General features: G+C 72.8%; 55 protein-coding genes. 23 read left to right on the plus strand and 32 right to left on the minus strand.

The genetic code is table 11. The features are described from left to right. The coding region (locus AB0953_RS18920) for a hypothetical protein (protein WP_366860634.1) at positions 1 to 258 on the plus strand (258 nt) is incomplete at its 5' end. A 168-nt stretch (positions 259 to 426) separates the two neighbouring features. On the opposite strand, the gene AB0953_RS18925 is transcribed toward AB0953_RS18920, so the two are convergent. Continuing rightward, positions 427 to 1,068: a DNA-3-methyladenine glycosylase gene (locus AB0953_RS18925; RefSeq protein ID WP_366860635.1), complete on the minus strand. Its 642-nt coding sequence runs from the start codon at positions 1,066 to 1,068 to the stop codon at positions 427 to 429. Positions 1,069 to 1,164: 96 nt separating this feature from the next. Here AB0953_RS18925 and AB0953_RS18930 point away from each other — a divergent pair, with 96 nt between their 5' ends. The 3 genes from AB0953_RS18930 (at position 1,165) to AB0953_RS18940 (ending at position 3,189) form a co-directional block, all read left to right on the plus strand. Further along, complete coding sequence (locus tag AB0953_RS18930; protein ID WP_366860636.1) at positions 1,165 to 1,947, plus strand: sporulation protein; 783 nt, start codon at positions 1,165 to 1,167, stop codon at positions 1,945 to 1,947. A 55-nt stretch (positions 1,948 to 2,002) separates the two neighbouring features. Next, positions 2,003 to 2,536: a YbhB/YbcL family Raf kinase inhibitor-like protein gene (locus AB0953_RS18935; protein ID WP_366860637.1), complete on the plus strand. Its 534-nt coding sequence runs from the start codon at positions 2,003 to 2,005 to the stop codon at positions 2,534 to 2,536. A gap of 149 nt (positions 2,537 to 2,685) precedes the next feature. Next, a complete protein-coding gene (locus AB0953_RS18940; protein ID WP_366860638.1) occupies positions 2,686 to 3,189 on the plus strand; it encodes an HNH endonuclease in 504 nt (167 codons plus the stop codon). Positions 3,190 to 3,268: 79 nt separating this feature from the next. On the opposite strand, the gene AB0953_RS18945 is transcribed toward AB0953_RS18940, so the two are convergent. The 4 genes from AB0953_RS18945 to AB0953_RS18960 form a co-directional block, all read right to left on the minus strand. Then, positions 3,269 to 4,039, minus strand: coding sequence for a sulfite exporter TauE/SafE family protein (locus tag AB0953_RS18945; protein WP_366860793.1), 771 nt, complete (start codon positions 4,037 to 4,039; stop codon positions 3,269 to 3,271). A 170-nt stretch (positions 4,040 to 4,209) separates the two neighbouring features. Further along, positions 4,210 to 5,223, minus strand: a complete 1,014-nt coding sequence (locus AB0953_RS18950) for an SPFH domain-containing protein (protein ID WP_366860639.1) — start codon at positions 5,221 to 5,223, stop codon at positions 4,210 to 4,212. 87 nt (positions 5,224 to 5,310) lie between these two features. Continuing rightward, positions 5,311 to 5,739 (minus strand): NfeD family protein, encoded by a 429-nt coding sequence (locus AB0953_RS18955; RefSeq protein WP_366860640.1) that lies wholly within the window; start codon positions 5,737 to 5,739, stop codon positions 5,311 to 5,313. Between the two features lie 63 nt (positions 5,740 to 5,802). Beyond that, positions 5,803 to 6,594, minus strand: coding sequence for an ABC transporter ATP-binding protein (locus AB0953_RS18960; protein WP_366860641.1), 792 nt, complete (start codon positions 6,592 to 6,594; stop codon positions 5,803 to 5,805). 147 nt (positions 6,595 to 6,741) lie between these two features. Here AB0953_RS18960 and AB0953_RS18965 point away from each other — a divergent pair, with 147 nt between their 5' ends. Then, the gene (locus AB0953_RS18965; RefSeq protein ID WP_366860642.1) at positions 6,742 to 7,524 is read left to right on the plus strand and encodes a hypothetical protein; all 783 of its coding nucleotides are present in this window, start codon (positions 6,742 to 6,744) and stop codon (positions 7,522 to 7,524) included. A gap of 82 nt (positions 7,525 to 7,606) precedes the next feature. Here the strand turns inward: AB0953_RS18965 and AB0953_RS18970 are convergent, their stop codons facing one another. The 3 genes from AB0953_RS18970 to AB0953_RS18980 all read right to left on the minus strand — a co-directional run bounded on the left by AB0953_RS18970 (position 7,607) and on the right by AB0953_RS18980 (position 9,811). Continuing rightward, complete coding sequence (locus AB0953_RS18970) at positions 7,607 to 7,855, minus strand: chaplin (protein WP_366860643.1); 249 nt, start codon at positions 7,853 to 7,855, stop codon at positions 7,607 to 7,609. Positions 7,856 to 7,983: 128 nt separating this feature from the next. Continuing rightward, positions 7,984 to 8,610: a response regulator transcription factor gene (locus AB0953_RS18975; RefSeq protein ID WP_366860794.1), complete on the minus strand. Its 627-nt coding sequence runs from the start codon at positions 8,608 to 8,610 to the stop codon at positions 7,984 to 7,986. A 70-nt stretch (positions 8,611 to 8,680) separates the two neighbouring features. After that, positions 8,681 to 9,811 (minus strand): GAF domain-containing sensor histidine kinase, encoded by a 1,131-nt coding sequence (locus tag AB0953_RS18980; RefSeq protein ID WP_366860644.1) that lies wholly within the window; start codon positions 9,809 to 9,811, stop codon positions 8,681 to 8,683. A gap of 392 nt (positions 9,812 to 10,203) precedes the next feature. Between AB0953_RS18980 and AB0953_RS18985 the strand changes: the two genes are divergently transcribed. Next, entirely contained in the window at positions 10,204 to 10,911 is a 708-nt protein-coding gene (locus tag AB0953_RS18985; RefSeq protein WP_366860645.1) for a transglycosylase SLT domain-containing protein, read from the plus strand. Positions 10,912 to 11,028: 117 nt separating this feature from the next. On the opposite strand, the gene AB0953_RS18990 is transcribed toward AB0953_RS18985, so the two are convergent. Continuing rightward, positions 11,029 to 13,560 carry an FHA domain-containing protein gene (locus AB0953_RS18990; protein WP_366860646.1) on the minus strand — a complete coding sequence of 844 codons (2,532 nt, stop codon included), beginning with the start codon at positions 13,558 to 13,560 and terminating at the stop codon, positions 11,029 to 11,031. Positions 13,561 to 15,028: 1,468 nt separating this feature from the next. On the opposite strand from AB0953_RS18990, the gene serB reads away from it, so the two are divergent. Then, positions 15,029 to 16,228 (plus strand): phosphoserine phosphatase SerB, encoded by a 1,200-nt coding sequence (gene serB, locus AB0953_RS18995; RefSeq protein ID WP_366860647.1) that lies wholly within the window; start codon positions 15,029 to 15,031, stop codon positions 16,226 to 16,228. Between the two features lie 95 nt (positions 16,229 to 16,323). Here serB and AB0953_RS19000 read toward each other — a convergent pair whose 3' ends face one another. From AB0953_RS19000 to AB0953_RS19015, 4 genes are all read right to left on the minus strand, one after another. Further along, the gene (locus AB0953_RS19000) at positions 16,324 to 16,845 is read right to left on the minus strand and encodes a histidine phosphatase family protein (protein ID WP_366860648.1); all 522 of its coding nucleotides are present in this window, start codon (positions 16,843 to 16,845) and stop codon (positions 16,324 to 16,326) included. Positions 16,846 to 16,953: 108 nt separating this feature from the next. After that, a complete protein-coding gene (locus AB0953_RS19005) occupies positions 16,954 to 17,154 on the minus strand; it encodes a hypothetical protein (protein WP_366860649.1) in 201 nt (66 codons plus the stop codon). Between the two features lie 163 nt (positions 17,155 to 17,317). Then, positions 17,318 to 17,437, minus strand: a complete 120-nt coding sequence (locus AB0953_RS19010) for an SGM_5486 family transporter-associated protein (RefSeq protein ID WP_366860650.1) — start codon at positions 17,435 to 17,437, stop codon at positions 17,318 to 17,320. Between the two features lie 5 nt (positions 17,438 to 17,442). Then, positions 17,443 to 18,792, minus strand: a complete 1,350-nt coding sequence (locus AB0953_RS19015) for an MFS transporter (protein WP_366860651.1) — start codon at positions 18,790 to 18,792, stop codon at positions 17,443 to 17,445. A gap of 60 nt (positions 18,793 to 18,852) precedes the next feature. Here AB0953_RS19015 and AB0953_RS19020 point away from each other — a divergent pair, with 60 nt between their 5' ends. Continuing rightward, a complete protein-coding gene (locus tag AB0953_RS19020; protein ID WP_366860652.1) occupies positions 18,853 to 19,524 on the plus strand; it encodes a FadR/GntR family transcriptional regulator in 672 nt (223 codons plus the stop codon). 73 nt (positions 19,525 to 19,597) lie between these two features. Here the strand turns inward: AB0953_RS19020 and AB0953_RS19025 are convergent, their stop codons facing one another. The 3 genes from AB0953_RS19025 to fabG form a co-directional block, all read right to left on the minus strand. Then, positions 19,598 to 20,029 (minus strand): hypothetical protein, encoded by a 432-nt coding sequence (locus AB0953_RS19025; protein ID WP_366860653.1) that lies wholly within the window; start codon positions 20,027 to 20,029, stop codon positions 19,598 to 19,600. 234 nt (positions 20,030 to 20,263) lie between these two features. Beyond that, a complete protein-coding gene (gene fabI / locus AB0953_RS19030; protein ID WP_189812590.1) occupies positions 20,264 to 21,034 on the minus strand; it encodes an enoyl-ACP reductase FabI in 771 nt (256 codons plus the stop codon). Between the two features lie 5 nt (positions 21,035 to 21,039). Further along, complete coding sequence (fabG, locus tag AB0953_RS19035; protein WP_366860654.1) at positions 21,040 to 21,759, minus strand: 3-oxoacyl-[acyl-carrier-protein] reductase; 720 nt, start codon at positions 21,757 to 21,759, stop codon at positions 21,040 to 21,042. Between the two features lie 185 nt (positions 21,760 to 21,944). Between fabG and AB0953_RS19040 the strand changes: the two genes are divergently transcribed. From AB0953_RS19040 to tyrS, 3 genes are all read left to right on the plus strand, one after another. Next, on the plus strand, positions 21,945 to 23,468 hold the full coding sequence (locus AB0953_RS19040) for a TldD/PmbA family protein (RefSeq protein ID WP_366860655.1): 1,524 nt from the start codon (positions 21,945 to 21,947) through the stop codon (positions 23,466 to 23,468). Then, positions 23,465 to 24,868, plus strand: coding sequence for a metallopeptidase TldD-related protein (locus AB0953_RS19045; RefSeq protein WP_366860656.1), 1,404 nt, complete (start codon positions 23,465 to 23,467; stop codon positions 24,866 to 24,868). Before AB0953_RS19040 ends, AB0953_RS19045 begins: the two co-directional genes overlap by 4 nt. A 71-nt stretch (positions 24,869 to 24,939) precedes the next feature. Then, on the plus strand, positions 24,940 to 26,208 hold the full coding sequence (tyrS, locus tag AB0953_RS19050) for a tyrosine--tRNA ligase (protein WP_366860657.1): 1,269 nt from the start codon (positions 24,940 to 24,942) through the stop codon (positions 26,206 to 26,208). A 111-nt stretch (positions 26,209 to 26,319) separates the two neighbouring features. Here the strand turns inward: tyrS and AB0953_RS19055 are convergent, their stop codons facing one another. After that, the gene (locus tag AB0953_RS19055) at positions 26,320 to 26,601 is read right to left on the minus strand and encodes a GlsB/YeaQ/YmgE family stress response membrane protein (RefSeq protein WP_366860658.1); all 282 of its coding nucleotides are present in this window, start codon (positions 26,599 to 26,601) and stop codon (positions 26,320 to 26,322) included. A gap of 180 nt (positions 26,602 to 26,781) precedes the next feature. On the opposite strand from AB0953_RS19055, the gene AB0953_RS19060 reads away from it, so the two are divergent. Together AB0953_RS19060 and AB0953_RS19065 are read left to right on the plus strand one after the other, a co-directional pair. Further along, positions 26,782 to 27,114 carry a DUF3099 domain-containing protein gene (locus AB0953_RS19060; RefSeq protein ID WP_366860659.1) on the plus strand — a complete coding sequence of 111 codons (333 nt, stop codon included), beginning with the start codon at positions 26,782 to 26,784 and terminating at the stop codon, positions 27,112 to 27,114. Positions 27,115 to 27,260: 146 nt separating this feature from the next. Next, positions 27,261 to 27,500 (plus strand): hypothetical protein, encoded by a 240-nt coding sequence (locus AB0953_RS19065; RefSeq protein ID WP_366860660.1) that lies wholly within the window; start codon positions 27,261 to 27,263, stop codon positions 27,498 to 27,500. A gap of 71 nt (positions 27,501 to 27,571) precedes the next feature. Here the strand turns inward: AB0953_RS19065 and moaA are convergent, their stop codons facing one another. The 3 genes from moaA to AB0953_RS19080 all read right to left on the minus strand — a co-directional run bounded on the left by moaA (position 27,572) and on the right by AB0953_RS19080 (position 30,746). Next, entirely contained in the window at positions 27,572 to 28,561 is a 990-nt protein-coding gene (gene moaA / locus AB0953_RS19070) for a GTP 3',8-cyclase MoaA (protein ID WP_366860661.1), read from the minus strand. Positions 28,562 to 28,755: 194 nt separating this feature from the next. Further along, positions 28,756 to 30,384 carry a cation acetate symporter gene (locus AB0953_RS19075; RefSeq protein ID WP_366860662.1) on the minus strand — a complete coding sequence of 543 codons (1,629 nt, stop codon included), beginning with the start codon at positions 30,382 to 30,384 and terminating at the stop codon, positions 28,756 to 28,758. Continuing rightward, on the minus strand, positions 30,381 to 30,746 hold the full coding sequence (locus tag AB0953_RS19080; protein ID WP_366860663.1) for a DUF485 domain-containing protein: 366 nt from the start codon (positions 30,744 to 30,746) through the stop codon (positions 30,381 to 30,383). The genes AB0953_RS19075 and AB0953_RS19080 overlap by 4 nt, the downstream gene beginning before the upstream one ends. A gap of 255 nt (positions 30,747 to 31,001) precedes the next feature. Between AB0953_RS19080 and AB0953_RS19085 the strand changes: the two genes are divergently transcribed. Then, on the plus strand, positions 31,002 to 32,540 hold the full coding sequence (locus AB0953_RS19085; protein WP_366860664.1) for a S8 family serine peptidase: 1,539 nt from the start codon (positions 31,002 to 31,004) through the stop codon (positions 32,538 to 32,540). Positions 32,541 to 32,617: 77 nt separating this feature from the next. On the opposite strand, the gene AB0953_RS19090 is transcribed toward AB0953_RS19085, so the two are convergent. The 3 genes from AB0953_RS19090 to AB0953_RS19100 are packed head-to-tail and all read right to left on the minus strand — an operon-like array spanning position 32,618 to position 35,399. Then, positions 32,618 to 33,661, minus strand: a complete 1,044-nt coding sequence (locus tag AB0953_RS19090) for a zinc-dependent alcohol dehydrogenase family protein (RefSeq protein ID WP_366860665.1) — start codon at positions 33,659 to 33,661, stop codon at positions 32,618 to 32,620. Between the two features lie 20 nt (positions 33,662 to 33,681). After that, positions 33,682 to 34,500 carry a lysoplasmalogenase gene (locus AB0953_RS19095; protein ID WP_366860666.1) on the minus strand — a complete coding sequence of 273 codons (819 nt, stop codon included), beginning with the start codon at positions 34,498 to 34,500 and terminating at the stop codon, positions 33,682 to 33,684. Further along, the gene (locus AB0953_RS19100; protein ID WP_366860667.1) at positions 34,497 to 35,399 is read right to left on the minus strand and encodes a sterol desaturase family protein; all 903 of its coding nucleotides are present in this window, start codon (positions 35,397 to 35,399) and stop codon (positions 34,497 to 34,499) included. Before AB0953_RS19100 ends, AB0953_RS19095 begins: the two co-directional genes overlap by 4 nt. 125 nt (positions 35,400 to 35,524) lie before the next feature. Here AB0953_RS19100 and AB0953_RS19105 point away from each other — a divergent pair, with 125 nt between their 5' ends. Beyond that, the gene (locus AB0953_RS19105) at positions 35,525 to 38,608 is read left to right on the plus strand and encodes an NACHT domain-containing protein (protein WP_366860668.1); all 3,084 of its coding nucleotides are present in this window, start codon (positions 35,525 to 35,527) and stop codon (positions 38,606 to 38,608) included. A 21-nt stretch (positions 38,609 to 38,629) separates the two neighbouring features. On the opposite strand, the gene AB0953_RS19110 is transcribed toward AB0953_RS19105, so the two are convergent. From AB0953_RS19110 to AB0953_RS19125, 4 genes are read right to left on the minus strand one after another with little or no spacing between them, the layout of a single operon-like run. Further along, positions 38,630 to 39,868, minus strand: a complete 1,239-nt coding sequence (locus tag AB0953_RS19110; RefSeq protein ID WP_366860669.1) for an amidohydrolase family protein — start codon at positions 39,866 to 39,868, stop codon at positions 38,630 to 38,632. Next, positions 39,865 to 41,151, minus strand: a complete 1,287-nt coding sequence (locus tag AB0953_RS19115; RefSeq protein WP_366860670.1) for an amidohydrolase family protein — start codon at positions 41,149 to 41,151, stop codon at positions 39,865 to 39,867. Before AB0953_RS19115 ends, AB0953_RS19110 begins: the two co-directional genes overlap by 4 nt. Before the next feature lie 11 nt (positions 41,152 to 41,162). Beyond that, on the minus strand, positions 41,163 to 42,047 hold the full coding sequence (locus AB0953_RS19120; protein ID WP_366860671.1) for an SDR family NAD(P)-dependent oxidoreductase: 885 nt from the start codon (positions 42,045 to 42,047) through the stop codon (positions 41,163 to 41,165). A 1-nt stretch (position 42,048) separates the two neighbouring features. Continuing rightward, a complete protein-coding gene (locus tag AB0953_RS19125) occupies positions 42,049 to 42,846 on the minus strand; it encodes an acetoacetate decarboxylase family protein (protein WP_366860672.1) in 798 nt (265 codons plus the stop codon). Between the two features lie 124 nt (positions 42,847 to 42,970). On the opposite strand from AB0953_RS19125, the gene AB0953_RS19130 reads away from it, so the two are divergent. The 5 genes from AB0953_RS19130 (at position 42,971) to AB0953_RS19150 (ending at position 46,595) form a co-directional block, all read left to right on the plus strand. Beyond that, a complete protein-coding gene (locus tag AB0953_RS19130) occupies positions 42,971 to 43,603 on the plus strand; it encodes a helix-turn-helix domain-containing protein (RefSeq protein WP_366860673.1) in 633 nt (210 codons plus the stop codon). A 65-nt stretch (positions 43,604 to 43,668) separates the two neighbouring features. Next, on the plus strand, positions 43,669 to 44,646 hold the full coding sequence (locus tag AB0953_RS19135) for a DEDDh family exonuclease (protein WP_366860674.1): 978 nt from the start codon (positions 43,669 to 43,671) through the stop codon (positions 44,644 to 44,646). 63 nt (positions 44,647 to 44,709) lie between these two features. Then, on the plus strand, positions 44,710 to 44,943 hold the full coding sequence (locus AB0953_RS19140) for a hypothetical protein (RefSeq protein WP_366860675.1): 234 nt from the start codon (positions 44,710 to 44,712) through the stop codon (positions 44,941 to 44,943). A gap of 97 nt (positions 44,944 to 45,040) precedes the next feature. Further along, positions 45,041 to 45,829: an SURF1 family protein gene (locus AB0953_RS19145; protein WP_366860676.1), complete on the plus strand. Its 789-nt coding sequence runs from the start codon at positions 45,041 to 45,043 to the stop codon at positions 45,827 to 45,829. Between the two features lie 10 nt (positions 45,830 to 45,839). Then, the gene (locus AB0953_RS19150; RefSeq protein WP_366860677.1) at positions 45,840 to 46,595 is read left to right on the plus strand and encodes an SDR family oxidoreductase; all 756 of its coding nucleotides are present in this window, start codon (positions 45,840 to 45,842) and stop codon (positions 46,593 to 46,595) included. 404 nt (positions 46,596 to 46,999) lie between these two features. Here AB0953_RS19150 and AB0953_RS19155 read toward each other — a convergent pair whose 3' ends face one another. Further along, positions 47,000 to 47,353 (minus strand): hypothetical protein, encoded by a 354-nt coding sequence (locus AB0953_RS19155; protein WP_366860678.1) that lies wholly within the window; start codon positions 47,351 to 47,353, stop codon positions 47,000 to 47,002. 78 nt (positions 47,354 to 47,431) lie between these two features. Here AB0953_RS19155 and AB0953_RS19160 point away from each other — a divergent pair, with 78 nt between their 5' ends. Next, on the plus strand, positions 47,432 to 48,385 hold the full coding sequence (locus AB0953_RS19160; RefSeq protein WP_366860679.1) for a zinc-binding dehydrogenase: 954 nt from the start codon (positions 47,432 to 47,434) through the stop codon (positions 48,383 to 48,385). Positions 48,386 to 48,477: 92 nt separating this feature from the next. Here the strand turns inward: AB0953_RS19160 and AB0953_RS19165 are convergent, their stop codons facing one another. The 3 genes from AB0953_RS19165 to AB0953_RS19175 form a co-directional block, all read right to left on the minus strand. Further along, a complete protein-coding gene (locus AB0953_RS19165) occupies positions 48,478 to 49,257 on the minus strand; it encodes an enoyl-CoA hydratase/isomerase family protein (RefSeq protein ID WP_366860680.1) in 780 nt (259 codons plus the stop codon). 167 nt (positions 49,258 to 49,424) lie between these two features. Beyond that, the gene (locus AB0953_RS19170) at positions 49,425 to 49,646 is read right to left on the minus strand and encodes a helix-turn-helix domain-containing protein (protein ID WP_285526799.1); all 222 of its coding nucleotides are present in this window, start codon (positions 49,644 to 49,646) and stop codon (positions 49,425 to 49,427) included. 343 nt (positions 49,647 to 49,989) lie between these two features. Beyond that, positions 49,990 to 51,588: an ABC-F family ATP-binding cassette domain-containing protein gene (locus tag AB0953_RS19175; RefSeq protein ID WP_366860681.1), complete on the minus strand. Its 1,599-nt coding sequence runs from the start codon at positions 51,586 to 51,588 to the stop codon at positions 49,990 to 49,992. Between the two features lie 181 nt (positions 51,589 to 51,769). Here AB0953_RS19175 and AB0953_RS19180 point away from each other — a divergent pair, with 181 nt between their 5' ends. Then, the gene (locus tag AB0953_RS19180; protein ID WP_366860682.1) at positions 51,770 to 52,660 is read left to right on the plus strand and encodes a neutral zinc metallopeptidase; all 891 of its coding nucleotides are present in this window, start codon (positions 51,770 to 51,772) and stop codon (positions 52,658 to 52,660) included. 94 nt (positions 52,661 to 52,754) lie between these two features. Continuing rightward, the gene (locus AB0953_RS19185; protein WP_366860683.1) at positions 52,755 to 53,150 is read left to right on the plus strand and encodes a VOC family protein; all 396 of its coding nucleotides are present in this window, start codon (positions 52,755 to 52,757) and stop codon (positions 53,148 to 53,150) included. Between the two features lie 16 nt (positions 53,151 to 53,166). On the opposite strand, the gene AB0953_RS19190 is transcribed toward AB0953_RS19185, so the two are convergent. Further along, a complete protein-coding gene (locus AB0953_RS19190; RefSeq protein ID WP_366860795.1) occupies positions 53,167 to 54,612 on the minus strand; it encodes a hypothetical protein in 1,446 nt (481 codons plus the stop codon). Positions 54,613 to 54,738: the final 126 nt, after the last annotated feature.

The raw sequence follows: 54,738 nt of genomic DNA on the forward strand, positions 1-54,738 counted from the left end.
TCAAAGGAACCTCATCCACCGAAGTGGACGGGGTATCAACTTCTGGCGTTGATTTTTGGCACGCTGTTGAGTTCTCAAGGAACGGACGCTTCCTTTGTACTCACCCGCAGTAACACTTACTGGGGCTTTCCTCCGGGCTTTCGTTCTTTCTTCGTTTCCGACTCTATCAGACTCTTTCGTGTCCGATTCCCGGTCGAAGCGGGTTTCGCTTTCCGGTTCCCGCTTTCGCGTTTCCCTTTCGGCGTTCCACCACTTTAGCGCCTGCCCTCCGCAACTCATAATCGAGCCGCCGGATTCGAATTCGGGCATGCCGAATTCGACCCCGTCAGGGGTGCGTCGTGGTGGTGGGTTGGCCGCTGCGGGGCTGTCGATGACAGTGACCCGTTCCAACGGCTCGGGCTACGTTAGGCGTCCGCCAAGGCCGAGTCAAGTTGAGCGGCGACGCGGCGCGTGGGCCCTGTACGGGCTCACCGTGGGGTCGTGCGCGATCCAGTAGCGGTAGGGGTGGCCGGCTCCGGCGCCGCCCACTCCCGTACGCGGACCGTTGCTGACCAGGTCGCGGGGGGTGGGGGTGCCGGCCAGCAGCGACAGCGGGGAATCGGGGCCGGCGCAGAGGTCGGCGCCGTCGAGGGCGCGGTCCACGGCCAGGGCGGTCGCGAGGCGGGCCGGCCCTTTGGCGAGTTCCTTGTCGCTTCTGGCCGAAAGTCGACGTTTGCGGGCGAGCTCGGCGCCCACCGTGATCTCGCCCGCCCGCAGCAGGACACCGCTCGCGTGGCCCGGCGGGCCGCACACCAGGTTGAGGCTGAACCACATGCCGTAGATGAAGTAGACGTACGCGTGTCCGGGCGGACCGAACATCGATGCGTTGCGCTGGGTGCGGCCGCGGTAGGCGTGGGAGCCGGGGTCGGCCTCGCCCTCGTACGCCTCGACCTCCGTGATGCGCAGTTCGATGGGGCCCTCGGGAGTGCGGCGGACCAGGGTGCGGCCGAGGAGGTCCGGGGCGACGGTGAGAACCGGGCGGTCGAAGAAAGACCGGGGCAGGGGCGTACGGTCGGTGCGCGCGCTCATCCGGTCGAGCGTACTGGAACGCGCCCTCCTGCAACCGGGGCCTAAGGTTCCGCGTATGTAAGGGGTAGTCGCACGAGCCTTCAAGGGGAGTCACGAATGGGGTTCAAGAAGCTGTTCGCCGCGCTGGGTGCCGGTGGTGCTTCGGTGGACACGATCATCACCGAGCCGAACGTGGTGCCCGGTGGCATCGTCCAGGGCGAGGTCCGCATCCAGGGCGGGTCCGTGGAGCAGCAGATCGAGGGGCTGAACGTCGGCCTCCAGGCCCGGGTCGAGGTGGAGGGCGGCGACCAGGAGTACAAGCAGGACATCGTCTTCACCAAGCAGCGGCTCGGCGGCGCCTTCAAGGTGCAGCCCGGCGCCCTGCACGTGGTGCCGTTCGGGCTGGAGATCCCCTGGGAGACCCCGATCACGCACTTCGAGGGCCACCACCTGCACGGGATGAACATCGGGGTCAGCACGGAGCTGGAGATCGCGCGGGCGGTGGACGCCGGCGACCTCGACCCGATCAACGTCCACCCGCTGCCGGCGCAGCAGGCGATCCTGGACGCGTTCCGCCGCCTCGGCTTCTCGTTCCGCAGCGCGGACATGGAGCGGGGGCACATCCGCGGCACGCGGCAGTCGCTGCCGTTCTACCAGGAGATCGAGTTCCTGCCGCCGTCGCAGTACCGGGGTCTGAACCAGGTGGAGCTGACGTTCATCGCCGACGGGCACGAGATGGACGTGGTGCTGGAGATGGACAAGAAGTCGGGTCTGTTCACCGAGGGCAGCGACACCTACCGCTGCTTCCAGGTGGGGCTCCACTCGTACGAGGGCACCGACTGGGCCGCGTACCTCAACCAGTGGATCGCTTCGGTGGGTTCGCAGCGCAACTGGTTCTAGGCTCGGGTCCGGTGCCGGGGCCGTCCGGCACCGGTTCGCGATCAGGAGGTTCAGCGTGGCCGAGCAGAAGAGGGCGCCCCTTCCGCACGACTTCCATCCGGAGGTACCCGCCTTCTCGGTGGAGAGTGCCGACCTGCAGCCGGGCGGGGAGCTGGGAGAGGCCCAGGTGCTGGAGGGCGGGAACGTCTCGCCGCACCTGCGGTGGGAGGGGTTCCCGGAGGGCACGAAGAGCTTCGCGGTGACCTGCTTCGACCCGGATGCGCCCACGGGCAGCGGGTTCTGGCACTGGGTGCTGTTCGATCTGCCCGCTTCGGTCACGGAGCTGCCGGCCGGGGCGGGCAGCGGGAAGTTCGAGGGGCTGCCCGCGGGGGCGGTGCACGTGCGCAACGACTACGGCACGAGCGACTTCGGCGGGGCGGCCCCGCCGGCCGGGGAGCGGCACCGGTACGTGTTCACGGTGTACGCGGTGGACCAGGAGAAGCTGGGTCCCGGTGCGGACGCGACGCCGGCGGCCGTCGGGTTCAACCTGCGCTTCCACACGCTGGGGCGGGCGCAGCTGGTCGGTGAGTACGAGGCGCCCGCGGGCTGATCGTTCGCTTTCCGTTTGCCCGGTCCTGGTCTAAAGACGACCAGGACCGGGCATTTTTATTGCGTTGTCCCGCGTGGCGCGCGCGGCCAGAGTGGTTGCGGGCCCTACAGCCAGGGTGGTCGCGGGCCTGCGCACGGGAGGTGGGCGAGATGCGGGACACGCTGGTGCTGAATGCGAGCTTCGAGCCGTTGTCGACGGTGACGTTGAACCGGGCCGTGGTGCTTGTGCTGCAGGACAAGGCGGTCGTCGAACAGTCGCATCCCGAACTGCGTGTCCGTGCCCAGGCGGTGGAGTTGCCGGTGCCGCGGGTGATCCGGTTGTGCAGGTACGTACGGGTGCCGTTCCGAAGACATGCCCCGTGGTCGCGGAGGGGGGTGCTGGTGCGCGACCAGCACCGGTGCGCGTACTGCGGGAAACGCGCGACGACGGTGGACCACGTGGTGCCGCGGGCGCAGGGCGGCGGTGACACGTGGCTGAACACGGTGGCCTCCTGCGCGGAGGACAACCACCGCAAGGCGGACCGGACGCCGGAGCAGGCGGGGATGCCCCTGCTGCGCAGGCCGTTCGTGCCGACGCCCACGGATGCGATGCTGTTCGGCCTCGCATCCGCGGAGCGCGAGGCGCTGCCGGAGTGGCTGGCGCCGTCGGCGTAGTGCTGTGTGGTGTGGCGGCGTCCCGTCCCCCCCGTTTTTCGAGGGGGGCGGGACGCTGTCGTGTGCGGGCTGGGGCGGGTCAGCGCGTCAGGAGCTGGACGATGGCGATGGTGCCGACGGCGACGATGACGGCGCGCAGGGCGGTGGGCGGGAGGCGGCGGCCGACTTTGGCGCCGATCTGGCCGCCGAGGGTGGAGCCGACGGCGATGAGGACGACGGCGGTCCAGTCGAAGTCGGCGACGAAGAGGAAGAAGACGGCGGCGATGCCGTTGACGAGGGCGGCGAGGACGTTCTTGACGGCGTTGATGCGCTGCAGGTCGTCGTGGAGGAGCAGGCCCATGAGGCCGAGGTACAGGACGCCTTGGGCGGCGCCGAAGTAGCCTCCGTACGCGCTGGCGAGCAGCATGCCGGCGAGCAGGGGCGTGCCGCCGTCGGGGTGGGCGGCCGGGCCGCCGGCGGCTTCCTGGCGGCGGCGCAGGGCGGCCGCGAGGCGGGGCTGGAGGACGACGAGCACGAGGGCGAGTCCGATGAGGACGGGGACGATCGTGTTGAAGGAGTCCGAGGGCAGGGTGAGGAGCAGGACGGCGCCGGCGAGTCCGCCGATGAGCGAGACGGCGCCGAGGCGGAGGATGCGGGCGCGCTGGCCCTGGAGCTCCTTGCGGTAGCCGATGGCTCCGCTGAGGGAGCCGGGTACGAGGCCGAGCGTGTTGGACACGTTGGCCGTTACCGGGCTGAGGCCGGTGGCGAGCAGGACCGGGAAGGTGATGAGGGTGCCGGAGCCGACGATGGTGTTGATGGTGCCGGCACCGATACCGGCGGCGAAGACCGCGGCTGCTTCCCAGGGCGACATCGACAGGAACGACGTGAACGACGTGAACGACGTGAACGACGTGAACATGGACATGGACTGGGCCATCCCCTTTGCATGGGTGAGACGCCTCCCCGCCATGAAGGTCGAGGGGCCTCACTGATCATGCAGGAGGGGACGGGCCGTCCGCTGCCCGGGGTCGGTCGCTGGGGTCAGTCGATGGGGGGCTGCTCGCGGCGGTCGCCGCCGTTGTTCCCGTTGTTGCCGTTGTTCCCGTTGGTGCCGTTGCTGTTTCCGTTGTTGCCGGTGGCCTTGGCGGAGTTGAGCGGGTTGAAGCCGGAGCCGCCGCCCATGGGGCCGAAGTTGCCCATGGCGCCGGAGAGGCCCTTGAGTGCGTCGCCGATCTCGCTGGGGACGATCCAGAGCTTGTTGGCGTCGCCCTCGGCGATCTTCGGGAGCATCTGGAGGTACTGGTAGGCGAGGAGCTTCTGGTCGGCGTCGCCGGCGTGGATGGACTCGAAGACGGTACGGATGGCCTGGGCTTCGCCCTCGGCCTTGAGGGCGGCGGCCTTGGCCTCGCCCTCGGCGCGGAGGATCGCGGACTGCTTCTCGCCCTCGGCCTTGAGGATCTCGGACTGGCGGACGCCCTCGGCCTGGAGGATGGAGGCGCGCTTGTCGCGGTCGGCGCGCATCTGCTTCTCCATCGAGTCCTGGATGGAGGTGGGCGGGTCGATGGCCTTGAGCTCGACGCGGTTGACGCGGATGCCCCACTTGCCGGTGGCCTCGTCGAGGACGCCGCGCAGGGCCGCGTTGATCTCCTCGCGGGAGGTGAGGGTCCGCTCCAGGTCCATGCCGCCGATGATGTTGCGCAGGGTGGTGACGGTGAGCTGCTCGATGGCCTGGATGTAGCTGGCGACCTCGTACGTCGCGGCGCGGGCGTCGGTCACCTGGTAGTAGATGACGGTGTCGATGTTGACGACCAGGTTGTCCTGGGTGATGACCGGCTGCGGCGGGAACGGCACGACCTGTTCGCGCAGGTCGATGCGGTTGCGGATGGAGTCGATGAACGGGACGACGATGTTGAGGCCCGCGTTGAGGGTGCGGGTGTAGCGGCCGAATCGTTCGACGATGGCGGCGCTGGCCTGCGGGATCACCTGGATCGTCTTGACCAGGGCGATGAAGACCAGAACCACCAGGATGATCAGGACGATGATGATCGGTTGCATGCGGTTCCCCGTGCCTTTCCGGCTGTCTGTGCTGCCCCGTTGAAGCGGAGTCTCGCAGACCCCGGGGCCGCGGGTCGGCTCCTTGGCTCACATGACGACGGCGGTGGCTCCGTCGATCTCGACGACGTCCACCTGCTGGCCCGGTTCGAAGGTGCTGTCGGCGTCGAGGGTGCGGGCGGACCAGATCTCGCCCGCGAGTTTGATGCGGCCTCCGCTGCCGTCGACGCGTTCGAGGACGAGGGCGGTTCTGCCTCTCAACGCGTCGATTCCGCTGCGGTGTTGGGGCTGCTGGTCGCGGTGGTGGTTGGCGATCGAGCGGACGACGGCGGTGAGCGCGACCGACACGATGACGAACACCAGGACCTGGGCCACGGCTCCCCCGCCGAAGGCCGCGGTGACGGCGGCGGCGACCGCGCCGATGGCGAACATACCGAACTCCGGCATGGCGGTCAGGACGAGGGGGATGCCCAGCCCGACCGCGCCGATGAGCCACCACACCCACGCGTCGATGTTCACATGGTCATGGTAGGTCGGGCGGGCGCGGTCGGGACAGGGTGCGGTCCGGTGCGGGGACCGGCACTAGCGCAGGGGCAGGCCCTGGGCGGTCCAGCGGTCGCCGTTCTGCTCGACGACGAGCGGGAGGCCGAAGCAGATCGAGAGGTTGCGGGAGGTGAGTTCGAGCTCGATGGGGCCGGCGGTCACGACCTTGCCCTGGCGGATCATCAGGACGTGGGTGAAGCCCGGGGCGATTTCCTCGACATGGTGGGTGACCATGGCCATGGAGGGCGCGAGCGGGTCGCGGGCGAGCCGGCCGAGGCGGCGTACGAGGTCCTCGCGGCCGCCGAGGTCGAGGCCGGCGGCGGGCTCGTCGAGGAGGAGGAGCTCCGGGTCCGTCATCAGGGCGCGGGCGATCAGGGTGCGCTTGCGCTCGCCCTCGGAGAGGGTGCCGAACTTCCGGTCGAGGTAGTCGGTCATGCCGAGGCGGTCGAGGAAGGCGCGGGCGCGCTGCTCGTCGACCTCCTCGTACTCCTCCTGCCAGGTGGCCGTCATGCCGTAGGCGGCGGTGAGGACGGTCTCCAGGACGGTCTGGCGCTTGGGGAGCTTGTCGGCCATGGCGATGCCGGCCATGCCGATGCGGGGGCGCAGCTCGAAGACGTCCACCTTGCCGAGGGTGCTGCCGAGGATGGTGGCGGTGCCCTTGGTGGGGAAGAGGTAGCTGGAGGCGACGTTGAGCAGGGTGGTCTTCCCGGCGCCGTTGGGGCCGAGGATGACCCAGCGCTCCCCTTCCTTGACCGACCAGGAGACCTGGTCCACCAGAGCCCGGCCCTCGCGGACCACGGATACGTCCTCCAGCTCCAGTACATCGCTCATGAGCGCGTTGTCTCCCCTTGCAGTGTCGGTTCGTCTGTGCACCGGTAGGCGGCGCAGCCCCAGAGGAAAACCTACGCCACTCGGCGAGGGGTCCGGGCGCCAGGATGGCAGCGGGGCCGGATCCGGGCCGGTCCGTAGAGTGGACGGATGCTTTTCGAACCACGTTCAGGGCGGCTGGCCGCCTGGGGGAACGCACTGCTGGCCGGTCTGGTCTCGCCCGACGAGGCCGTGCTGTCGATCGTGGGCGCGGATGCCGTGCACCGGGTGGAGGGGCTGCCGGGCGAGTCCGCTCCGGTGGGGCTGACGCTGGCGCTGGGGCGGCTGCGGGCGCTGGGGGTGACGGGCCTGCGGGTGGCGCTGCCGGCGCCGGGGCACCCGCTGGGGCTGAGCGGTCCGCCGGAGTTCAATGCGCGGGCGCTGGAGGCCGAGGAGGCGGTGATCGCCGTGGGGGCGGCACTGGGGCTGGTGCCGGAGGTCCGCGAGGCCGGGCCGGCGGGCGACGTGCACGTGGAGGTCCTGTGGCACTGCCTGCCGGTGCGGGAGGCGCCGCCGGCGGACGTGCCCTCGCTCGGTGAGGCGGAGCGGGAGCTGGCCGAGGCGGTGCGGGAGGCGACGGTGGTGCTGACGCGGCTGGACGTGGCGGCGTCGGGGCCGGCGGCGCAGGCCGCGCTGTCGGCGTACCGGGCGCGGGCGGAGGCCGGGCGGGAGGTGCTGGCTCCGGGGTATCCGGCGCGGGCGGTGCGGGTGCTGGCGCTGGCGCAGCGGGTGGAGCTGCTGGTGTCGATGGCGTACGAGCGCGGGCACGGCGGTGCGGTGGCGGCCTCGGAGATGGCGGCGCGGGCGGAGGCGCTGCGGCCGGTGGAGCGGGTGGCGCGGCGTGCGCTGGTCGCCGCGTACAACGCAGCGGTGGAGGAGCGGGAGCGGGGCTGAGCGCGCCGCCGCCGGGCGGGACGCGCCGGGCCCCGCCTCCCGGGGAGAGCGGGGGGAGGCGGGGCCGGTGGCGGGGGCGGCGTCAGTGGTTGACGCCCGTGTTGCCCCAGACGCCGTTCAGCAGGCCGACGACGGTGACGGTGTTGCCGACCACGTTCACGGGGACGTCCACGGGGGCCTGGACCAGGTTGCCGGAGGCCACGCCGGGCGAGCCGGCGGCCTCGCCGCAGGCCGAGGCCCCGCTGCCGTGGGCCGAGGAGACGCCGGCTCCCGCGGCAAGGAGGCCGCCCGCGATCAGGGTGATGAGCGTGGCCTTCTTGGTGTTCTTCACGTTCTCGTCCTCCAGAGCGTCTGCCGCGGCGTCCGCCGCGGCACGCCATGGAGAACGTCCGCTCCGCACCGGGGATACGCCATGTGGGCGACATCCACCCGACAGTATGAATTCCTTAACGGACGCCCTCAGCCGGCGGCGCCGTGCCGTACGGCCCACAGCGCCGCCTGGGTGCGGTCGGCGAGGTCCAGTTTCATCAGGATGTTCGAGACGTGGGTCTTGACCGTCTTCTCGGACAGGACGAGCGCGCGGGCGATCTCCCGGTTGGAGCGGCCGTCGGCGATGAGGGAGAGAACCTCCTGCTCGCGGTCGGTCAGGGAGCCGCCGCGCCCGGCGGCGGGCTGCTCCTCCTGCGAGAGCAGCGCCTCGGCCACCTCGGGCTGGAGCAGCACGTGCCCGGCGTGGACGGAGCGGATGGCCGCGGCCAGGGCATCGGGGTCGATGTCCTTGTAGACGTATCCGGCCGCACCGGCGCGCAGGGCGGGGACCACGGTGCGCTGCTCGGTGAAGCTGGTGACGATCAGCACGCGGGCGGGGTTCGCCCCGGCGCGCAGCCGGCGCAGGGCCTCGATGCCGTCGGTGCCGGGCATGGTGATGTCCATGAGGATGACGTCGGGCCTCAGCTCCTCGGCGCGGGCGGCGCCCTCGGCCCCGTCGGCGGCCTCGCCCACCACCTCGATGTCGTCCTGGACCTCCAGGAAGGTGCGCAGCCCGCGCCGGACGACCTGGTGGTCGTCGACGAGCAGCACGTGAATGCGGCTGCGGTCGCGGCCGGGGCGGGGGCCGGGGCGGGTGGTGGCGCTGCTCGGGTTCCGGTCGGGCGTGTCAGCCACCGGGGACCTCCATCTCGATCGTGGTGCCCGTGCCGGGCTCCGAGTGCACGGTGAGGCGGCCTCCGGCCCCGCTCGCCCGGTCGCGCATGGAGACCAGGCCCAGGTGGCGCCCGGCCGCGCGGACCGTGCCGGGGTCGAAGCCGCGGCCGTTGTCGGCGACGGTCAGGGCGGCTCCGGCGCCGCGGCGGGCGAGGACCACCTCGACGCGGTCGGCGCCGGAGTGGCGCAGGGCGTTGTGGAGGGCCTCCTGGGCCACGCGGAGCAGGGCCTCCTCCTGGCCGGCGGGCAGGGCCCGTATCCCCGCGCAGGTGAAGGTGACGCGCGCGCTGTGGGCGCGGTCCAGGACCCGGACCTGGTCGCGGAGGGTGGCGACGAGGCCGTCCTCGTCGAGGCCGGCGGGGCGCAGCTCGGTCACGGCGGCGCGCAGTTCGTCGGCGGCCTCGGCGGCGAGGGCGGCGACCTGCTGGAGCTCGTCCTTGGCGCGGGCCGGGTCGCGGTCGACGAGGGCGGCGGCGGCCTGGGCGGTCAGGCGCAGGGAGAACAGCTTCTGGCTGACGGCGTCGTGGAGCTCGTGGGCGAGGCGGGAGCGCTCCTCGGCGATGGTGAGTTCGCGGCTGCGCTCGTAGAGGCGGGCGTTGGTGAGGGCGATGGCGGCGTGCTGGGCGAGGAGGGCGAGGAGGTCCTCGTCCTCCTCGGTGAAGCCGCCCGGCGTGTTCTTGTTGGCGAGGAAGAGCGCGCCGAGGGTCTCCTCGCCGTCGCGGATGGGCCGGCCGAGGAAGTCGGACATCTCGGGGTGGGCGGCCGGCCAGCCCCCGAAGCGGGGGTCCTTGCGTACGTCGGCCAGCCGCTCGGCGCCCTCCTGGTGGAGCATCGCGGCGAGGATGCCGTGCTGGCGGGGCAGCGGGCCGATGCGGCGCCACTGCTCGTCGCTGATGCCGTCGACGACGAAGCGGGCGAAGCCCCCGTGGTCGTCCGGGACGCCGAGGGCGGCGTAGCGGGCGTCGAGCAGTTCGCGGGCGGAGGCGACGATCGTGCGCAGGACGTCGCGCACCTCGAGCCGGCGGCTCATGGCGAGCAGCGCGGTGCTGACGGCGGCGAGGCCGCGGCTGGGTCCGTGGTCCATGGGATCACCGTACTCGTGCGCTGACCTGCGGATTCGGGCGGTGGCGCGGCGCGCGGGGGCGGAGCGGTGGGATTTCGGTGACGTATTGCATTGCACCGGCAACCTTTGGTGAATCCGTTCCACGGCCGATGTGAGCCCGCGCATAGGACCCAGGTCACTTACGAAGGGGCCTAGTACACGTGTAAAGGTCGCGTCAGTACCGCTCTGCCGGGTGCGGAGGCCGGAATTCCGGGCTTGCGGGGGGCCCGTGATCCACTAAGCGGCTTCGTACGTCACACCTTTGCCAGCCTTTTTTGCCGCCGCTAAGAATTGCTCCCGTCGCACGGCGCCGCGGATCCCGGATCATCGCGGCGCTTTCCTGCGGCTCCCGCGATTCGAAGAGGTGGCTACGCATGTCCGAGACCAGCATCCCCGGCAAGATCCGTCGTCTGACCAAGACGCACAAGATCTTCGTCGCTGCCGCCACCATGGGCGCCGCCGCCCTCGCCGCCACCGTCGTCCCCGCCGCCACCGGCAACTCCGGAACGGCCGAGGCCGCCGTCGCCGCCCCCGCGGCGTGGACCAGCGTCGTGGACGGCACGCAGGCCCAGACCGCGCAGGTCCACCTCGTCGCGCAGCAGACCATCGCCGCCGGACGCGCCCAGGACGCTGCGGCCGCCGCCGCCGCGAAGGCGAAGGCCGAGGCCGCGGCCGCTGCGAAGGCCAAGGCCGAGGCCGCGGCCAAGGAGCGCGCCGCCAAGGCTGCCGCCAGCCGCTCGGCCGCCCGCAAGCCCGTGTACGCGAACAACCTTGACGGCTGGATCAAGGAGTCGCTCGCGATCATGAAGGAACACAAGATCCCGGGCACCTACAACGGCCTGTACAAGAACATCATGCGCGAGTCGAGCGGCAACCCGCGGGCGATCAACCTGTGGGACATCAACGCCAAGAACGGCGTCCCCTCGATCGGCCTGCTGCAGATCATCAAGCCGACCTTCCTCGCGTACCACGTCCCCGGCACCCCGCTGGACCAGTACCACCCGGTCGCCAACATCGTCGCCGCGGCCAACTACGCCGCCGACCGCTACGGCTCGATCGACAACGTCAACAGCGCCTACTAGGCCTGGCGGCGGAGCAGCACCTCGTACATGCGCCTCAGGGCGGCACCCGGATCCGGGGGTGCCGCCCTGAGGCGTTTCGTGGTGCGGGACGCGCGGACCCGTGCGGGGCCGGTCCTGCTAGTTGCGCATGACCTCGGGCTCGTGGCGGCGCAGCAGGCGCTGGACCGCGAAGCCGCAGGCGATGCCGAGGGCGAGCAGGACGATGATGTTCAGCGTCCACTGGCCGGCCGTGGCGTCCCAGAGCGGGTCGGTGTTCTCCGGGTGCTGCTGGTCGAACGGTGCCATCAGCTTGGCGAGGTTCAGGGTCGTGCCGGCGGCGGCGATGGCCCAGCGGGAGGGCATCAGCCAGGCGAACTGCTCCAGGCCGGGCTTGTCGTAGATCTGGAACAGCAGGCCCGTGAACACGACCTGGACGATCGCGAACATGACCAGCAGCGGCATGGTCTTCTCGGCGGTCTTCACCAGCGAGGAGATCACCAGGCCGAACATCATCGAGGTGAGGCCGAGCGCGATCACCGAGATGCACAGCTCGGTGGCCGGGTCCATGAACACGCCGTCGACCGGGAGCTTGCGCGGGGTGAAGGCGATCGCGCACATGATCACGCTCTGGAAGGCGGTGATGACGCCGAGGACGATCACCTTCGACATCAGGTACGCCGACCGGGACAGGCCCGTCGCGCGTTCCCGCTCGTAGATGACGCGTTCCTTGATCAGCTCACGGACCGAGTTGGCGGAACCGGAGAAGCACATGCCGACCGCGAGGATCAGCATGATCGTGCCGGCGTCGCCGTTGAAGCGGCTCGGCGGCGTCGGCGGCGCCAGGCCGAACTTCGCCGGGATCACCGTGGAGACGATGCCGATGACCGCGGGCATGATCACCATGAGGGCCAGGAAGCCCCGGTCCGACGCGATGACGGACAGGTAGCGGCGCATCAGCGTCCACAGCTGGTCGCCCCAGCCCTGCGCCTTCGGCGGGATCATCTGCTGCGGCTGCATCGCGACCTGCTGCGGGGCCACGGCGTCGAGGTCGGCGGCGTACAGCTGGTAGTGCTGCGAGCCCTTCCAGCGGCCGGCCCAGTCGTAGTCGCGGTAGTTCTCGAAGGCCGAGAAGACGTCCGCCCAGGTGCTGTAGCCGAAGAAGTTCAGCGCCTCGTCCGGCGGGCCGAAGTACGCGACCGAGCCGCCCGGCGCCATGACCAGCAGCTTGTCGCACAGGGACAGCTCGGCCACGGAGTGGGTGACGACGAGGACGGTGCGGCCGTCGTCGGCGAGGCCGCGCAGCAGCTGCATGACGTCGCGGTCCATGCCCGGGTCGAGGCCGGAGGTCGGCTCGTCCAGGAAGATCAGCGACGGCTTGGTCAGCAGCTCCAGGGCCACGGAGACGCGCTTGCGCTGGCCGCCCGAGAGCGCGGTGATCTTCTTGTCCTTGTGGATGTCGAGCTTGAGCTCGCGCAGCACCTCGTCGATGCGGGCGGCGCGCTCGGACTCGGCGGTGTCGCCGGGGAAGCGGAGCTTGGCGGCGTACTTCAGGGCCGTCGCGACCTTGAGCTCCTTGTGCAGGATGTCGTCCTGCGGGACCAGGCCGATGCGCTGGCGGAGCTCCGCGAACTGCTTGTACAGGTTGCGGTTGTCGTAGAGGACCTCGCCCTCGTTGGCCGGGCGGTAGCCGGTCAGCGCCTTGAGCAGGGTCGACTTGCCGGAGCCGGAGGGGCCGATGACGCCGATCAGCGACTTCTCCGGGACGCCGAAGGTGACGTCCTTGAGGATCTGCTTGCCGCCGTCGACCGTGACCGTGAGGTGGCGGGCCGAGAAGGAGACGTCGCCGGAGTCGACGAACTCCTCCAGCCGGTCGCCGACGATCCGGAACGTGGAGTGGCCGACACCGACGATGTCGTTCGGGCCGAGCAGCGCGGTGCCGGACTTGGCCAGCGGCTGGCCGTTGACGTAGGTGCCGTTGTGGCTGCCGAGGTCGTGGATCTCGAAGCGGCCGCCCGTGGAGCGGAACTCCGCGTGGTGGCGCGAGACCTGGAGGTCGGAGACGACGAGCTCGTTGTCCAGGGCACGGCCGATGCGCATGACGCGGCCGACGGCGATCTGGTGGAAGGTCGTCGGGCTGCGGTCGCCGCCGTAGCCGGGCTGGGCCGCGGGGGCGGCGCCCTGCTGGTGCGGGAACTGCGGCTGGTGCTGCTGGTGATGCTGCTGCGGCTGGTGCTGCTGCGGCCAGCCCTGCTGCGGCTGCTGGGCCGGCGGCTGGTAGGCGGGGGCCTGGCCCTGCACCGGCGCCTGATAGGCCGGGGCCTGCGCCTGGGCCGGAGCCTGGTAGGCCGGGGCCTGCTGCTGCGGCGCGGCCTGGTGCGGCACCGCGTGCTGCGGTGCGCCGGCGACGCTCAGATTCAGCCGCGGACCGTCGGTCGCGTTGCCCAGGTGGACGGGCGTGCCCGGCACGAGCTCCGTCTGCTGGACCCTCGCACCGTGCACGTACGTGCCGTTGGTGCTGCCGTGGTCCTCGATGCCCCAACCGCGGCCGTTCCAGGCGATGGTGGCATGGCGCCAGGAGACCCGGGCGTCGTCGATCACCACGTCTCCCTGGGGGTCGCGCCCCAGCGAGTACGACCTGGACGGATCGAGCGTCCAGGTCCTTCCGTTCAATTCCAGTACGAGTTCCGGCACTCCAGCCCCACTTAGGTCCCCCGAGAATCCCCCTGGCCGTCAGGAGGTCCGACGTCAGGGAGTCTAGGGATGGCTAACATCCGGGGGAACTATTTCAGGCCTGCGCCCACATGTGGAATCGGGGCCTTGCCGCAGGGGCTGCGCCTGCCCGTTGGCGGGGTCGAAAGCCACCCGGAGAGTGAGATACGGGACTTCTCGCCGGTCGGTGCCGCTCCCGTACGGCCCGAATCGGGGGCGGCGGGGGCGCCGCATTCGTTGGGGAAACGTGATCCTTCCCGGCGCGGCCCGCCCGCCCGGCCCCCCGCCGAGGGGGCCGCGCCGGGTTAGGCGTGCCCGTCGCCGACCCCTCCGGCGGCCCACTCGGGCGACGCCCCCGGCCGCGAACGACGCGGGCCTCGCCGGCGCGAAGCCGTCCTCCTCCCCGCGGTCCCGCACATGCGGCTCGAGACCCGGCCCGGCCCCGGTCCCGTGCACTCCGCGCCCGGCGCGCTCAACCGCCGCGCGGGCTGAATCAGCCCCACCGGCACCCGGGGCGCGGGGCCCTGGGGGTCCCCCGGACGCAATCGGGGGAAGGGCGCGGCCGAGCCCCTGGGCGGGACCTGGGCGCAGCCCCAGGCGGGTGCAGGACACAGCCCAAGCGGGACCCGGACCGCAGCCCCGCGGCCGGGGCCCCGGCTGGGACCGGAGCGAAGCCCAGGCCGGCGCGGGACGGGCTGCGTCCCGCACTCGCGCGGGGCTACGCCCCGGATCGGCCTGGGGCTTCGCTCCGGTCCCAGCCACAGACCCCAGCCGGTGGGCCGCGTCCCGCGCGGGCTGGCTTCGCCGCGGTTCCAGCCGCGGACTCCGGCCGCTGGGCTGTGCCCCGGACTGGCCTGGGCCTGCGTACCCCCGGGGGTCCAGGGCGCAACCCCAACCGGGGGCCGGGGCGTAGTCCCGCAGTGGGGGCCGGGGCGTAGTCCCGGTTTCGGGAAGGGGCGGGGAGGGAGAACGCTCCGCGCAGCGGGCCCCCCCGGCGCCGGTGGCCCGCTGCGCGGCGGGGCGGGGGCACGCCATGCCGCTGCCTCGGTGGGGCGCGGCTGCCGGGCCGGATCTCGGGACTCGTCCGCGCCCGGGTCCGGGGCGGAGGCTCGCCGGCCGTACCGGCGGTCCGCCCTGGCTACGGCCCCTGGGCGGCCGGCTGCGCTCACCGGCGGGTCCGGGGACGAGGGCGGGACGGGACTGCCCCCCCTCCGGCGCCGCCGGGTTCCGGGCGGGGCCGGCGGCTCCGAACCGGGGCCAGCTCCCCGGCGCCGACCCCCCTTCCGGCAGTCCGGCCCCGTGCGCGGGAGTGGGCGGGGCGGGGCGCCGTCTCACCCGGCCGGGCCGGGTCGGGCCGACGCGCGGGGCGGTCCCGGTGGGTGGGACGGGGGTCGGCCCCCGCGGGGCGGGAAGATACGGTGAGAGCACCATGAGCGCTTCGCAGACCTCCGACGTCCCCACCCTCCTCGTCAAGATCTTCGGCAAGGACCGTCCCGGGATCACCGCCGGGCTGTTCGACACCCTCGCCGCCTACTCCGTCGACGTCGTCGACATCGAGCAGGTCGTCACCCGCGGCCGCATCGTCCTGTGCGCCCTCGTCACCCGGCCGGCCGGCGGAGCCGAGGGCGAGCTGCGGGCCACCGTCCACAGCTGGGCCGAGTCGCTCAAGATGCAGGCCGAGATCCTCTCCGGCACCGGCGACAACCGGCCGCGCGGCAGCGGCCGCTCCCACGTCACCGTCCTCGGGCACCCGCTGACCGCCGAGTCCACGGCGGCGATCGCTGCCCGGATCACCGCCACCGGCGGCAACATCGACCGCATCTTCCGGCTGGCCAAGTACCCGGTGACGGCGGTGGAGTTCGCCGTGTCCGGCTGTGAGACCGAGCCGCTGCGCACCGCCCTGGCCACCGCCGCCGCGCACATCGGGGTCGACGTGGCCGTGGTCTCGGCCGGCCTGCACCGCCGGGCGCAGCGCCTGGTCGTGATGGACGTGGACTCCACCCTGATCCAGGACGAGGTCATCGAGCTGTTCGCGGCGCACGCGGGCTGCGAGGCCGAGGTCGCCGAGGTGACCGAGCGGGCGATGCGCGGCGAGCTGGACTTCGAGCAGTCGCTGCACGCGCGCGTCGCGCTGCTGGAAGGGCTCGACGCGTCGGTGGTGGACAAGGTCCGCGCGGAGGTGCGGCTGACGCCGGGCGCGCGGACCCTGATCCGGACCCTGAAGCAGCTGGGCTACCAGGTGGGTGTGGTCTCCGGCGGGTTCACGCAGGTCACGGACGATCTGCAGGACCGGCTGGGGCTGGACTTCGCCTCGGCCAACACCCTGGAGATCGTCGACGGCAAGCTGACGGGCCGGGTCACCGGCGACATCGTGGACCGGGCAGGCAAGGCCCGGCTGCTGCGCCGCTTCGCCGCGGAGGCGGGAGTGCCGCTGGAGCAGACGGTGGCCATCGGCGACGGCGCCAACGACCTGGACATGCTGAACGCGGCCGGGCTGGGCGTGGCCTTCAACGCCAAGCCGGTGGTCCGCGAGGCGGCGCACACCGCGGTGAACGTGCCGTTCCTGGACACGGTGCTGTACCTGCTCGGGATCACGCGCGAGGAGGTCGAGGCGGCCGGGCTGACCTGAGCGGCGGCGGTTCCCCACGTACGCGAGGGGCGGGCCCCGGCGGATCGACCGCCGGGGCCCGCCCCCGTCGTACGCGCGCCGGCCGGCGGGGCCGGTCAGTGCTCCTTGGGGGTCCAGTAGTCGATCAGGGTGCCGACCCCGTGCTCCAGGGTCTTCCAGGAACCGGTGAAGGAGACGATCGCGAGGGCCGCGGTCGGGAAGCCGGTCCTGGTCATGCGGGCCAGGGTGTCGCCCTCCGCGCGCCCGGAGAGGGCGTCGGCGAGGGCGTGCATGCCGGGATTGTGGCCGATGACGAGGAGGTCCTGGACCTCGTCGGAGGTTTCGTTGAGGAGGGCGATGAGCTCGCCGAGCGAGGCGTCGTAGAGCCGCTCCTCGTACGTGGTCTTCGGGCGGTGCGGCAGCGCCTGGACGGCGAGCTTCCAGGTCTCGCGCGTGCGGGCTGCGGTGGAGCAGAGGGCCAGGTCGAAGGCGATGCCGGTGGCGGCCAGCTTCAGACCGACGGCCGGTGCGTCCTTGCGGCCGCGTTCCGCCAGGGGGCGGTCGTGGTCGGCGACCTGCGGCCAGTCGGCCTTGGCGTGCCGGAGGAGGACGATCCTGCGGGGTGTGTCGGCGCTCATGGCTCCCAGCTTCGCACGGATCGAGGGGCGGGGCGCAGGGTGTTGGAGGAGGCTCGCGGCGCGGGTGCGGGGCGCGCCCGGGCGCGTACGGGCGCGGCGCGCCGCAGGTCAGCCCGCGGCGCTCAGGAGCTGTTCGGTGACCTGGACGAGCGGGGAGGGGGCTCCGGAGTGGGCGTGGGCCTCGCCCGATCCGGCGAGGAGCAGCAGGAGCAGTCCGAAGGCGAGGGCGGGCAGGGCCAGCGCCCACCAGTGCAGCCGGGCGTTGGCGCCGAGGGCTCGGGGTGCGGGGGTGTGCGTGGGGGCCGACATGGCCGCCTCCGTGGGTGCTCGGGTGGGTCGGACTCGCTCCTTCGAATCTAGGGATCCGAAGGGGCGGTTCCCATCCGGGGCACACCCCAGAAGACCCTGAAGCAGGCCCCCTAGGGGTGGGTGGGGACAACCCCACCCTCCGGGCCGGCCGCGGCGCCGGGGGTCAGGGGGAGGCGACCGTCGCGATCACGGCGATGATCACGGTGATGGCGAGGATGGCCCCCAGCACCATGCCGAGCTTCTTGCGGCCGTCCTGGGGATGTGGTTCGAGTACGGGCGACATGTCCCTCAGTCTCGCATGCCCCGTTCGTCCTCGATCGTGCGGTCCCGGCCGGCGAGGACGCCGAGGGCGATCTGCGGGACGAGCAGGCAGGTCATGAGGGTCAGCGGGAGGTCCCAGCCGCCGCTGTGCTGGTAGAGGGCGCCGATGAGGAGCGGGCCGGGGATGGAGACGAGGTAGCCGGTGCTCTGGGCGAAGGCGGAGAGCCTGACGACGCCGCCGGGGGTGCGCGCCCTCAGGCCGATCATGGTGATGGCGAGGGGGAAGGCGCAGTTGGAGAGGCCGAGCAGCAGGGCCCAGGCCCAGGCGCCGGCCGCGGGGGCGAAGTGGAGGCCGCTGTAGCCGACGAGGCCGAAGGCGCCGAGGCCGGCGGCGATGGCGCCCTGGTGGCGCATCCGGCCCGCGAGGTTGGGGATGACGAAGGCGAGCGGGACGCCCATGAACATGGTGACGGCGAGCAGGACGCCCGCGGCGGAGGCGGAGACCCCGGCGTCGCGGAAGATCTGGGGCAGCCAGCCCATGGTGACGTACGCCCCGGTGGCCTGGAGGCCGAAGTAGCCGGCGAGGGCCCAGGCGGTGCGGCTGCGGACGACGGAGGGGCCCGCGGCCGGTGCCGGCGCGGCAGGAGCGGTGGCGGATCCGCCCGCGGCCCCGCCCGCGCTGCCGCCCGCGGCCCGCTGCTCGCGGCGTACGGACGCGGCGACGGGCAGCCACGGCACGACGGCGGCCACGGCCGGCGCGGCCCAGACCAGCAGGCCCGTGCGCCAGCTGCCGCCGAGGGCGGAGGTCAGCGGGACGGTCGCGGCGGCGGCGAGCGAGGTACCGACGGCCAGGGCCATGGAGTACAGGCCGGTCATGGTGCCGACGCGGTCCGGGAACCAGCGCTTGACGATCACCGGGAGCAGCACGTTGGTCAGGGCGATGCCCGCCAGGGACAGGGCGCTGGCGGCGAGGAAGCCGGCGGCGCCGTGCGTGAAGGGCCGGATCAGCAGGCCCGCGGCGACGGCGGCCATGCCGGCGCAGACGACGGCGGCGGGGCCGAAGCAGCGGGAGAGCCGTGGCGCGGTGACGCCGAAGACGGCGAAGCACAGGGCCGGGACGGAGGTGATCAGTCCGGCGACCGTTCCGCTCATGCCGAGGCCGTCGCGGACCTCCTCGAAGAGGGCGCCGAGGCTGGTGATGGCGGGCCGCAGGTTGAGGGCGGCGAGGACGATTCCGGCGAGGAGTACGGGGCCGAGCCAGCCTGGTTGCGCGGGGGCGGGAGCCGGTGCGGGAACGGCGGGGCGGGGGCCCGGGACGGCGGGGTGCGCGGCGCGGGGCCGGTTCAGGGTCGGGGTGGGGGGCTCTTCGTCGGACATTCACCCATCATAGAATCATGGGATGATTGACTGTCCACTGCCCGAGGGGATCCTTTCCGTATGCCGCTGACCTCGCCCCGCCGGTCCGCCCTCGTCGACCAGGTGATCGCCCAGCTCAGGAACCAGATCACCTCCGGCGAGTGGCCGGTGGGCGCCCGCATCCCGACCGAGCCGGAGCTGGTGGAGCTGCTGGGCGTCGCCCGCAACACCGTCCGGGAGGCCGTGCGGGCCCTCGCGCACAACGGGCTCCTCGACATCCGGCAGGGCTCGGGCACGTACGTCCTGGCCACCAGCGAGCTGGCCGGGGTGATGCACCGCCGCTTCGCGGGCGCCGACCCCCGGCACATCGCCGAGCTCCGCTCGACGCTGGAGTCCTCCGCGGCCCGGCTGGCGGCGGAGCGGCGCACCGAGCGGGACATCGCGCAGCTGGACGCGCTGCTGGCGCGCCGCGAGGAGGCCTGGGCCGGCGGGGATCCGGAGGTGTTCGTCGCCGCGGACGTGGCCCTGCACATGGCGGTGGTGGCGGCCTCGCACAACGAGGTGCTGATCGAGCTGTACGCGGACCTCGGCGACCTGGTGGCCGACTGGCTGCGCACGGACGTGGGCACGGACCTGGATCCCGCGGTGCACCTGGACCACGCCCGGCTGATCGAGGCGATCCGACGCGGGGACGGGGACGCGGCCGCCTCGGAGGCGGCGGGCTACCCCTTCGCCTGCCTCGGCAGGCAGTAGCCGCGCGCTCCGTCACGACCCCCGGTCGGCGGGCGGCCCCCGGTCGGCGGGCGGCCCTCACCGCGGGCGGCGCTCACGGCCTCTGGTGGGTGACCCAGGCGGAGCGGACCTCCTTCCAGCAGCGGCCGACGAGCTCGACCCGCCCGGCCGGTCCCACCGGCACCGGTGCGGGGTCGGAGTCCAGGTCCCACCAGCGGTCGCACTCCACGTGCAGCCGGACCAGGTCGGTCTCCGGATAGCCGTTGTGGCAGTTGGCCAGCACCTGCGAGCCCTCGATCACCGTCTCGCAGTCGGCGCCGAACAGCTCCGCGGCCCCGGAGGGCGGGGGCGGCACGGGCGGCTCGACGGGCAGGTCGGCGACGTCCACGACGACCGGGGCGCCCGCCTCGGAGCCGTACACCGGCCCGCCCGCATCGGGCTGGGCGATGGCCCCGGGGATCAGCAGGCCCGTCAGGACCACGGAGGTGACGAGCAGCGACACCGCCCGGCTCGGCCTCGTGCCCACTGCCTTACCTCCTCCCCGCACCGGCCGGGAAGATCCCGACCCGGTCAGTTTGCAGGGTTCTGTCCCGCTTTTCGACTCGGGACGGGCCCGTCGGAGGGCGCACATCTGATCGAGTTTCGATCGGGTGCGAGGCGCGGCCCGCCGCCGGCCCGTCCGCCCGGGGCGGGAACGGCGACGGCCGCGCCTCCCGGGTGGGAGGACGCGGCCGTCGCCGTACGGTCGTACCGGGGCCGGTCAGGCACCCATCGCGTGCAGACCGCCGTCCACGTGGACGATCTCGCCCGTGGTCTTGGGGAACCAGTCCGACAGCAGGGCGACGACGCCGCGGCCGGCCGGCTCCGGGTCGCTCATGTCCCACTCCAGCATGGAGCGGTGGTTCCAGGTGTCCGCCAGCTCGCCGAAGCCCGGGATGGACTTCGCGGCCATGGAGCCGAGGGGGCCGGCCGAGACCAGGTTGCAGCGGATGTTCTCCTTGCCCAGGTCGCGGGCGAGGTAGCGGCTGGTGGCCTCCAGGGCGGCCTTGGCCGGGCCCATCCAGTCGTACTGCGGCCACGCGAACTGCGCGTCGAAGGTGAGGCCGACGACGGCCGCGCCCTCCGCCGGGAACAGCGGCTTGCAGGCCATGGTCAGCGACTTCAGCGAGAACGCCGAGACGTGCATGGCGGTGGCGACCGACTCGAACGGGGTGTTCAGGAAGTTGCCGCCCAGGGCGTCCTGCGGGGCGAAGCCGATCGAGTGGACGACGCCGTCGAGGCCGCCGAGCTCGTCGCGGACCAGCTGCTCCAGACGGGCCAGGTGCTCGTCGTTGGTGACGTCGAGCTCGATGACCTTGACCGGCTTGGGCAGCTTCTTGGCGATGCGCTCGGTCAGGGTGGGCCGCGGCCATGCGGTGAGGATGACCTCGGCGCCCTGCTCCTGGGCCAGCTTGGCGACGTGGAAGGCGATGGAGGACTCCATCAGCACGCCGGTGACGAGGATCCGCTTGCCCTCGAGGATTCCGCTCATGGTGATCAGTGACCCATGCCCAATCCGCCGTCAACGGGAATGACGGCTCCAGTGATGTACGCGGCGTCGTCGGACGCCAGGAAGCTGACGGCTGCCGCGATCTCCTCGGGCTGCGCGTAGCGGGCGAGCGGCACGTTCGCCACGATGGCCGCACGCTGCTCGTCGGTGAGCACCTTCGTCATGTCGGTGTCCACGAAACCGGGGGCGACCACGTTGAAGGTGATGTTGCGCGACCCCAGCTCGCGGGCGAGCGAGCGGGCGAAGCCGACCAGGGCGGCCTTGGAGGCGGCGTAGTTGGCCTGGCCGGCCGAGCCGAGGAGGCCGACGACCGAGGAGATCAGGACGACGCGGCCCTTCTTGGCGCGGAGCATGCCGCGGTTCGCGCGCTTGACGACGCGGAAGGTGCCGGTGAGGTTGGTGTCCAGGACCGAGGTGAAGTCCTCCTCGGACATGCGCATCAGCAGCGTGTCCTTGGTGATGCCGGCGTTGGCCACCAGCACCTCGACCGCGCCGTGGGCGTCCTCGATCTCCTTGTAGGCCTGCTCCACCTGCTCCGAGTCGGTGATGTCGCAGCGGACCGCCAGGACGCCGAGTGCGGTGAGCTCCTCGGGCGGCTCGCCCGAACGGTACGTGATCGCGACCTTGTCGCCCGCCTGGGCGAAGGCTCGGGCGATGGCGAGGCCGATGCCCCGGTTTCCTCCGGTGACGAGAACCGAGCGGCTCAACGGATCACCCTTTCGACTAGCGGTCTGAGTACCAGAAACCTATAGGCCCCGCCTGCCGCGCGCAGAATCGGTCTCCCACAGGGCCGCAGGACGGGCTCTGTCGAGTCCCTACAGAAAGTGGTAGGCACGAGCGCCCCGGCCGCGCCATGATCGGGGGGACCGGCCCTGACCTCGGGAGGAATTCCGTGCCCCATTCCATCGACGCGGCCTTCACCGCGCTGCCCCTGAGGGCGCTCGCCGACGCGGCGCTCGCCCGGGCGCGCGCGCTGGGCTCCGAGCATGCCGACTTCCGGCTGGAGCGCATCCGCAGCGCCTCCTGGCGCCTGCGGGACGCCAAGCCGGCCGGCGGGTCCGACACCACCGACCTCGGGTACGCGGTCCGGGTGGTGCACGGGGGCGCCTGGGGCTTCGCCTCCGGCGTGGACCTGACCATGGACGGCGCCGCCCGGGTGGCCTCGCAGGCCGTGGCCATGGCGAAGCTGTCGGCCCAGGTGATCAAGGCGGCCGGGTCCGACGAGAGGGTCGAGCTCGCCGACGAGCCGGTGCACTCCGACCGGACGTGGGTCTCCGCCTACGACGTCGACCCCTTCGAGGTGCCGGACGCGGACAAGGCGGCGCTGCTCGCCGACTGGAGCTCGCGCCTGCTGGCCGCCGACGGGGTCGCGCACGTGGACGCGTCCCTGCTCGCCGTGCACGAGAACAAGTTCTACGCCGACACCGCGGGCACCATGACCACCCAGCAGCGGGTGCGGATCCACCCGCAGCTCACCGCGGTCGCCGTGGACGCCGCCACCGGTGAGTTCGACTCGATGCGCACCATCGCCCCGCCGACCGGCCGCGGCTGGGAGTACCTGACCGGCACCGGCTGGGACTGGGACTCCGAGCTGGAGCAGATCCCCTCCCTGCTCGCCGAGAAGATGCGCGCGCCGAGCGTCGAGGCCGGCCGGTACGACCTGGTGGTCGACCCGTCCAACCTGTGGCTCACCATCCACGAGTCCATCGGCCACGCCACGGAGCTGGACCGGGCGCTGGGCTACGAGGCCGCGTACGCGGGCACCTCCTTCGCCACCTTCGACCAGCTGGGCACGCTCAAGTACGGCTCCCCGATCATGAACGTGACCGGTGACCGCACCGCCGAGCACGGCCTGGCCACCGTCGGCTTCGACGACGAGGGCGTCGAGGCGCAGAGCTGGGACCTGGTCAAGGACGGCACCCTGGTCGGCTACCAGCTGGACCGGCGGATCGCGCGCCTGACGGGCCTGGGCCGCTCCAACGGCTGCGCCTTCGCCGACTCCCCCGGGCACGTGCCCGTCCAGCGCATGGCGAACGTCTCGCTGCAGCCGGATCCGGGCGGGCTGTCCACCGAGGACCTGATCGGCGGCGTCGAGCGCGGCATCTACGTGGTCGGCGACCGCTCCTGGTCGATCGACATGCAGCGCTACAACTTCCAGTTCACCGGGCAGCGGTTCTTCCGCATCGAGAACGGCCGGCTGGCCGGCCAGCTGCGCGACGTCGCCTACCAGGCCACCACCACGGACTTCTGGGGCTCCATGGAGAAGGTCGGCGGCCCGCAGACGTACGTGCTGGGCGGCGCCTTCAACTGCGGCAAGGCCCAGCCGGGCCAGGTCGCGGCGGTCTCGCACGGCTGCCCCTCGGCGCTGTTCCGCGACGTGAACATCCTGAACACCACCCAGGAGGCCGGCCGATGAGCACGCTTTCGAACGGACGCAGCAAGCCCCACGAGATCGTCGAGCGGGCCCTGGAGCTGTCCACCGCCGACGGCTGCGTCGTCATCGCCGACGAGGAGTCCTCGGCCAACCTGCGCTGGGCGGGCAACGCGCTCACCACCAACGGCGTCACCCGCGGCCGGACCCTGACGGTCATCGCCACGGTCGACGGCAGGGAGGGCACGGCCTCGGGGGTCGTCACGCGCTCCGCCGTGACCGCCGGGGACCTGGAGCCGCTGGTCCGGGCCGCCGAGGCGGCCGCCCGCGCGGCGGGCCCGGCGGAGGACGCGCAGCCGCTGGTCACCGGCACCCCGGCCTCGCCGGACTTCGCCGACGCCCCCGCCGAGACCTCCTCGGCGGTGTTCACGGACTTCGCCCCGGCCCTCGGCGAGGCCTTCGCCCGGGCCCGGGCGGGCGGCCGGGAGCTGTACGGCTTCGCCCACCACACGATGGTCTCCACGTACGTCGGGACCTCGACCGGGCTGCGGCTGCGCCACGACCAGCCGAACGGCACCCTGGAGCTCAACGCCAAGTCCCCCGACCGGCAGCGCTCGGCCTGGGCCGGACGCGCCACGCGGGACTTCAAGGACGTGGACCCCACCGCGCTGGACGCGGAGCTCGCCGTACGGCTGGGCTGGGCGGAGCGGCGGATCGACCTGCCGGCCGGGCGGTACGAGACGCTGCTGCCCCCGACGGCCGTGGCCGACCTGCTGATCTACCAGATGTGGTCGGCGGCGGCCCGGGACGCGGTGGAGGGCCGGACGGTGTTCTCCAAGCCGGGCGGCGGCACCCGGATCGGCGAGAAGCTGTCGCAGCTGCCGCTGACCCTGCGCAGCGACCCGCACGCGCCGGGCCTGGAGTCGGCGCCGTTCGTGATCGCGCACAGCTCGGGCGACGACGCGTCGGTGTTCGACAACGGCCTGCCGGTCCCCCCGACCGACTGGATCAAGGACGGCGAGCTGGCCCGGCTGGCCACGACCCGCCACACCGCGGCCCTGACCGGGCAGCCGCTCTCCCCCGGCTTCGGGAACCTGCTCCTGGACGGCGGCGGGGAGCGGTCGCTGGAGGAGATGGTGGCCGCCACCGGGCGGGGCCTGCTGCTGACGTGCCTGTGGTACATCCGCGAGGTGGACCCGGCGACCCTGCTGCTGACGGGCCTGACCCGGGACGGCGTCTACCTCGTGGAGGACGGGGAGGTCGTCGGCGAGGTCAACAACTTCCGCTTCAACGAGTCCCCCGTGGACCTGCTGTCGCGGGCCACGGAGGCCGGCCGGGCGGAGAAGACCCTGCCCCGCGAGTGGAGCGACTGGTTCACCCGGACCTCCATGCCGGCCCTGCGCATTCCCGATTTCAACATGAGTTCGGTCAGCAAGGGCGTCTGACCACCTAGAATGTGCGTCGAACCCCTCATCCGCACCCCTACTCACTCCATCCTTCAAGGAGAGTCACGACCGTGACGGACATCGTCGACGAGCTGAAGTGGCGGGGCCTTTTCGCCCAGTCCACCGATGAAGAAGCGCTGCGCAAGGCCTTCGCGGACGGTCCCGTCACGTTCTATTGCGGGTTCGATCCGACGGCGGCGTCCCTGCACGTGGGCCACCTCGTGCAGGTGCTGACCGTACGCCGGCTCCAGCAGGCCGGGCACCGGCCGCTGGCGCTGGTCGGCGGGGCCACCGGCCAGATCGGCGACCCGCGCCCGACCGCCGAGCGCACCCTGAACGACCCCGAGACCGTCGCCAACTGGGTGACGCGCCTGCGCACCCAGATCGAGCCGTTCCTGTCCTTCGAGGGCGAGAACGCGGCGGTCATGGTGAACAACCTGGACTGGACGGCGGGCCTGTCCGCCATCGAGTTCCTCCGGGACATCGGCAAGCACTTCCGCGTCAACAAGATGCTGACCAAGGACTCCGTCGCCCGGCGCCTGGAGTCCCAGGAGGGCATCAGCTACACCGAGTTCAGCTACCAGCTGCTCCAGGGCATGGACTTCCTGGAGCTGTACCGGCGTTACGGGTGCACCCTCCAGCAGGGCGGCTCGGACCAGTGGGGCAACCTGGTGGCCGGCCTCGACCTGATCCACAAGCTGGAGCCCGAGGCGCAGGTCCACGCGCTGGCGACCCCGCTGATGGTGAAGGCGGACGGCACCAAGTTCGGCAAGACCGAGAGCGGCGCCGTCTGGCTCGACCCGGAGATGACCACGCCGTACGCGTTCTACCAGTTCTGGCTGAACGTGGACGACCGGGACGTCTCGACCTACCTGCGGATCCTGTCCTTCAAGTCCCGCGAGGAGCTGGAGGAGCTGGAGCGGCAGACCGCCGAGCGGCCGCAGGCGCGCGCCGCCCAGCGGGCGCTCGCGGAGGAGCTGACGACCCTGGTGCACGGCGCGGACCAGTGCGCGGCCGTGATCGCCGCGTCGAAGGCGCTGTTCGGCCAGGGCGAGCTGGCGGAGCTGGACGAGGCCACGCTGGCCGCGGCCCTGTCCGAGCTGCCGCAGGCGAAGGTCTCCGAGGTGGGCCTCGTGGTGGACCTGTTCGCGGAGACCGGGCTGGTCGCGAGCAAGTCGGCCGGCCGCCGGACCGTGAAGGAGGGCGGCGCCTACGTGAACAACGTGAAGGTCACCGCCGAGGACGCGGTCCCGGCCGCGGAGGACCTGCTGCACGGGCGCTGGCTCGTGCTGCGCCGCGGCAAGAAGAACCTCGCCGCGGTGGAGGTCACGGGCGCCTGAGGGCCCGTACGGCGCCCGCACGCGGGTGGCCGGCAGGAGGGGCACGGCGCGGGGGCCGGTCCGGACGCACACCGTCCGGACCGGCCCCCGCGGCGTTCCGCGGCCCGGCGCTCAGGCGGCCTCCCTCTTCCGGTTGCCCCGCAGGGACATGTAGGCCATGTCGCCGAGGCCGACGATCAGGATCGCTCCGGCCAGTTGGAGCAGGTGCCGGATCCAGTCGATGCCCCGGGTGTCCTCGACGCCGATCCAGTGGGAGACGGCGTTGCCGAGGACGGCGCCGATGATGCCGAACAGAGTGGTCAGCCAGAGCGGCTGGTGCTGCTTGCCCGGCAGGATGGCCCGGGCAATGAGGCCCAGCACGAAACCCACGATGATCGCCCACAACCACTGCATGTCGAGCCTCCTTGGCGCGTCGTGCGCATGTGGGGCCAGTTTCGACCCGTCCGGCGCAGCGCGCACGTCGGACCGGTCCGTTCGGGGGCACCCCCCTCTCCTCCTCCCTGCGGGGCCGGGCGTACGGTGGAAGGGACCGGACGAAAGGAGTGTCCGGCGCATCGGATCGGGCGGTGGAGCATGCTGCGGAAGAAGCGGAAGGGGGCCGAGGTCTTCCGGATCACCGGAGCCAGGATGGGCCTCAACGAGGACGTGCGCGGGCGGCAGCGCCGTTACGTGCTGTCGATGGCGATCAGGACGCTGTCGGTCCTGGCGACCGTGGTGCTGTGGAACGTGCAGCGCCCTGTGGCCGTCGTGACCCTCGTCGCGGGCGCGCTGCTGCCGTACGTGGCCGTCGTCATCGCCAACGCGGGGCGCGAGTCGACCCCCACGCTGCCGTCGAACTTCATCCCCTCGCCTGTGCGTCCGGCCCTGGACGCGGGAAACCTCAAGAAAAGCTCAGATCAATCATGAAGTTCCGGTGCACTGTACCGGGTCCTGCGTGACATACTGCCTACGCGCTCCGCATCCCCCGTCGGAGCGACGGACCGACGCCGGGCAGCTCCCCCCGTGGCTGCTCGGCGTCGCCCTTTCCCGGGGCCGGTTTGTAGGGTTGGGGCGTGAACTCCCCTGACACTCCCGAGACTCCCACCTGCTCCGCCAAGGGCTGCCGCGCCGCGGCCGTCTGGGTCCTGGCGTGGAACAACCCGAAGCTGCACACGCCGGAGCGCCGCAAGACCTGGCTGGCGTGCGAGGAGCACCGCGAGCACCTGTCGCAGTTCCTCGGGGTCCGCGGCTTCCTGAAGGACGTGGTGAAGCTCGACGAGTGGGTGCAGCCGGAGGGCTCCGAGCGCCCCTAGGGGCGGACAGAAGTGCGGCCGGCCCGTCTGCTCTGCGGACGGGCCGGCCGTTGCGTGCGGGGAGCCGGCGGTCAGCCGCCGATCGCCGACATGGGGCGGTCGGGCTGGAGGAAGCTCGGGTCGTCGAGGCCGGAGCCGGCCTTCTTGCCCCACATCGCCACCTTCCACAGGCGGGCGATCTCCTCGTCCGGCGCGCCGGAGCGCAGGGCTCCGCGCAGGTCGGACTCCTCGGTGGCGAAGAGGCAGGTGCGGATCTGGCCGTCGGCGGTGAGCCGGGTGCGGTCGCAGGCCCCGCAGAAGGGCCGGGTCACGGAGGCGATGACGCCGACGGTGGCCGGGCCGCCGTCGACGATCCAGCGCTCGGCGGGAGCGGAGCCGCGCTCGTCGGCGCCTTCCTCGGTGAGGGTGAACCGGGTGCGCAGGGAGGCCAGGATGTCCCCGGCGGTGATCATGCCCTCGCGCTTCCAGCCGTGCTGGGCGTCCAGCGGCATCTGCTCGATGAAGCGGAGCTCGTAGCCGTTCTCCACGGCCCAGGCCAGCAGGTCCGGGGCCTCGTCCTCGTTCAGGCCGGGCATCAGCACCGCGTTGACCTTGACGGGGGTCAGGCCGGCCTCGCGGGCGGCGGCCATGCCGTCGAGGACGTCGCGGTGGCGGTCACGCCGGGTGAGCGTCTTGAAGACCTCGGGCCGCAGGGTGTCCAGGGAGACGTTGACCCGGTCCAGTCCGGCGGCCTTGAGCGCCTGTGCGGTGCGCTTGAGGCCGATGCCGTTGGTGGTCAGCGACATCTTGGGGCGGGGCTGCAGGGCGGCGCACTGCTCGACGATCCCGACCAGGCCGGGGCGCAGGAGCGGCTCGCCGCCGGTGAAGCGGACCTCGGTGATGCCCAGCTGCGTGACGGCGATGCGTATCAGCCGGACGATCTCCTCGTCGCTGAGCAGGTCCGACTTGCCCAGCCACTGCAGGCCCTCCTCGGGCATGCAGTACGTACAGCGCAGGTTGCACCGGTCGGTGAGTGAGACCCGCAGGTCAGTGGCCACGCGGCCGTAGGTGTCGAGAAGCACTGTGGGCCCCCTCCCCTGTCCGGTTCCAAGAGGTCTGCGCCGCCGGATGGACTGTGCATGCGCTGTGATCGAGCCTACGCGACGGGGGTGTCTTCTCGGGATACCCGATCGAACGAGAGGCGCCGCGGCCGTGTCGTAGGGACGTACGACACGGCCACGCTGGGTGTTCGGGTCCTCTCACAGGAGCACCGTGATCAGTGCGCGCCCGTGCCGGTGAGGGAGCGGACCTCCAACTCCGCGAACTTCGCGGGGTCGGCCTCCTCCTTGGAGAGCACGGTGCCCAGCCAGCCCAGCAGGAAGCCGAGCGGGATGGAGACGATGCCCGGGTTCTCCAGCGGGAACCAGTAGAAGTCGGCCTCCTTGAACATCGAGGTGGCCTTGCCGGAGACGACCGGGGAGAAGAGGACCAGCACGACCGAGGAGACCAGGCCTCCGTAGATCGACCACAGGGCGCCCCGGGTGGTGAACCGCTTCCAGAAGAGGCTGTAGAGGATCGTCGGCAGGTTGGCGGAGGCGGCGACGGCGAAGGCGAGCGCGACCAGGCCGGCGACGTTGAGGTCGCGTGCGAGGGCGCCGAGGCCGATGGCGACGGCGCCGATGACCACGGTGGACCAGCGGGCGGCCCGGACCTCCTCCTCCTCGGTGGCGTTGCCCTTGCGGATCACGTTCACGTACAGGTCGTGGGCGAAGGACGAGGAGGAGGCGAGGGTGAGCCCGGCGACCACGGCGAGGATGGTGGCGAAGGCCACGGCCGAGATCACGGCGAGCAGGATCGCGCCGCCGGTGGAGCCGGCTCCGCCGCCGAGCTCCTGGGCGACGAGCGGGGCGGCGGTGTTGCCGGCCTTGTTGGAGGCGATGATGTCGGTCCGCTTGAGCAGGGCGGCGGCGCCGAAGCCGAGGGCGATGGTCATCAGGTAGAAGGCGCCGATGATGCCGATGGCCCAGTTGACGGACTTGCGGGCGGCCTTGGCGGTGGGAACCGTGTAGAAGCGGATCAGGATGTGCGGCAGTCCGGCGGTGCCCAGCACCAGGGCGAGCCCGAGGGAGATGAAGTCCAGCTTGGTGGTGGAGTCCTTGCCGTACTTCAGGCCGGGTTCGAGGAACTTGGCGCCCTGGCCGCTGTTCTCTGCGGCCTTGCCGAGCAGGTCCGAGATGTTGAAGTTGAACTTCAGCAGGACCAGGAAGGTGATCAGCAGGGCGCCCGCGATGAGCAGCACCGCCTTGATCATCTGGACCCAGGTGGTGCCCTTCATGCCGCCGATGGTCACGTAGACGATCATCAGTACGCCGACCAGGGCGACCACGGCGACCTTGCCGCCGTCGCTGGTGATGCCGAGCAGCAGCGAGACGAGGACGCCGGCGCCGGCCATCTGGGCGAGCAGGTAGAAGATCGAGACCACGATGGTGGAGGTGCCGGCGGCGGTGCGGACCGGGCGCTGGCGCATCCGGAACGCGAGCACGTCGCCCATCGTGTAGCGGCCGGAGTTGCGCAGCGGCTCGGCGACCAGCAGCAGGGCCACGAGCCAGGCGACGAGGAAGCCGATGGAGTACAGGAAGCCGTCGTAGCCGAAGAGCGCGATGGCGCCGGCGATGCCGAGGAAGGACGCGGCGGACATGTAGTCGCCGGAGATGGCCAGGCCGTTCTGGAAGCCGGTGAACTGGCGGCCGCCCGCGTAGAAGTCGGCGGCGTCCCGGGTCTGGCGGCCGGCCCAGATGGTGATGATCAGGGTGGCGACGACGAACAGCCCGAACAGGGTGATGATCAGCGGCCGGTGCTCGGTGGCGCCGGCGGCCGTGGTGGTGGCGTGGAGGGCAGCGCTCATGCCTCGGCCTCCATCCGCTCCTTGATCGCCGCGGCCTGCGGGTCGAGCTTCGCGGCGGCGTGGCGCGAGTAGAGCCAGGCGATGAGGAACGTCGTGGCGAACTGGCCGAGGCCGAGGACGAGGGCGACGTTGATGTTGCCGAACAGCTTGGTCCCCATGAAGCCGCCGGCGTAGTTGGACAGCAGCACGTACAGCAGGTACCAGGCGATGAAGGCCACCGTGAGCGGGAAGGCGAAGGCGCGGTGCGAGCGGCGCAGCGCGGCGAACTCGGGGCTGTGCTGGACGGCTTCGAACTGTTCGGCCGTGGGGCTTGCCGTGGGCGTTCCCGCGCTGCCCGGCGGCGGCGCTGCTTGGGTGGTCACGGGGGGCTCTCCTTGTGACGCGGATGCGGTGGGGACGGACAAATCAACCTCCGTGTGGGGGAACGGCGCGCCGGTCCCCCTGAGAAGGGCACGGCCGGCACGCCCGGACGGTTCACCACCCGTGGATTCTTTGGGAACTGATTTCTCGAACTCATGGCGCAAAGGCGAACGTCAGCGCTAGGTTCGCGTGTCATGAACCCGTCGTCCTGCGCGACCGCGCGCGGACGACTTTTTCACGGATGATGTGGAGAACCCATGGCTCATCTGGGATCCGGCCGCCGGCGCCTCGCCGTACCGGTCGGCCTGGCGCTCACCGCCTCCCTCGCCTTCCTGCCCTCCGTCGCGGCCTCGGCCGCACCGGTGGGCACCACGGCGGGTGCGACGGCCGCCAAGCCCGACACCACCGGCCCGAAGCTGTCGTACGTGGCGAACCTGACCGCGTACGGCACGGCGAAGCAGGCGAAGGAGGCCATCGAGGCCGCGGGCGGCACGGTGGTGACGGCCTACGACCAGATCGGCGTGGTCGTCGCGCACTCCCAGAACCCCGAGTTCGCCAAGACCCTGCGGGCGCAGCGCAACCTCTTCGTGTCGGTCGGCGCCACCCGGACGGCGCCCCTGAAGACGGTGCAGACCACCGACGAGGGCACCACCCAGAAGCTCGGCGCGGCGGACGCCGCCAAGGCCGCGGCGCTGGCCACGGAGGGGCAGGAGCCGCTGGAGCCCAACCAGTGGGACCTGCGGGCGATCAAGGCCGACGAGGCTCACAAGATCAACGATGGCAGCCCGGACGTGACGGTGGGCGTCATCGACACGGGTGTCGACGACACCCACCCGGATCTCGCACCGAACTTCGCCGCGGACAAGTCGGCGAACTGCGTCGGCGGCGTCGCGGACACCTCCGCGGGCGCCTGGCGCCCGTACGCGGACGGCAGCGACCACGGCACGCACGTGGCCGGCACCATCGCAGCCGCCCGCAACGGCATCGGCGTCTCGGGCGTCGCGCCGGGCGTGAAGCTCGCCGCCGTCAAGGTGAGCGAGCCGGGCACCAGCCTCTTCTTCACCGAGGCGGTCGTCTGCGGCTTCGTCTTCGCCGCCGAGCACGGCATCGACGTGACGAACAACAGCTACTACGTCGACCCGTGGTACTTCAACTGCAAGAACGACGACGACCAGAAGGCCCTCGTCGAGGCGATAACCCGGGCGACCCGCTACGCGGAGCGCAAGGGCACCCTCAACGTGGCCTCGGCCGGCAACTCCAACTGGGACCTGTCGGCGGACTCCATCGAGGACACCACCAGCCCCGACGACGGCACCCCGGTGACGCGCACCATCAACCCGCACGAGTGCCTGGACCTGCCGACGCAGCTGCCGGGCGTCGTCACGGTCTCCGCCACCGGTGACAAGGGCTTCCGCTCGTACTACTCCAGCTACGGCCTCGGCGTCGTCGACGTGGCCGGCCCCGGCGGCGACAAGTGGCAGGTCCCTGCCACCCCGGACGCCAACGGCCGCGTGCTCTCCACCCTCCCGGGCGGCGGCTGGGGCTACAAGCAGGGCACCTCGATGGCCGCCCCGCACGTCTCGGGCGTCGCGGCGCTGCTCAAGAGCGCCCACCCGAAGGCCACGCCGGCGCAGCTCCAGCGGATGCTGAAGGAGCAGGCCACCAAGGCGACCTGCCCGACGCAGGTGTACGACGCCACCGGCAAGCTGATCGACGCCACCACCTGCCAGAGCAAGTGGGGCCAGACGGGCTACTACGGCTACGGCATCGTGGACGCGCTGAAGGCCGTCAAGTAACCCTTCCACGGCGAACGCACCGAGGGGCCGGCCGGGGATTCCTCCCCGGCCGGCCCCTCCGGCCGTTCACCCGGGCGTCAGGGGGTGATGATCACCTTCAGGGCGCTGCGGTCGTCCATCGCGCGGTAGCCGTCCGGGACCTCGTCCAGGGAGACCGCCCGGTCGAAGACGGGCGCCGGGTCGATCGCGCCGCTCAGCACGTCCTCCAGCAGCTCCGGGATGTACGCGCGCACCGGCGCCACGCCGCCGCGCAGGCTGATGTTGCGGTCGAACATCGCGTCGAGGTCGATGCCGGTGGCGCTGCCGTGCGGGACGCCGACGTAGCCGATGGTGCCGCCGTCGCGGGCGATCCGCACGGCGGTGCGCATGGCCTGCTCCGTGCCGACCGCCTCGATCACGCAGTGCGCGCCCTGCCCGCCGGTGAGCTCGCGCACGGCGGCCTCCGCGGCCTCGCCGCGCTCGGCGACCACGTCGGTGGCGCCGAAGCGCTTGGCTATGTCCGTACGGGCGCTGTGCCGGCCCAGGGCGATGATCCGCTCGGCTCCGAGCCGCTGGGCGGCGAGCACGCCGCACAGGCCGACCGCGCCGTCGCCGACCACGGCCACGGTGGAGCCCTTGCGCACGCCGGCGCCGAGCGCCGCGTGGTGGCCGGTGCCGAGGACGTCGGACAGGGCCAGCAGACCGGTCAGCAGGTAGTCGTCGGAGGCCGCCTCGGCGGGCAGCTTGACGAGGGTGCCGTCGGCGTACGGGACGCGGACGGCCTCGCCCTGGCCTCCGTCGTGGCCGACCGAGCCCCAGAAGCCGCCGTGCACGCAGGAGGTGTACAGCCCCTCGGAGCAGAAGTCGCAGGTGCCGTCGGACCAGACGAAGGGGGCCACGACCAGGTCGCCGGCCTTCAGGCCGGAGACGGCGGAGCCGGTCTCCTCGACGATGCCGAGGAACTCGTGGCCGATGCGCTGGCCGGGCTTGCGTGCGGCCTCGCCGCGGTAGGCCCACAGGTCGCTGCCGCAGATGCAGGCACGCAGCACGCGGACGACGGCGTCCTCGGGGCGCTGGATCGCAGCGTCGGGCACCTCCTCCACGCGTATGTCGTGCGGGGCGTGGATGACGGTGGCGCGCATGGTGGTGCAGCCCTCCGGGGTCAGGTCGGGATTTCTGTACCGGCAGGTCGTGCCGGGTCGACCTCCCTACGGTACGCCCTTGCGGCGAGTGCCCCGTCGGCCAGCAGGTACTGGGCCGCCGCATAGGTCGCCATGATCCAGAAGTCGGGGCGGGGCGGCTGCGGCCACGAGGCGACCCCGGTGGCGATCAGCGAGTCGGAGAGCAGGAAGAGCGCCCCGCCGAGCCCGGCCCGCAGCCCGAGGGCGCTGGAGCGGTAGGCCATGGCCGTCAGCAGCAGGCTGTAGCAGGCGACGGGGATCCGCAGGGCCGCCGGGAGGTCGGCCCACAGCAGGCCGACGGTGCCGAGGAGGGCGGCGGCGTACGCGGCACCGAGCCCGGGACCGGTCCTGCGCCGGGCGAAGAGCAGCAGGTAGCACACGTGCCCGGCGGCGAAGGAGCCCATGCCGACCAGGAAGGCGGGCTCGGCGTCGAAGAGCAGGGCCAGGTCCCCGCCCCAGCCGAAGAGCAGGGCCGCCACCAGCAGCCGCGGGGCGCCGGGGCGGGTGAGGACGTACGCGACGAGCAGCGGCATCAGCAGCGGCTTGGCGAGGACGTGCCCGGGGTGCCAGCCGGCGAGCAGCGCGGCGAGGTCGGCGGCGGTGGCCGCGGCGAAGGCGCCGAGCGCGAGGCGGCCGATGCGCTCGCGCCGGGCGGCGTCGCCGGCCGGGGCCGCGGCACGCGGGGCAGCACCTCCGGCCGGGGCCGCAGGGCGCAGGGCGGCGGGGGCCGCAGGCCCGGCCCCCGGACTGCCGCGCCCTGCACGCCGGCGGGGCCGGTCGCCGCCCGCCGCGGCGCTCATGCGGCGCGCTCCGCCGTGCCCGTGGGTGCGGCGCCGGCGGCCGTGCCGGCGTCACCGGCTGCGGCGGCGGGCGCGGGGCTCCAGCCGGGGCCGCGGAAGACGCGGCCCGCGCGCTCGCGCCAGGTGGCGGCCGCGCGGACGTCGCGGGCGATGGCGGCGTACTCGTGGGTGGCGACGCGCAGCGGGTTGTAGGTGCTGATGTTCTTCGTGAGCCCGAAGACGGGCCGCTCCTCCTCGCCGACCCAGGAGCCGAACATCCGGTCCCAGATGATCAGGATGCCGCCGAAGTTCCGGTCCAGGTAGCCGCCCTGGGAGGCGTGGTGGACGCGGTGGTGGGAGGGGGTGTTGAAGACGTACTCGACCGGGCGGGGCAGCTTGTCGATGCGCTCGGTGTGGATCCAGAACTGGTACAGGAGGTTGACCGAGTAGCAGAAGGCGACGGCCGCCGGGTGGACGCCGAGGGCGATCATCGGCAGGTAGAACGGCCAGGAGGTGGCGCTGGTCCACGGCTGGCGCAGGGCGGTGGTGAGGTTGAACTTCCGGCTGCTGTGGTGGACGACGTGGCAGGCCCACAGGATCCGGATGACGTGGTGGCCGCGGTGCTGCCAGTAGTAGAAGAAGTCCTGGGCGAACAGCATGAGCAGGAAGGTCCACCACAGGAACGGCACCCGCAGCGGGGTCAGTTCGTAGACCGCGGTGTAGATGGCGACGACGGGGATCTTCCAGAGGAAGTCGAAGAAGATGCTGCCGATGCCCATGGCGAGGCTGGTGGCGGCGTCCTTGGCCTCGTACCCGGCGGCGTCCTCGTCGGGATGGATCCGGTAGCTCACCACCTCGATCACGGTGAGCAGGACGAAGGCGGGTATCGACCACAGCACGACATCGGGCAGGTTCGGCATGCCCGCACCATAGAGGCGGCTCCGGGGGCGCCGCTAGAGGTTGTTACCGATCGGTATCCATCAGGGTTACCGGCGGTTCGCGCGGTAGGGTCCCAGGCCGGGAGGAGCCGACGGAAGGGCGGGGGATGACGGGCTTCGAAACGGCGGTCTTACGGGCGGCGAGCGCGGCGGCGGGGTCGCTGCTGAGGTCGCGCCTCGGGCAGGTGCCCGGCGCCGGACTCACGGACGAGCCGGTGCGCCCGGCACAGCGCTGGCGCCGCCCGGCGCAGCTCGGCGGGCCCGAACTGCGGCGGCTCGCCGAGGGCTTGGCGCAGCGGCTGGGCCCCGCCTCGGCCGGGCTGCCGGAGCACGAGCGGCTGGCCGCGCTGGACGCGGTCGCCGACGCCTTCGCCGGGCTGGGCCGCGGGAAGACCGGCGCCGACGCCCTGTTCGCGGCCGATCTGGACCCGGCGGCCCTGGCGGCCGCCCTGCCCGTGCCGCCCGCGGCGGGCCTGAGTGCGGCGGCCGAGGCCGTCTGCCGCGACCTGATACGGCTGGCGTGCGTCCATGCGGTGGAGTACCTGACCACGCTGCCGGGTTTCGGGGCCCGGGCCGACGTGGAACTCGTCCGCCGGACCGGCGCGTTGGCGCGGGCCGTGGACCGCCTCGGCGAGGAGCGCAGCGGGGCGGCGCACGCCTTCGAGGAACGGTACGCCCGCTACCTCGCCGAGGCGCACGGGCGGCTCCAGTTGTACGGGCTGACCACCGGGCGGGCCCGGGAGGAATGGCCGCTGGACCTCGCGTACATCAGCCTCGCGGTCAGCGGGGAGCAGCAGCAGCTGCTGCCCGGCGAGCCCGGCCTGCACCGGACCACCGTCAAGGCGGAGCAGGCGCTCGGCGCGGCGGACCGGGTCCTGCTGCGCGGCCCGGCGGGCTCGGGCAAGAGCACCCTCGTGCAGTGGCTCGCCCTGAACGCGGCCCGGCAGTCCGCCGGGCCCTGGAGCACCTGCGTGCCGTTCGTGCTGCGGCTGCGCGCCTTCACCACCGCCGAGCACCTGCCGCTGCCCGAGGACTTCCTCAGGGCCTCGGGCGTACCGCTGTCGGCCCCCGCCGGCTGGGTCGAGGACCTCATGCTGAGCGGGCGGGCGCTGGTCCTGGTCGACGGGGTCGACGAGGTCCCGCAGCGGCTGCGCACCCGTACGGAGACCTGGCTGCGCTCGCTGGTCTCCGCCTTCCCCAAGGCCCGGTACGTGGTGACCACCCGGCCCTCGGCCGTCCCGGAGGACTGGCTCGCCGGGCAGGGGTTCACCCCGCACGCGCTGCTGCCGATGGAGCGGGGGGACGTGGCGGCGTTCATCGCGCACTGGCACCGGGCCGCCGGGGCGGAGTGCCCGGGCGAGGACCTCGACGCGTACGAGGCCTCGCTGCTGGAGGCGGTGACCGCGCGCCGCGACCTGGGCCGGCTGGCCACCAACCCGCTGATGTGCGCGCTCCTCTGCGCCCTGAACCGGGACCGGCGCATGCAGCTGCCGCGGGCCCGCAAGGAGCTGTACGACGCGGCCCTGGACATGCTGCTGGTGCGGCGCGACACCGAGCGGGAGATCGCCGGGGTCGAGGGGGTCTACCTGACCCGCGACGAGCAGATCCTGTTGCTCCAGCGGTTCGCGTACTGGCTGATCCGCAACGGGCAGGTGGAGGCGGGGCGCGACGAGGCCGTCGAGCTGGTGGCCGAGTGGCTCGACGCGATGCCGCAGGTCCGGGAACAGGGCGGTGCGGAGCAGGTCTTCGCACACCTGCTGATCCGCAGCGGGCTGCTGCGGGAGCCGGTGAAGGGCTCGGTGGACTTCGTCCACCGCACCTTCCAGGACTACCTGGGCGCCAAGGCGGCGGTGGAGTCGCGGGACTTCGGCGTGCTGGTGAAGAACGCGCACGACGACACCTGGGACGACGTGGTCCGCATGGCCGTCGGCCACGCCCGCCCGGACGAGCGGATCCGCATCCTGCGGGGTCTGCTGCGCCGCGCCGACAAGGTCAAGGGCGTCCGCAGCCGCCTGGTCCTCCTGGCCGCGGCCTGCCTGGAACACGCCCCCGAACTGGACCCTGCCCTGCGCCGCGAGATCCAGTCCCGCACGGCCGAACTCCTGCCGCCGCGCAGCCCGGACAGGGCGGAGGAGCTGGCCCGGGCCGGTGAACTGGTCCTGGAACTCCTGCCGACGTTGGCCGACGACCTGGGCGAACCGGAGGCGGCGGCCACGATCCGCACGGCGGCCTTAGTCGGGGGAGAGCGGGCGCTGGCCGTGATCCGCCGGTTCCGTCAGGATGTACGCCCCAAGGTCACCATGGAATTGGACGATTCCTGGGGCCGGTTCAAGGCCGTCGAGTACGCCGATGCCGTGCTCGCCGGCGCCTCGCTGGGCAGCGGGGTGCTGACCCTGCGGACCCAATCACAGCTGGACTGCCTGGCCTCGCTCCCGCAGTTCGACTGCCTGCGGCTGTACGACATCCGCCGGGTGCCGCCCGAGGTCGCCGCCCGCCGCGGCCTGCGGATGCTGTACGTGCTCGACTCGCCCGATCTGACCGATCTCGGGCCTCTGTCCGGCCGCCGGGATCTGGAGCACATCGGCCTGACGAACTGCACTGCGTTGTCGGACCTGGGCCCGCTGGCGGAGCTGCCGCTGAAGAACCTGTTCACGTTCGGCAGCCACCGAGTGAGCCTGGGGGTCCTGGAGCATCTGCCGGAGCTGGTCTCGCTTGGCCTGGCCACCACGGGCGGCCACCGCTCAGTGGGCGAGCTTCCGGGAGGGCAGCAACTCACCAGCCTGTGGCTCTACGAGGGGGCGGAGGACCTGTCCCTGGACGGCCTGGAGCGCTGGCCCGGCCTCTTCTACTTGAGCCTCGCGGGGAGTCGGCAGGCCGAAGAGCTGCGTGCGATGGTCCAACCGCCGGACCTGACCTCGTTCCAGCTCCTCCACCACCACGTCTTCAGCGCCGAGGACCTGCTGCGGTTCCCCCGGCTGAGCAACCTCTTCTTCGCCGATTGCCGGTTCACCGCCGGGGTGGGGGCGCTGAGGGAGCTGACGGGGCTGACCACCCTCTCGTTCAGCGCGTGCGGCACGGTGGATCTCAGCTCCCTCGCGCAGCTGCCCGAGCTGACCGTCCACGTGTACCCGGACACGAGCGTGCTCGGCGCCGAGCTGTTCCCGCCGGAGCGGATCACGTTTCACGCGTGACCCGCCCGGCGGAGCCCAGCGTCACCAGACCCGGACCGAGCCCCCGCGGGCGAAGGCCGGGCTGGTGGCGTCCGGTGGGACGGACGTCAGGGGTTCGGCGATCTCCGCGACCAGCGGCCCGTGCTTCGCCGCCACCGCATCCAGCAGCGCCAGGTCGAAGCCGTACACCCGGGCGGCGTTGCCGCCGACCATCGCCGCGACCTCCTCCCTCGGCAGGCCCGCGTACGCGATGCGCAGACCCTCGCGGGAGTACGGGGCGGTGCCCTCGTCGTGGGGGTAGTCGCTGCCCCACATGATCTTGTCGAGGCCGATCCGCTCCCGCAGCGGGACCTCGTGCGGCCGCATGAAGCTCGCGCCCACGAAGCAGTTGTCCCGCCAGACCTCGCTCGGCCCCTTGCCCATGGCCTCCGCGAGTCCCGCGCCGAACTTGGACTCCGCCGTGGCCGCCCCGGTCGCGGCGGAGACCAGGCGCCCGTGGTAGTAGTCCAGCATGTCGAGCACGCCCGGGATCCAGCCCGAGCCCTGCTCGGTCAGCACCAGCTTCAGCCCGGGGTGGCGGCGGAAGGCGCCGCCGAAGACCAGGTGCCACAGGGCCCGGTGGGAGAACCAGGTCGTCTCCACCATGAAGACCGCCCGCGCCGCGGGTTCCGGTCCCAGCGGCGGGGAGGCGGAGCCGCCGTGGTGGTTGACCGGGACGTCCAGTTCGTCGCAGACCGCCCAGATCGGGTCGTACGCCTCGGAGTACAGCTCCGGGACCGCCGAGCCGGGCGGGACCCCGGGCAGCAGGATGCCGCCGGTCAGACCCGCCTCGCGGGTGCGGCGGATCTCCGCGACCGCCGCGTCCACGTCGTTGAGGAGGATCTGCGCGACCCCGGCCCGCCGGCCCGGCGCCTGCGCGCAGAAGTCGGCGAGCCAGCGGTTGTGCGCCTGCAGCCCGGCCCAGCGCTGCTCGTACTCGGCGCGGGTGGGCGGCTGCGCCATCAGCGAGGCGTTGGGGAAGAAGGGCGGGATGGTGTTCGGGAAGACGACCTCCGCCACGATGCCGTCGGCCTCCAGCTCGGCGAGGCGGCGGTCGGAGTTCCAGTTGCGGTCGGCGGTGTCGGCGAGGAGGTCCTCGTACGGGTTGACGTACGCGGCCGCCCAGGCGTCGAAGTCGTCGTGGTGCTTCTTCGCCAGGTACGGCCTGTAGTCGAGGAGGTCGGCGCCCGCGTGGCAGTCCGCCGAGACGACCGTGTAGCGGTCCGCGGCCGGGTCGCTCACGCCTCCACCCCCAGGACCGGGAAGTCGTGATCGGTCAGCCAGTGCCGGCCCACCTCCCGCGAGCGGGCCCAGGAGGCCTCCACGGCGGCCTGGTCGGGCGACTGGCCGAGCTCCGCCGGGGTGGGGCCGATGCGGCGGGCGAGCGGCGCCAGCTCCGCCGTGTCGAAGCCGAAGACCTCCGCCGCGGCCAGGCCCAGCATCCGGCGGGTTTCCGCCACCGGGATGTCGTGGAAGGTCTTGGCCAGCCAGTTGCGCGTGTCGGGCCAGGTGCCCTCGGGGTGCGGGAAGTCCGAGCCCCACAGGATGTTGTCCACGCCGATCTCGTAGCGCTGGGCGAGTTCGCGCCGCTTGGTGTTGGTGGCGCAGACGAACACCTGGCGGTCGAGGTACTCGCTCGGCGGCCGCTTGAGCTCGGCGAACGGCGACAGCTTCTTTCCGCCGTGCGCGCCGAGGTAGAGCCGGTCCATGAACCAGAGCTGGTTGGGGAGCCACCAGCAGCCGGATTCGGCCACACCGAACTTCAGCCCGGGGTGCCGCTCGAAGACCCCGGACCAGAGCAGGAACCACAGGGGCCGGGCCGGCCACCAGGTGACCTCGGAGACGTAGATGCCGAGGTGGTCGCCGTACTCGTGGCGGGGCGCGGCCCCCGAGTGGGTGACGATCGGCATCGCGGTCTCGGCGGCCGCCGCCCACACGGGGTCGTAGCGGCGGTCGTGGTAGGGCGCCTGGTCCACCCACATGGAGGGGATCATCAGGGCGCCGAGCCCGGACTCCTTGGCCCGGTGGATCTCGGCGACGACCCGGTCGGGTTCGCCGGTGATCGGCAGCAGGGCGACCCCGCAGTGCCGCGCGGGGTGTTCGGAGACGAACTCGGCGAGCCAGCGGTTGTGGGCCCGGGCGCCCGCCATGCCGAGTTCGGGGTCCTGGTCCCCGGAGAGGCCGAGGCCCACGCCGAAGGGGGCCGCGGTCTGGCTGTCGACGGCGTCCGCGTCGGGGAAGACGACCTCGGCGGCCACGCCGTCGCCGTCGAGCTCCTTCAGGCGCTGGGCGACGTCCCAGCCGCCCCGCAGGCCCTCCTCGTTGTCGTGGAACCACTTCTCGGCGAAGGCCTCGTTGCGGATGCCTAGCCGGGTGGCCTCCGCGCGGCGGGCGTCGCGCTGCCCGAGGAACTCGTCGAAGGCGCGGTGGAAGCGGGAGTCCAGGTAGGGCCGGTACTGCTCGGTGGGCAGTCCGGCGTGGCAGTCGGAGGAGATGATCAGGTACGGGTCTTCGTACGCGCTCACGGTGTTCCTCCTCAGTCGAGGATGAAGCGTTCGAGGTAGGCGGGGTTGGCGCGGTCGAGCATCGACTGCGCCCGGGCGCGGATCTGACGGTCGCTGTGCTCGCTGGCCGGGAGCATCCAGAAGCGGTCGGCGCGGATGCCGTCGACGACGTGCTCGGCGACCTCCTCGACCGGGGTGAACAGCACTTCCTGTCCGGCCGCGCGCAGGGCGGACTCGTACTGTTCGAGGGTGCGGTACGGGGTCCTGCGCGGCCGCTGCTTGGCGTAGCGCTCGGGGCGGTTGCGGTGCGACTCCCACAGCCCGGTGCGCAGCATGTGCGGTCCGGGGAAGAGGACGGACGCGCCGACGGACGCGCCCTCCGCCTTGAGGTGGGCGTAGAGGGACTCGGTCATGGTGACCACGGCCGCCTTGGTGACGGCGTAGACGGAGGCGGTGGGCAGGGGGGCGATGCCGCCGTCGCCGGAGGAGGTGTTGACCACGTGGCCGGGGGCGCCGCCGGCGAGCATGCGCGGGACGAACGCCTGGATGCCGTGGAAGACTCCCCAGACGTTGACGGAGAACGCCCACTTCCAGTCGTTGGGCTCGTGCTCCCACATCCTGCCCTCGGCGCCCGAGCCGACGCCCGCGTTGTTGCACAGGACGTGGACCGCGCCGAACGCCTCGTAGACGGCGTCGGCGAGGGAGACGACGGACTCGCGGTCGCCGACGTCGACGGTCCGGGCGAGCACCTCTGCGCCCTCCGCCCCCAACTCGTCGGCGGCCTTGCGCAGGGCGCCCTCCTCGACGTCGGCGAGGGCCACCCGCAGCCCCTCGGCGGCGAAGCGGCGGGCCATGGCCAGGCCGATGCCGCCGGCGGCGCCGGTGATCACGGCCACCTGTCCGGATTCCAGCCGCATGTCACGCACTCCCCTCGGGCGGGCCGTCGAAGGCCTGCTGCGGATCGTCGTAGCGCTGGTGGAGGAAGGGGAGCAGGGATTCGGCGCTGACCCGTTCGACGACGCGGCCCTTCTGGTCGGTGGTCTTCTCGCCGATGGTGAGCTCCACGAGGCGGCGTACGGGCAGGTCCGCCACCGGGTCGTACATGGACTCGCGCAGCACCACGTCACCGGTGAGGTGCTCCAGCCTGCGGACCTTCTCGTTGCGCGTGCAGTGGACGAGGACCGGGTCGCTCTCGAAACCGGAGCCGTCGACGGCGGGCAGGAACTTGAAGTAGAAGTCGGTCTTCTGCGCCGGCTCGGGCACCGGGAGCTCGCGGTCCACCGCACCGCGCACCTCCACGAAGGCGATGCCGTGCCGGGCGAGGGAGGCCCGGACCACCAGACCCTCGCGTTCGACGGTGACCTCGCCGAGCTTCTTCGGCTCGCCGAAGACCTCGCGGCCGCCGGTCAGGGCGCGCTCGTGGGTCATCGGCATGACCAGGGGGTACCAGCCCTCGACCCCGCCGTGCCGGGCGGCGACGGCCACCGAGCCGGCGCCGAGCGGGTAGCCGGGCAGCTCGACCTTGCTGATGTTGGCCCGTACGAGGGGCCGTTCGGCGGGCTTGAGCGGTGGCGGCAGGACGGCCGCCACCACGTCCGGGTCGGTCTCCCAGACGGCCACGACTCCGGTGGACCAGATGTCGGGGAGGTTCGCGCTCTTCTCGCGCGACGCGGCGATCTGCGCCGCGGTGCGCGCTCCGTACCGTACGCGTGCCATGTTCCGCACCACCCTTCGGTCGGCTCTGTAACACAGTTACATCGCCGCCGATGAAGGGTAAAGAGGGCCGCACCGAAGGAAACTGACGGTTCGTCGAACCAGACCCGGCCGGGGAAGGACGCCCATGGCGAAGAGCCCGCTCACCCGCGAGGCGGTCCTGGCGGCCGCCGCCGCGCTGGTCAGGCAGCACGGCCCGGACGCCCTCACCATGCGCAGGCTCGCCGCCGAGCTGGGGACGGCGGTCACCTCGATCTACTGGCACGTCGGCAACCGCGAGCAGCTCCTGGACGCGCTCGTGGAGCGGACCGTGCGGGACATGGAGGCCATCCGGCCGGCCGGCCGCTCCCCCGCCGAGCGGATCCTGTCCGTCGCCCGCGCCCTGCGCCGAGACCTGCGCGAGCGCCCGCACCTGATCGCGATGGTGCACGAACGCGGCCTGACCGACCGGATGTTCCTGCCCGCCCAGCAGGCGCTGGTCCAGGAGGTGCACGCGGCCGGGCTGCGCGGCACCCGTGCCGCCGACGCCGTCCGGGCGATCCAGTTCCAGGTCATCGGCTTCGTCCTGGTCGAGCGCCAGCGCGAGCGCTCCCCCGCCCAGTCCCCGGCGGAGAGCGAGCTGTGGGACGCGGCCGCCGCCCCGCACGACGCCCCGCTCGCCCGCGCCCTGTCCCGGCCGGCCGATCCGGAGCGCCTCTTCCTGCTCTCCGTACGGGCCCTGGTGCACTCCCTGCTGGCACCCGCGGCGCCCCCGCGGTGAACCGGTGGCGGCGGCCGGGGAGCCGCCCGGCGGGGCCGGGGTGTCAGTCGGTGCCGATATCCTCTGTGACCATGCTCGACGACCGTACGACCGCAGAGACGACGTGGCCGGCCGCGTATCCCCAGGGATACGCGGTCGTCGACGTGGAGACCACCGGGCTCGCTCGCGACGACCGGATCGTGTCCGCGGCCGTCTACCGGCTCGACGCGCAGGGCAACGTGGAGGACCACTGGTACACCCTGGTCAACCCGCAGCGGGATCCGGGACCGGTGTGGATCCACGGGTTGACCAGCGAGATGCTCCAGGACGCGCCCCTGTTCCGGGACGTCGCCGCGGAGTTCGCGACCCGGCTCGCCGACCGCGTCCTGGTCGCGCACAACGCCATCTTCGACTGGCAGATGATCGCGCGGGAGTACGCACGGGCCGCCGAGACCGCGCCGGTCCGCCAGCGGCTGTGCACCATCGCCCTGTCGAAGGAGCTCGGCCTGCCGCTGCCCAACCACAAGCTGGAGTCGCTCGCCCGGCACTTCGGGGTGGTCCAGCAGCGCGCGCACCACGCCCTCGACGACGCCCGCGTCCTCGCGGAGGCCTTCCGCCCGTCGCTGCACGCCGCGGCGCAGGGCGGCGTGCGGCTGCCGCTGCTGGAGTGCCGGCCGCTGACGGAGTGGACGGACTCCCCGGTCACGGCGCGCATCGGCCACCAGGCCTCGTACCGGGGCGGCAGCTGGCGGCCCTCCCGCAAGCGGCCGCCCTGCCCGCACCCCAACCCCGGGCGCTTCGAGGACGGCAAGCCGCTCAAGCAGGGCATGCGGGTCGCCTTCTCGGGCGACACCTCCATCGACCGCGAACTGCTGGAGGACCGGGCGGTCGAGGCGGGGCTGCACGTCGCGACGAGTGTGTCGCGGCTCACAAGCCTGCTCGTCACCAACGACCCCGACTCGGCCACCTCGAAGACCGTCAAGGCGAAGTCCTTCGGCACCCCGGTCGTCGACGAGGCCGCCTTCACCCAGCTCCTGCGGGACGTGGCTGCGGCAGACGGGTGAGCCTCGGGCGACTCGCCCGGCGCCCGCTTCCCCGGCCCGCCGCCGCGTCCCACCCTGTGGCGCATGGCACGTTGTGAGGTCTGCGGAAACGATTACGGCATGTCCTTCGAAGTGCACGCGCAGGGCGCGGTGCACGTCTTCGACTGCTTCGCCTGCGCCATCCACCGCATGGCGCCCATCTGCGAGCACTGCCGGGTCCAGATCATCGGACAGGGCGTGGAGGTCGGAGGGCAGTGGTACTGCGGGGCGCACTGCGCCCGGGCGGAGGGGAAGGTGGGCATCGTCGACCGGGTGTGACGTCCCTCTCCCCAGGCCCCTTCCCCCGCCCCGCCCTCCGGCCCCGGACGGCCACCCGGCCGCCGGGGTCCCCGCGGCTCGGGGTACCGTCGTGGGCGTGTACCGCTTCGTGCTGACCCGGCAGTGGGTGACCCTCACCCTCGTCGCCCTCGTCCTGATCCCCGTGATGGTCAGGCTGGGCTTCTGGCAGTACCACCGCCACGAGCACCGGGTCGCGCAGAACGAACTGATCGCCTCGAACCTGCGCGCGAAGCCAGCGCCGGTCGCCGAGGTGACCTCCCCCGGCCACCGCGTCCCGCGCTCCGACTACTGGCGCGCCGTCACCGCCACCGGCACGTACGACTCCGCGCACGAGGTCGTCGTCCGGATGCGGACCTCCAACGACGACAAGGTCGGCTTCCACGTCGTGACCCCGCTCGTGCTGGGCGACGGCCGGGTGGTCCTGGTCAACCGCGGCTGGGTGCCCGGCGGCGACGACCCGACCGCCTACCCGCCGGTGCCGCCCGCTCCCTCCGGAGAGGTCACCGTCACCGGCCGGCTCAAGGCCGACGAGACAAGCGGCGGCAGCGGCATCAAGGACCGCAAGGGGCTCCCGGACCGCCAGGTGATGCTGATCAACAGCGCGCAGGCGGCGGAGTACCTCGGCAGGCCCGTCCTCGGCGGCTACCTGGAGCTCACCGGGCCGCTCCCGGCGAGCGGGGGCCCCGAGGCGATCGCCGATCCCGACCACGACTCGATCGGCCCGCACATGGCGTACGCCGTGCAGTGGTGGCTGTTCGCGGCGTCGGTGCCGGTGGGCTGGCTGGTCCTCGTACGGCGCGAGCGGCGCGACCGCGAGGCCGCCGCTGCCGCAACCCCCGAGCGGGAGCCGGCGCCGACCGCGTAGGTTGTCCGGCATGGATCTTGGACTGAAGGACCGTGTCTACGTCGTCACCGGAGCCACCCGCGGGCTGGGCTTCGCGGCGGCACGCGAACTGGCCGCGGACGGCGCGAAGCTGGTGGTGACGGGCCGCGATGCGGCGCGCGCCGAGGAGGCCGCGGCCGCCCTGGGCCCGAACGCGGTCGGCATCGCCGCCGACAACGCCGATCCCGGGGCCGCGGAGCGGCTGATCGCCACGGCGAAGGAACGCTTCGGCCGCTTCGACGGCATCCTCATCAGCGTCGGCGGGCCGGCGCCGGGTTCGGCGGCCGACACCACCGACGCGCAATGGGCGGACGCCTTCGAGGCGGTGTTCCTGGGCGCCGTGCGACTGGCCCGGGCGGCCGCGGCCGAACTGGGCGAGGGCGGGGTCATCGGCTTCGTGCTGTCGGGCTCGGTCCACGAGCCGATCCCCGGCCTGACCATCTCCAACGGCCTGCGGCCGGGCCTGGCGGGCTTCGCGAAGTCCCTGTCGGTGGAGCTCGGGCCGCGCGGCATCCGGGTGCTCGGCCTGCTGCCCGCGCGCATCGACACCGACCGGGTGCGGGAGCTGGACGCGCTGTCCGGCGACGCCGCCGCGGCCCGCACGGCGAACGAGGCGCACATCCCGCTGCGGCGCTACGGCACCCCCGAGGAGTTCGGCCGCGCCGCGGCCTTCCTGCTCTCGCCCGCGGCCTCGTACCTGACCGGCATCATGCTGCCCGTCGACGGCGGCTTCCGCCGCGGATTCTGACGGCCGGTCGCCGCAGCCGCCGCGCGCTGCCGCCGCCCCGCCGGGTCAGGTGACCCGGCGGGCGCGGTGGGAGGGCACCGACAGGCGGGCCTCGGCCGTGAGCCCCGGCAGGCCCGCCGAGGCCCGGGCGTGCCCGAGGATCGGCCCGGCCCCCAGCGCATCCGCCGGGACGGCCGCGAGCGCCGCACGCCGCTCACCTCTTCCCGCCGGCCGGTGCGCGGCTGACCCGTACCCGCGGCTGCGGCGGGCGGGCCAGGCCCGGTTCACCGATGCCGACGGCGAGCACCGCCTCGAGGTCAGCCCCTTCACCCGTGCCGAGCCCGGCCCGGACCGCCGGGGCCGCGGCCCCGCCCCGGCCCGGGCCTCGGGCGGCCGCTTCGGCAGGATCCCGCGCAGCCCCGGCGTCAGCGCCAGGACCAGCAGCACCAGCCCGACGGCGCGACCAGGACCCCGGCCGCGGCGCGGACCTCCGGGTCGGCGGGGGTGAGCCGGGCCGGCCGGTCGGCGAGCTCGCCCCGCCAGGCCATGCCGGGCCGGTGGGCCCGTACGGCGGCGAGGTCGTACGGGAACGGGCCCGCCGCCCCGAGCAGCGCGAGGGCCGTCAGCGCGGCCGGGATCCGCCGCGCCGAGCGGCACCGGCGGAAGCGGACCGGGCGCGGGGGCGGGGGCGCCGACCCGTGCGCGAGCCGGCGCCGACGCGCCGGGGCTACGCCGGTCGACCCGGACCGGTTTTCCCTGACGGCCTTGACCTCAACCAAGGTCGAGGTCGGAGGCTGGTCCTCGCGATCAAGGCCGGCCCGCCGAGGGCCGGCGGGGAACGAGGAAGAGGGGAACCCATGCGGGCGATACGCGTGGACGGGTACGGCGGTCCCGAGGTGCTGGCGCCGGTGGAGGCCGCGGATCCGGTGCCCGGCGCCGGCGAGGCGGTCCTGCGGGCCGAGGCCGTGGACACGATCTTCGTGGAGACCCAGATCCGCGGCGGCTGGGGCGAGCACTTCGGCATCCGTCCGCCGTACGTGCCGGGCGGCGCGGCGGCCGGGACCGTGGTGGCGGTGGGCGAGGGCGTGGACCCCGGGTGGCTGGGGCGCCGGGCGGTCGCCGCCGCGGGCACGCAGGGCACGTACGCGGAGCTGGTCCGGGTCCCGCTGGAGCGGCTGGTCCCGGTCCCGCAGGGCGTGGAGCCGGCGCAGGCGGCGGCGCTGGCGCACGACGGGGTGACCGCGGCGAGCATCGCCGCACGGGCCGGGATCACCGCCGACTCCCGGGTGCTGATCCTGGGCGCGGCCGGCGGGATGGGGACGCTGCTGGTGCAGCTCGCGGTGGCGGCCGGCGCCGAGGTGATCGGCGCGGCCCGGGGCGAGCGGAAGCTGGCGCTGGTCCGGGACCTGGGCGCGCACCGGACGGTGGACTACACGCGGGACGGCTGGACCGAGGAGGTCGGCGGCCCGGTGGACGTGCTGCTGGACGGGGTCGGGGGTGAACTGGGCCTGGCCGCGTTCGCCCTGGTGCGCGACGGCGGGTGGGTCTCCGCCCACGGCGCGCCGAGCGGCGGCTTCACCCCGCTGAACTCGCAGGAGGCCGAGCGGCGCGGGATCACCGTGCACGGGATCCGGGAGGTGCAGCTCAGCGCGGAGCAGACGCGGCGGCTGACCGCCTTCGCGCTGGACGAGGCGGCGGCGGGCCGGCTGCGGCCGGTGATCACCCGTACCTTCCCGCTGGCCGAGGCGGCCGAGGCGCATCGCGCGATCGAGGCCCGGGAGATCGCGGGCAAAGCCCTCCTGCTCCCGTGACCCGGCCGCCCGGCGGCCCGGCGGGCGCGCCGCAGCCCCGCCGGTCCCGTCACGGGGGTACGGGACCGGCGGGACCGCGGCAGGGGGACGGGTCAGTCGGAGAGGCCTGCCAGGTCGCGCAGGCGGCGGGCCTGCGCGGCACGCTCCGCGGCGCGCTGGTCGTCGTACGAACGGGACAGGGCGCCGCGGAGCAGCGCCTTGGTCTCGATGACGGCGTCGCGCGGCGGGGCCACGAGCGCGGTGGTGAGGTCCTTGACCGCCGCGTCGAGCTCGTCGGCGGGCACGACGAGGTTGGCCAGGCCGATCCGCTCGGCCTCCCCGGCGTGGACGAAGCGGCCCGTGGCACAGATCTCGAGGGCGCGGGCGTAACCGACCAGGGAGGTCAGCGGCTGGGTGCCCGCGAGGTCCGGCACGAGGCCCAGGCTGGTCTCGCGCATGGCGAACTGCACGTCGTCCGCGGCCACGCGGAGGTCGCAGGCCAGCGCGAGCTGGAAGCCGGCGCCGATCGCGTGGCCCTGCACGGCGGCGATGGAGACGATGTCATTGCGCCGCCACCAGGTGAAGGCCTCCTGGTACTCGGCGATGGTGGAGTCCAGCAGTTCGTCCGATCCGCGCGCCAGGTCGAGGAAGGACGGCTCACCCTCGAAGCCCTCGGGAGTGAACGCCTGCCGGTCGAGTCCGGCGGAGAAGGACTTGCCCTCACCGCGCAGCACCACGACCCGGACGGTGCCCGGCAACGACCTTCCGGCCTCCGTCAGCGCCCGCCAGAGCGCGGGGGACTGGGCGTTTCGCTTCGCCGGATTAGTCAGTGTCACCGTGGCGACGGCTTCGTCCACGGTGAGCCGTACGCCGTCCTTGTCGAGCAGAGCCATCTGGTGCCTCCGGGTGCAGTCGGCCGCGGTGTCGGCCTAAGTGACTGCACAGTAACCACCCGGTCGACCGAACGGCCGACCGGGGGTCACCGAAGGTACCGCGGTGTGGGCGGGCAAACGTCTCTTCGCCCCGGCCCCGGGCCTCACGCCCGGGGTTCCCGGTCGGGTCAGACCGAAGCCGCCTTCTTGCCGCGCGTCGCGCCACCGCGACCGCGCAGCACGACTCCGGACTCGCTGAGCATCCGGTGGACGAATCCGTAGGACCGGCCGGTTTCCTCGGCCAGCGCACGGATACTTGCACCGGAGTCGTACTTCTTCTTCAGGTCTGCCGCGAGCTTGTCGCGCGCGGCGCCGGTCACCCGGCTGCCCTTCTTCAGAGTCTCGGCCACCCGTGCCTCCTCATGGGAAGTGCGCTCTGGACTTCTCATGATCACCCCTCCCCGGCTTCCTGGCCACCCATTCAGCAAAGGTCGGTACGACGGCATTTCCCCGGCCGTGGACGCCCGAGCAGAACGGAATCTCCCCTTCCGCTACATGACGTCCGTCACATTTCCCGGCGGCCCCGGGGAAGCTCCAGGTCAGGGGCGGGAAAGAGCACGGGAAAGGCCCCGGCGGCGCGCCCGTGCGGGCGCGGCCGGGGCCGTCGTACAGAGCGCAGCGGTACCAGACCGTCTCACTCAGATGATGGAGCGGGTCTGAGCCGAATGATCCATAAGGAACTGGATCAACCGGTCAGGCGAGGGCGACGAGGTCCCGGTAGTCCGGACCCCACAGGTCCTCCACGCCGTCGGGGAGCAGGATGATCCGCTCCGGCTCCAGCGCGTCGACCGCGCCCTCGTCGTGCGTGACGAGGATGACGGCGCCCTTGTACGTGCGCAGCGCGCTCAGGATCTCCTCGCGGCTGGCGGGGTCGAGGTTGTTGGTGGGCTCGTCCAGGAGCAGCACGTTCGCCGAGGAGACGACCAGCGTCGCGAGCGCGAGGCGGGTCTTCTCGCCGCCGGAGAGGACCCCGGCCGGCTTGTCGACGTCGTCACCGGAGAACAGGAAGGAGCCCAGCGTCTTGCGGACGTCGACCAGGTCCAGGTCGGGCGCGGAGGAGCGCATGTTCTCCAGGACGGTGCGCTCCGGGTCCAGGGTCTCGTGCTCCTGGGCGTAGTAGCCGAGCTTGAGGCCGTGGCCGGGGGTCACGGAGCCGGTGTCGGGCTTCTCGGTGCCCGACAGCAGGCGCAGGAGGGTGGTCTTGCCGGCGCCGTTGAGGCCGAGGATGACCACGCGGGAGCCCTTGTCGATGGCCAGGTCGACGTCGGTGAAGATCTCCAGGGAGCCGTACGACTTCGACAGGCCCTCGGCGGTCAGCGGCGTCTTGCCGCAGGGCGCCGGGTCGGGGAAGCGCAGCTTGGCGACCTTGTCCTGGGCGCGGACGGCCTCCAGGCCGGCGAGCAGGCGGTCGGCGCGCTTGGCCATGTTCTGCGCGGCGACGGTCTTGGTGGCCTTGGCGCGCATCTTGTCGGCCTGGGCGTTGAGGGCCGCGGCCTTCTTCTCGGCGTTCTGGCGCTCGCGCTTGCGGCGCTTCTCGTCGGCCTCGCGCTGCTGCTGGTAGAGCTTCCAGCCCATGTTGTAGACGTCGATGACCGAGCGGTTGGCGTCGAGGTAGAAGACCTTGTTGACGACCGTCTCGACGAGGTCGACGTCGTGGGAGATCACGATGAAGCCGCCGCGGTAGGTCTTCAGGTAGTCCCGCAGCCAGACGATCGAGTCGGCGTCGAGGTGGTTGGTCGGCTCGTCGAGGAGCAGGGTGTCGGCGTCCGAGAACAGGATCCGGGCGAGCTCGACGCGGCGGCGCTGACCGCCGGAGAGGGTGTGCAGCGGCTGGCCGAGGACGCGGTCGGGCAGCCCCAGGGCGGCCGAGATGGTCGCCGCCTCGGACTCGGCGGCGTACCCGCCCTTGGTGAGGAACTCGGTCTCCTGGCGCTCGTACTGGCGCAGGGCCTTCTCGCGGGTGGCGCCGGAGCCGGTGGCGATGCGGTCCTCGTTGGCGCGCATCTTGCGCAGCAGCACGTCGAGGCCGCGGGCGGAGAGGATCCGGTCGCGGGCGAGGACGTCGAGGTCGCCGGTGCGCGGGTCCTGCGGCAGGTAGCCGACCTCTCCCGACCGGGTGATGGTGCCGGCGGCGGGCTGGCCCTCGCCCGCGAGGCACTTGGTGAGGGTGGTCTTGCCCGCTCCGTTGCGGCCGACCAGGCCGATGCGGTCGCCCTTGGCGACGCGGAAGGAGGCGGACTCGATGAGGATGCGGGCGCCGGCGCGCAGCTCGATGCCGGTGGCGGTGATCACGGAAATGCTCCAGGGCGGGTCGGAACGGCGGAAGGGGGCGGGATGCGAGCTTCGACGCCGCTAATCCGCGAGGAGATTTGCCATGGGATTCATTCTACCGGGGGCGCGCAACCGGCTTTCCGGGCGCGGGCGGGTGATACTCGCCGCAGGGGCGGCCACGCGGATCCGAGGGCGGTGGGCCATGCAGTTCGACGACGACGCCGATCTGGACACCTCCGAGGTCGAGGACGTGCGCGGCAGCCGCGTACCGGGCGGGCGGGCGACGATCGGCGGCGGAATCGCCGGGCTCGTCGCCCTGCTGCTGGGGCTGTTCTTCGGCGTGGGCCCCGAGGAGCTGGGGCTGTCGTCGGGGAACCGGGAGCCGCGGACGGCCGCCTCCTCGGCCGGAGAGGTGGCGCAGAGCTGCCGCAAGGGGCGTGACGCGAACACGCGGGAGGACTGCCGGATGGTCGCGGTGGTCAACAGCACCCAGGACTTCTGGAGGGACGAGTTCACCCGACGCGGCGGGAGGTACGCCCCGGCGTCGACGGTCTTCTTCACCGACCGGGTCAACACCGCGTGCGGGACGGCGACGGCCGCCGTGGGCCCCTTCTACTGCCCCGCCGACCGGCAGGTCTACCTGGACCTCGGGTTCTTCGACGAGCTGCGCACGAAGTTCGGTGCGAGCGGCGGCCCCTTCGCCCAGGCCTACGTCGTGGCCCACGAGTACGGGCACCACGTCCAGAACCTCACCGGCACGCTCGGCCTGGCGCGGGACGGGCGGCAGGGCGCGGACAGCGACGCGGTCAAGGTCGAGCTGCAGGCCGACTGCTACGCCGGGGTGTGGGCCCGCCACGCGACGCGGACCCCGGCCGAGTCGACGGGCCGGCCCCTGGTCACCGCCCTGACCGACCAGGACATCAGGGACGGGCTGGACGCGGCGGCCGCGGTCGGCGACGACCGGATCCAGGAGAGGTTCCAGGGGCGGGTCACCCCGGAGACCTGGACGCACGGCTCGGCCCGGCAGCGGCAGCAGTGGTTCTACGAGGGCTACCGCACCGGCGACATGGAGCGGTGCGACACCTTCCGCTGACCGGCGGGCCGGGGCCGCCTTCCGCCCGGCGCAGGGGACGCCTGCCATGCTGTGGTGCGGGTCACATCGACCGGCACGAGAAGGAGTGATCGCCATGGCCGGACATCCGTCCGTTTTCCCGACGCTGCTCTACGGCGACGCCGAGGCCGCGATCCAGCAGCTGACGGAGGCGTTCGGATTCACCCGGGTCGCGGTGTACGAGGCCGGCGACGGCACCGTGATGCACGCCGAGCTGGCGTACGGAAGCGGCGCGGTGATGCTCGGCAGCAAGGGCCGCGGCGGCGTCTTCGACACGGTCATGGCGCAGGCCGGGCCGGCCGGCGTCTACGTGGTGGTGGAGGACGTGGACGCGCACCACCGCCGGGCGGTGGAGCACGGGGTGGAGATCCTGATGGAGCCCACCGACCAGGACTACGGGTCGCGGGACTACATGGCCAGGGACGCGGAGGGCAACGTCTGGAGCTTCGGGACGTACGCGCCGCAGGTCTGACCCCGCGGCGCGCGCGTCACGACCCGCCGGTGTGGACCTGGAAGGCCGCCCGGCGGACCGCCTTGGCCAGGGCCGGGTCGGGGTGGGCGGCGGCCAGCGCGACCAGGACCTGCACGGTGCGCGGGTGGCCCACCGCCCGCACCTCGTCCAGCAGCCGCGGGACGGTGGTCCGCACGGCCGAGTCGAGGTGGCGGGCCAGCAGCTCGGCCTCGCCGTGGTCGGCGATGGCGGCGGCGGTGTCCACCCAGAGCCAGGTGGACTCCTCGGCGGTGAGCACGTCCTGCGCCTCGTCCGGGTCGACCCCGTCGTGCTCGGCGAGCCACAGCAGGGCGTACGGCCGCAGCGCGGGCTCGCGGGCGGCGGCGCGGACCTCCGGCTCGGCGGGGGCTCCGACCACGCGCAGCGCCTCGAAGGCCAGGCCGCGCAGCAGGGCGTCCTCTCCGCGGGCGGCGTTCAGGAGCTCGCTGACCGCGTGGCCGACGGGACGGGCGGCGAGCCAGGCCCGGTACTCGGCACGGGCGGGGCCGGGCGTGAGCCGGGCGCAGCCGTGCAGCATGGCGGCGGCGGACTGCTCGATGTTCCCGGCGGGGCTCTGTGCGGCCACGCAGATCTGCTCCAGCTTGACCCAGACGGCCCAGCTGCCGAGCGGGGTGAGCGAGGCCTGCGCGGGGCCGAGGGTGACGGCGTCGACGGCGGCGAGCCCGCCGAGCGCCCACCGCAGCAGCCGGGCGAGCGGGACGGGGGCGGGCCGGTGCGGCGCGCCGGCTGCCGGGGCCGCGGCTGCCAGGACGCCGGCGGCGGCTTCGGACGTCCCCGCTTCGGACGCCAGGGCTTCGGAGGCCCGGGCTTCGGCTGCCGCGGCGTCAGCGGGGGCGGCGGCCGCGGGAGTCCCGGGCGCCGGGGCGTCGTAGGGAACCTCGCACCGCTCGTCGCGCAGTTCGGTGACGCGCTGGCCTAGCAGGTCCAGCAGGTCCGGCACGGTCACCGGCCCGGCGGACAGCTGGAGCAGGGAGAGCAGTTGGGGCATCGCCTCGACCACCTCGGCGACGACCGCGGGGGCGATGTCGGCGGGGGCCGGGTGGACCAGCGACCAGGCGTCGAACAGGGCGACCCAGCCGCGCAGCACGGCGCTGTCGTCGCGGTCCCAGGCGCGCAGCCGCCAGCCGGGCCGGGCGTGGCCCCCGTGTACCTCGACGAGGCCGGCGAGGCGGGCGCGGTCCCAGCCGGCCCGGACCTGCCCGTGCGTCAGGCCCAGTGCGGCGGCAGCCCGTTCGACGTCCACCGCGGGCAGCGCCCCGGCCGGGGCGGGACGCCCTCCGTCGCCCGCCCCGAGGTTGAGCTCGGCCCACCGGGCGAGGCGTACGGCATCGGCCAGCGAGGCCCGCGCCCGCGCGGCCAGTTCGGCCGTGGCGGGGGTGCCCGCCGGGGGCCGGGAGGCCGGTCGGGTACGCCGGGCGGTCACGGCCTTGCGGGCCGTGGCGACCGAGCGCGGCGAGACGAGTCGGAGTCTGGAGTCGCGAGCCAACTGCTCATCAGGCTTTCGGGACGTCACGGAAGAAGTCTCGCCCGTCACCGGCCGAAAGCCCAA

Source organism: Streptomyces sp. NPDC046866 (genome assembly GCF_040704625.1).
GTDB lineage: Bacteria > Actinomycetota > Actinomycetes > Streptomycetales > Streptomycetaceae > Streptomyces.

What these genes read in the sequence shown, in the direction of transcription:
- AB0953_RS18925 (WP_366860635.1), bottom strand. Translation starts at nt 1,068, where the DNA reads ATGAGCGCGCGCACCGACCGTACGCCCCTGCCCCGGTCTTTCTTCGAC.
- AB0953_RS18930 (WP_366860636.1), top strand. Translation starts at nt 1,165, where the DNA reads ATGGGGTTCAAGAAGCTGTTCGCCGCGCTGGGTGCCGGTGGTGCTTCG.
- AB0953_RS18940 (WP_366860638.1), top strand. Translation starts at nt 2,686, where the DNA reads ATGCGGGACACGCTGGTGCTGAATGCGAGCTTCGAGCCGTTGTCGACG.
- AB0953_RS18945 (WP_366860793.1), bottom strand. Translation starts at nt 4,039, where the DNA reads ATGTCGCCCTGGGAAGCAGCCGCGGTCTTCGCCGCCGGTATCGGTGCC.
- AB0953_RS18950 (WP_366860639.1), bottom strand. Translation starts at nt 5,223, where the DNA reads ATGCAACCGATCATCATCGTCCTGATCATCCTGGTGGTTCTGGTCTTC.
- AB0953_RS18960 (WP_366860641.1), bottom strand. Translation starts at nt 6,594, where the DNA reads ATGAGCGATGTACTGGAGCTGGAGGACGTATCCGTGGTCCGCGAGGGC.
- AB0953_RS18965 (WP_366860642.1), top strand. Translation starts at nt 6,742, where the DNA reads ATGCTTTTCGAACCACGTTCAGGGCGGCTGGCCGCCTGGGGGAACGCA.
- AB0953_RS18980 (WP_366860644.1), bottom strand. Translation starts at nt 9,811, where the DNA reads ATGGACCACGGACCCAGCCGCGGCCTCGCCGCCGTCAGCACCGCGCTG.
- AB0953_RS18985 (WP_366860645.1), top strand. Translation starts at nt 10,204, where the DNA reads ATGTCCGAGACCAGCATCCCCGGCAAGATCCGTCGTCTGACCAAGACG.
- serB (WP_366860647.1), top strand. Translation starts at nt 15,029, where the DNA reads ATGAGCGCTTCGCAGACCTCCGACGTCCCCACCCTCCTCGTCAAGATC.
- AB0953_RS19000 (WP_366860648.1), bottom strand. Translation starts at nt 16,845, where the DNA reads ATGAGCGCCGACACACCCCGCAGGATCGTCCTCCTCCGGCACGCCAAG.
- AB0953_RS19005 (WP_366860649.1), bottom strand. Translation starts at nt 17,154, where the DNA reads ATGTCGGCCCCCACGCACACCCCCGCACCCCGAGCCCTCGGCGCCAAC.
- AB0953_RS19010 (WP_366860650.1), bottom strand. Translation starts at nt 17,437, where the DNA reads ATGTCGCCCGTACTCGAACCACATCCCCAGGACGGCCGCAAGAAGCTC.
- AB0953_RS19015 (WP_366860651.1), bottom strand. Translation starts at nt 18,792, where the DNA reads ATGTCCGACGAAGAGCCCCCCACCCCGACCCTGAACCGGCCCCGCGCC.
- AB0953_RS19020 (WP_366860652.1), top strand. Translation starts at nt 18,853, where the DNA reads ATGCCGCTGACCTCGCCCCGCCGGTCCGCCCTCGTCGACCAGGTGATC.
- fabI (WP_189812590.1), bottom strand. Translation starts at nt 21,034, where the DNA reads ATGAGCGGAATCCTCGAGGGCAAGCGGATCCTCGTCACCGGCGTGCTG.
- AB0953_RS19045 (WP_366860656.1), top strand. Translation starts at nt 23,465, where the DNA reads ATGAGCACGCTTTCGAACGGACGCAGCAAGCCCCACGAGATCGTCGAG.
- AB0953_RS19055 (WP_366860658.1), bottom strand. Translation starts at nt 26,601, where the DNA reads ATGCAGTGGTTGTGGGCGATCATCGTGGGTTTCGTGCTGGGCCTCATT.
- AB0953_RS19060 (WP_366860659.1), top strand. Translation starts at nt 26,782, where the DNA reads ATGCTGCGGAAGAAGCGGAAGGGGGCCGAGGTCTTCCGGATCACCGGA.
- AB0953_RS19075 (WP_366860662.1), bottom strand. Translation starts at nt 30,384, where the DNA reads ATGAGCGCTGCCCTCCACGCCACCACCACGGCCGCCGGCGCCACCGAG.
- AB0953_RS19085 (WP_366860664.1), top strand. Translation starts at nt 31,002, where the DNA reads ATGGCTCATCTGGGATCCGGCCGCCGGCGCCTCGCCGTACCGGTCGGC.
- AB0953_RS19090 (WP_366860665.1), bottom strand. Translation starts at nt 33,661, where the DNA reads ATGCGCGCCACCGTCATCCACGCCCCGCACGACATACGCGTGGAGGAG.
- AB0953_RS19095 (WP_366860666.1), bottom strand. Translation starts at nt 34,500, where the DNA reads ATGAGCGCCGCGGCGGGCGGCGACCGGCCCCGCCGGCGTGCAGGGCGC.
- AB0953_RS19100 (WP_366860667.1), bottom strand. Translation starts at nt 35,399, where the DNA reads ATGCCGAACCTGCCCGATGTCGTGCTGTGGTCGATACCCGCCTTCGTC.
- AB0953_RS19105 (WP_366860668.1), top strand. Translation starts at nt 35,525, where the DNA reads ATGACGGGCTTCGAAACGGCGGTCTTACGGGCGGCGAGCGCGGCGGCG.
- AB0953_RS19120 (WP_366860671.1), bottom strand. Translation starts at nt 42,047, where the DNA reads ATGCGGCTGGAATCCGGACAGGTGGCCGTGATCACCGGCGCCGCCGGC.
- AB0953_RS19125 (WP_366860672.1), bottom strand. Translation starts at nt 42,846, where the DNA reads ATGGCACGCGTACGGTACGGAGCGCGCACCGCGGCGCAGATCGCCGCG.
- AB0953_RS19130 (WP_366860673.1), top strand. Translation starts at nt 42,971, where the DNA reads ATGGCGAAGAGCCCGCTCACCCGCGAGGCGGTCCTGGCGGCCGCCGCC.
- AB0953_RS19140 (WP_366860675.1), top strand. Translation starts at nt 44,710, where the DNA reads ATGGCACGTTGTGAGGTCTGCGGAAACGATTACGGCATGTCCTTCGAA.
- AB0953_RS19150 (WP_366860677.1), top strand. Translation starts at nt 45,840, where the DNA reads ATGGATCTTGGACTGAAGGACCGTGTCTACGTCGTCACCGGAGCCACC.
- AB0953_RS19160 (WP_366860679.1), top strand. Translation starts at nt 47,432, where the DNA reads ATGCGGGCGATACGCGTGGACGGGTACGGCGGTCCCGAGGTGCTGGCG.
- AB0953_RS19165 (WP_366860680.1), bottom strand. Translation starts at nt 49,257, where the DNA reads ATGGCTCTGCTCGACAAGGACGGCGTACGGCTCACCGTGGACGAAGCC.
- AB0953_RS19180 (WP_366860682.1), top strand. Translation starts at nt 51,770, where the DNA reads ATGCAGTTCGACGACGACGCCGATCTGGACACCTCCGAGGTCGAGGAC.
- AB0953_RS19185 (WP_366860683.1), top strand. Translation starts at nt 52,755, where the DNA reads ATGGCCGGACATCCGTCCGTTTTCCCGACGCTGCTCTACGGCGACGCC.